Source organism: Rahnella inusitata (assembly GCF_018288855.1).
GTDB lineage: Bacteria > Pseudomonadota > Gammaproteobacteria > Enterobacterales > Enterobacteriaceae > Rahnella > Rahnella inusitata.
Genome location: NZ_CP065024.1, coordinates 749,730 through 803,957, shown reverse-complemented (window position 1 = coordinate 803,957; position 54,228 = coordinate 749,730). Strand labels below are relative to the sequence as shown.

The window sequence follows — 54,228 nt, the reverse complement described above, 5'->3', positions numbered from 1 at the left end:
GGGACCACCGCGCTAGTGCCGCCAGGCAAATTCTGTTAATTTACCGAACTCTACGCTTATTACTGGTGCTGATACCCAGAGTCGAACTGGGGACCTCACCCTTACCAAGGGTGCGCTCTACCAACTGAGCCATATCAGCACGCTTATTCTTATAACAGCCCGCTTAAGAGCAGACTTTACTAATTTGATGCCTGGCAGTTCCCTACTCTCGCATGGGGAGACCCCACACTACCATCGGCGCTACGGCGTTTCACTTCTGAGTTCGGCATGGGGTCAGGTGGGACCACCGCGCTAGTGCCGCCAGGCAAATTCTGTTTCATCCGTACCGCCACGCACCGTGATTTCTCACAACGCCTCGCCATACGAACCAATCTCGGAACGTCGCTGAAAATCTACTTCCACACGCTCGCGCGCAGCAGAGTCACTCTAATCAAAACACCTTTGGTGTTGTAAGGTTAAGCCTCTCGGGTCATTAGTACTGGTTAGCTCAATGCATCGCTGCACTTACACACCCAGCCTATCAACGTCTTAGTCTTAAACGTCCCTTCAGGTGGCTTAAAGCCACAGGGAAGACTCATCTCGAGGCAAGTTTCGCGCTTAGATGCTTTCAGCGCTTATCTTTTCCGCATTTAGCTACCGGGCAATGCCATTGGCATGACAACCCGAACACCAGTGATGCGTCCACTCCGGTCCTCTCGTACTAGGAGCAGCCCCTCTCAATCTTCCAACGCCCACGGCAGATAGGGACCGAACTGTCTCACGACGTTCTAAACCCAGCTCGCGTACCACTTTAAACGGCGAACAGCCGTACCCTTGGGACCTACTTCAGCCCCAGGATGTGATGAGCCGACATCGAGGTGCCAAACACCGCCGTCGATATGAACTCTTGGGCGGTATCAGCCTGTTATCCCCGGAGTACCTTTTATCCGTTGAGCGATGGCCCTTCCATTCAGAACCACCGGATCACTATGACCTACTTTCGTACCTGCTCGAGCCGTCACTCTCGCAGTCAAGCTAGCTTATGCCATTGCACTAACCTCACGATGTCCGACCGTGATTAGCTAACCTTCGTGCTCCTCCGTTACTCTTTAGGAGGAGACCGCCCCAGTCAAACTACCCACCAGACACTGTCCTCACCCCGGATCACGGGGCCGAGTTAGAACATCAAACATTAAAGGGTGGTATTTCAAGGTTGGCTCCACGCAGACTGGCGTCCACGCTTCAAAGCCTCCCACCTATCCTACACATCAAGGCTCAATGTTCAGTGTCAAGCTATAGTAAAGGTTCACGGGGTCTTTCCGTCTTGCCGCGGGTACACTGCATCTTCACAGCGAGTTCAATTTCACTGAGTCTCGGGTGGAGACAGCCTGGCCATCATTACGCCATTCGTGCAGGTCGGAACTTACCCGACAAGGAATTTCGCTACCTTAGGACCGTTATAGTTACGGCCGCCGTTTACCGGGGCTTCGATCAAGAGCTTCGCATTGCTGCTAACCCCATCAATTAACCTTCCGGCACCGGGCAGGCGTCACACCGTATACGTCCACTTTCGTGTTTGCACAGTGCTGTGTTTTTATTAAACAGTTGCAGCCAGCTGGTATCTGCGACTGGCTTCGGCTCCGAGAGCAAGTCTCTTCACCTACGCGCCAGCGTGCCTTCTCCCGAAGTTACGGCACCATTTTGCCTAGTTCCTTCACCCGAGTTCTCTCAAGCGCCTGAGTATTCTCTACCTGACCACCTGTGTCGGTTTGGGGTACGATTTCGTGTTACCTGGAGCTTAGAGGCTTTTCCTGGAAGCATGGCATCAACTACTTCACCACCGTAGTGGCTCGTTATCACGCCTCAGGGTTGAATATGTAACCGGATTTACCAAGTCACACCCCCTACACGCTTGAACCGGGACAACCGTCGCCCGGCTAGCCTAGCCTTCTCCGTCCCCCCTTCGCAGTAACACCAAGTGCTGGAATATTAACCAGCTTCCCATCGACTACGCTTTTCAGCCTCGCCTTAGGGGTCGACTCACCCTGCCCCGATTAACGTTGGACAGGAACCCTTGGTCTTCCGGCGTGCGGGTTTTTCACCCGCATTATCGTTACTTATGTCAGCATTCGCACTTCTGATACCTCCAGCACCCCTCACAGGACACCTTCGACGGCTTACAGAACGCTCCCCTACCCAACAACGCCTAAGCGTCGCTGCCGCAGCTTCGGTGCATGGTTTAGCCCCGTTACATCTTCCGCGCAGGCCGACTCGACCAGTGAGCTATTACGCTTTCTTTAAATGATGGCTGCTTCTAAGCCAACATCCTGGCTGTCTATGCCTTCCCACATCGTTTCCCACTTAACCATGACTTTGGGACCTTAGCTGGCGGTCTGGGTTGTTTCCCTCTTCACGACGGACGTTAGCACCCGCCGTGTGTCTCCCGTGATAACATTCTTCGGTATTCGGAGTTTGCATCGAGTTGGTAAGCCGGGATGGCCCCCTAGTCGAAACAGTGCTCTACCCCCGAAGATGAGTTCACGAGGCGCTACCTAAATAGCTTTCGGGGAGAACCAGCTATCTCCCGGTTTGATTGGCCTTTCACCCCCAGCCACAAGTCATCCGCTAATTTTTCAACATTAGTCGGTTCGGTCCTCCAGTTAGTGTTACCCAACCTTCAACCTGCCCATGGCTAGATCACCGGGTTTCGGGTCTATACCTTGCAACTTGACGCCCAGTTAAGACTCGGTTTCCCTACGGCTCCCCTATTCGGTTAACCTTGCTACAAAATATAAGTCGCTGACCCATTATACAAAAGGTACGCAGTCACCCAACAAAGTAGGCTCCCACTGCTTGTACGTACACGGTTTCAGGTTCTATTTCACTCCCCTCGCCGGGGTTCTTTTCGCCTTTCCCTCACGGTACTGGTTCACTATCGGTCAGTCAGGAGTATTTAGCCTTGGAGGATGGTCCCCCCATATTCAGACAGGATGTCACGTGTCCCGCCCTACTCATCGAACTCACAATAAGTGCATTTTTGTGTACGGGACTATCACCCTATACTGTGCGACTTTCCAGACGCTTCCACTAATGCACAAACTGATTCAGGTTCTGGGCTCTTCCCCGTTCGCTCGCCGCTACTGGGGGAATCTCGGTTGATTTCTTTTCCTCGGGGTACTTAGATGTTTCAGTTCCCCCGGTTCGCCTTGCATGGCTATGTATTCACCATGCAATAGTGTGTCGAAACACACTGGGTTTCCCCATTCGGGTATCGTCGGTTATAACGGTTCATATCACCTTACCGACGCTTTTCGCAGATTAGCACGCCCTTCATCGCCTCTGACTGCCTAGGCATCCACCGTGTACGCTTAGTCGCTTAACCTCACAACCCGAAGGTGTCTTAAAAGACATCGTCGCATTGCGATTATTTGAGAGACTCTATTACAGACAAAATCATCACTCAGTACTTCTACGGAGAGTGATGTTCAGCTGTAATGTTTCAATTTTCAGCTTGTTCCAGATTGTTAAAGAGCAAAATACTTCGCAGCATACTGTTACCAATATACTCTGAAGTATTATTTAAAGGCTGTACGGTAATGGTGGAGCTAAGCGGGATCGAACCGCTGACCTCCTGCGTGCAAGGCAGGCGCTCTCCCAGCTGAGCTATAGCCCCATACAGTCACTTACAGATACCTTTATCTATCTCATCGCTAGATGAGTCAGCCAATTCATTTCTTATCAAGGCGGAGTCACACGACGTTTGCGTTAGCAAACGAGGGAGGGACAACGCAGAGAAGGAAAGAATTGGTAGGCCTGAGTGGACTTGAACCACCGACCTCACCCTTATCAGGGGTGCGCTCTAACCACCTGAGCTACAAGCCTATAAAGGTATTTCTGCTCGTTACTTTTTCATCAGACAATCTGTGTGGACACTGCACAATGCGTATCTTTAGGTAAGGAGGTGATCCAACCGCAGGTTCCCCTACGGTTACCTTGTTACGACTTCACCCCAGTCATGAATCACAAAGTGGTAAGCGCCCTCCCGAAGGTTAAGCTACCTACTTCTTTTGCAACCCACTCCCATGGTGTGACGGGCGGTGTGTACAAGGCCCGGGAACGTATTCACCGTAGCATTCTGATCTACGATTACTAGCGATTCCGACTTCATGGAGTCGAGTTGCAGACTCCAATCCGGACTACGACATACTTTATGAGGTCCGCTTGCTCTCGCGAGTTTGCTTCTCTTTGTATATGCCATTGTAGCACGTGTGTAGCCCTACTCGTAAGGGCCATGATGACTTGACGTCATCCCCACCTTCCTCCGGTTTATCACCGGCAGTCTCCTTTGAGTTCCCACCATTACGTGCTGGCAACAAAGGATAAGGGTTGCGCTCGTTGCGGGACTTAACCCAACATTTCACAACACGAGCTGACGACAGCCATGCAGCACCTGTCTCACGGTTCCCGAAGGCACTAAGCTATCTCTAGCGAATTCCGTGGATGTCAAGAGTAGGTAAGGTTCTTCGCGTTGCATCGAATTAAACCACATGCTCCACCGCTTGTGCGGGCCCCCGTCAATTCATTTGAGTTTTAACCTTGCGGCCGTACTCCCCAGGCGGTCGACTTAACGCGTTAGCTCCGGAAGCCACGCCTCAAGGGCACAACCTCCAAGTCGACATCGTTTACAGCGTGGACTACCAGGGTATCTAATCCTGTTTGCTCCCCACGCTTTCGCACCTGAGCGTCAGTCTTTGTCCAGGGGGCCGCCTTCGCCACCGGTATTCCTCCAGATCTCTACGCATTTCACCGCTACACCTGGAATTCTACCCCCCTCTACAAGACTCTAGCTTGCCAGTTTCAAATGCAGTTCCCAAGTTAAGCTCGGGGATTTCACATCTGACTTAACAAACCGCCTGCGTGCGCTTTACGCCCAGTAATTCCGATTAACGCTTGCACCCTCCGTATTACCGCGGCTGCTGGCACGGAGTTAGCCGGTGCTTCTTCTGCGAGTAACGTCAATCGCTGCAGCTATTAACTACAGCGCCTTCCTCCTCGCTGAAAGTGCTTTACAACCCTAAGGCCTTCTTCACACACGCGGCATGGCTGCATCAGGCTTGCGCCCATTGTGCAATATTCCCCACTGCTGCCTCCCGTAGGAGTCTGGACCGTGTCTCAGTTCCAGTGTGGCTGGTCATCCTCTCAGACCAGCTAGGGATCGTCGCCTAGGTGAGCCATTACCCCACCTACTAGCTAATCCCATCTGGGCACATCCGATGGCGTGAGGCCCGAAGGTCCCCCACTTTGCTCTTGCGAGGTCATGCGGTATTAGCTACCGTTTCCAGTAGTTATCCCCCTCCATCAGGCAGTTTCCCAGACATTACTCACCCGTCCGCCGCTCGTCACCCAGAGAGCAAGCTCTCCTGTGCTACCGCTCGACTTGCATGTGTTAGGCCTGCCGCCAGCGTTCAATCTGAGCCATGATCAAACTCTTCAATTAAAAGTTCGATTTGCTTAAACAAGTTAAGCGGTGCTCAAAGATTACTTCGTAATAATTCAACTAAATGAATTACTGCTTGGTCACTCTAAGACTTGATATTTTTTTGCCACCGAGGTGGCTGATATCGTCTTGTGAGTGCCCACACAGATTGTCTGATAAATTGTTAAAGAGCAGTGAGTTACGCGCTTTCGCTTGCTAACTCGAGGTGGCGTATATTACGCTTTCCTCATTCAGTGTCAACCGTTTATTTCGCCGGATGCCGCTGTTTTTAATCTTTCCCGACCCGGTTACTTCGTGATGTTGTTCACGTTGTTCCCTGTCGATGGAGCGGCATTATAGGGATCCGAATTTTTTGCACAAGCATTAATTTCGAATAAAAGGATCGACTGCGTGTTTTTCCACCCCTTCGCGGAGATCTCACCCGATCCGCGTGTTTTAACACCAATCTTGCCGCCGATGAATTGGTATTTCATCTCACCCGAACTATATTGCCAGTGTTAAAACTCAATTATGAGGTAATTACAAATGTCTCAGGCCTTACGTGCATATCAGGGATTAATGCCAACTCTGGGAGAAAAGGTCATGGTTGACCCTTCCAGCGTTGTCATTGGAGATGTCGCTCTTGCGGACGACGTCAGTATCTGGCCCTTGGTTGTTATTCGTGGTGATGTGAATCATGTCGTTATCGGCTGTCGAACCAATGTGCAGGATGGAAGCGTGCTACATGTCACCCACCAGTCGCGCCACAACCCTGAAGGCTATCCTCTTATTATTGGTGAGGATGTGACGGTCGGACACAAAGCTATGCTGCATGGTTGTACGATCGGAAGCCGTGTTCTGGTGGGAATGGGATCTATATTGCTGGATGGGGCGATCATTGAAGATGACGTTATGATTGGGGCAGGAAGCCTGGTGCCTCCAGGAAAACGCCTCGAAAGTGGCTATCTCTATTTAGGAAGCCCTGTAAAACAGATTCGGGAGTTGACGTCTGAAGAGCTGGCTGGATTAACTTACTCTTCTAATAACTATGTTACCTGGAAAGATGTGTATCTTTCAGAAGAGCAATAAGAACCCGTCCGGGAACCTGAAGGTCAATAAAGCCCTCTCAGGTTCCATTCTCAGCCCAGTAAATCTTTCTGCAATTGCGCCAGCACGGGTTCGATGTCAGGCATTACGCCATGCCATAGCTGGAATGCATGGGCAGCCTGACCCACCAGCATCCCTAATCCATCCGCATACTCTGTTACGCCGTTCTTTTGAGCCCACTCTATAAAGGGTGTCGGGCCAGCCTGATAGTACATGTCGTAAATACGGGTCTGCGGGGTTAAGACCTCTTTCGGGATCGCCGGGATCTCGCCTTTGATACCTGAAGCAGTGGCATTAATAATCAGATCGAAAGATTCGCTTGTCAGATCATTTAGAGCAATGGCTTGGATCTCGCCCCTGCTTTCAAAGATATGGCTTAAATGCTGCGCCCGCTCAAAGGTACGGTTAGTGACGACGACAGAACAACCATAGGACAGTAAAGGAAGGATAACCCCCCGGGCAGCCCCACCGGCCCCCACCAACAAAACCCGATCACTACTTCTGATAAGATTCAGACGTTCGAGATCGCTCAGCATCCCGATACCGTCAGTGTTATCACCAAGCAGGCGACCGTCTTCCAGCTTCTTCAGAGTATTCACCGCGCCAGAAAGTGCTGCGCGATCGGTGAGTTCATCGGACTCGGCAAAAGCACGTTCTTTGAAAGGCACGGTAATATTTGCACCCCGGGCTCCTCCGTGGAAAAAGGATCTCAGTGTTTCTTCGAATTCTTCGTGCGGTGCCAGTATCGTCCCATAGGTATGTTCTAGGCCTGTCTGCCTGGCGAAGAGTGCGTGAATCCGTGGGGATTTGCTATGACTGATGGGATTCCCAAATACCGCAAAAGTTGGCATGACCTTTGTTCCTTAGCCTTGACGAATAAGGTTGCCGGTAAGGGCATCCCGAATTTCTGATGGATTTTCCCTTCCGCCGACTTGACCTGCCAGGACGGGGAAATTCTTTCCAAATTGTTGGCGGACTTCTTCTGCAACACGACAGGGAGGCTGCCCATTGAGGTTGGCGCTGGTCGATACCAGTGGCTTGCCGAATTTCTGGCAGAGCTCTTTCACTAAAGGATGATCAGTAACGCGCACGGCGAGTGAAGAGAAACGCCCCGTCAGCCAGTCTGGCGTAGATGCCCTCGCTGGCATCACCCAGGTTACAGGTCCAGGCCATGATGAATGTATCGTCTGACGTTGTTGCCCGGTCAGGGACGAGTCATCTATATAAGGAAGGAGCTGCTCATAATTATCCGCGATGAGAATCAGCCCTTTATCTTTAGGACGTTTTTTCAGCGCCAACAGTGCTTCTACTGCACTTTCACTGTCCGGATCGCATCCAAGACCAAAAACCGCCTCGGTTGGATATGCAATCACTTGCTGTTTCTGCAATGCTGCAAGCACTGTGCTAAATGAGTCGTTAACTTCTTTATTCATTTTTGTATTATCTTACGTTTCTACGGCTTTACCGCATAATTTGCTGGCACAAAATAACTTAATACCTTGCGCGGTTTTCTTTTCCATTAGCAACGGGTAATGGCATTCCGCGCATTCGCCTGCAACGGGTTTATTATTAATCGCAAACTGGCAATCAGGGTAGCGATCGCATGCATGGAAGACTTTACCAAAACGCGACTTCCGTTGTAACAGATGGCCTTTGCCACACTGCGGACAACTCAGACTCGTTTCTTCGGGTTTGTCGATCACTTCTATATGATCACACTCCGGATATTGGCTACAGCCAATAAACATGCCATAACGTCCCTGACGCAAAACAAGTGTCGATTCACATTTGGGGCAAAGCTGGCCGTCCAACACCTTAACGATATGTCCGTCGGCCTGAGCTTTTAGCGGGCGGATATACTGACAGGCTGGATAAGAAGAACAACTGAGAAAAGGGCCGTGGCGACCACTACGGATCACCAAGCCGGCCCCGCATTCCGGACAGGATTCATTTTGCTTGTCAGCAAAAAGTGCTGCTTTTGTCATACGCTTTGTTTTACCCGTTATCCCTTAATGCAGATAACCTTCATTAACTTCAAATAACAGCTCTTCCATTTGCTGATATGCACTTTCATATCCGGGAATATTAAAGAGAACCATCAGCACCACCCACTTAAGATCTTCGAGATCGAATTCTTCAGTGTCCAGAGCCATAACACGATCGATAACCATCTCCCTGGTATCGAAGTTCAACACTTTGATCTGTTCCAGGAACAATAAAAAACCACGACATGTGCAATCTAACCGGTTCGTTTCCTCATCGGTGTAGACTCGTAATGCTGAAGGATCGGAATCCAGCATGTAAGATGGGGTACCACCCTCTTGCATATCCGCAAGTTTTTCAAGCCAATTCAGCGCATTGTGAATATCAGCCCGGTGGAAACCAGCCTCGGTCAAGTCATCCGTTAACCTATCCTCGTCAACATTCATCTCCGCTTCGTTGTGAATGTAAGTTTCAAATAAGTACATTAGTACGTCGAACATGGCCTGCCCTCTTAATTCGGACATAGCCGCCGGGTACAGCTGCGATCCATCCTGCTAACTCCAGTTCGAGTAGTTTACCTACCACTTCTGGCACAGGTTGGCCGGCACGTTCGGCGACGACGTCAACAGATGTCACCTCATATTCTACGTTAGCCAACACATCAGCAAATGGCAATTCAACTTCGTCATCTTGCGCACAAAAAATCGCCTCAGAAGGATAAATTTTCTCATTCACTGGAATTTTGCCAGCTGGCGATGTCGTGATGGCCGGAAACCACGTCAGCCCGCTGCCAATATGCTCGGCGATATCGTTGGGTTCTGTGACCAGATACGCCCCCTGCCGGATGAGCCAGTGCGTTCCCTCAGACGTCTGACTCCCCAGCGGCCCGGGCAAAGCAAAGATTTCTCTTCCCTGTTCCAGCGCATAACGAGCAGTGATCAGCGATCCGCTTCGCAATGTGGCTTCAACCACAAGAACGCCGGCACTCAGGCCACTGATGATCCGATTACGACGTGGGAAGTTGGCAGCGACGGGAGGCATCGTCACTAAATGCTCAGAAACTAATGCACCTCCCTGCTCAAGAATGCGATCTGCGAGCGCCGAGTGATGCGGTGGGTAGCGATTCATTAATCCACTTCCCAGCACGGCAACAGTTTTTCCCTCTGCATCGAGCGTCGCTTTATGGCTGATACCATCAATACCCAGGGCCAGACCACTGGTGACAGTGAAACCGCTGCTGACCAATCCGCCCGCAAAAACCTGCGCATATTGCTCGCCGTAGTGGGTGAAATGGCGGCTCCCGACCATAGCTAATTGAGGTGAAGACAATAAATCAGGCTGCCCCTCGACAAACAAAACTAACGGAGGTGACGATATCTGTGAGAGCAGAGGAGGATAGAGCTGACTGTTATACGTCACGAGATGACAGTTATTACGTTCCAGCCATTTCAGAGACGCTGAGATCCATTGCGCATTGAGCTTTAGAAAATCCGTAATCTGCTCCGGCAGGAGCCCGCAGCAAAATAGCTCAGACTCCGAATAATTCCCATGGCTGAAGAGAGCCCGAATGATTGCCTCTGCGCGACGTGCATCAAGGCGTTTAACCACCGACAAACGAATCCATACTTCCTGTAATGTCATAACTCCGCTCCGCTCAATGCCTTCCAGCGACTGATTCAATTGGCACAGGATGCTGTCAATCGGAGCTGAAAATGTCTAGAATAGAGTCTATATATCTTCAATCATTTGAATAAAGATCCAGAAAAATATGTCCGTATTACAGATATTACATTTCCCAGACGAGCGGCTTCGCATTACTGCAAAACCGGTTAAAGAAGTTGACGCCAAAATCCAGCAAATCGTGGATGATATGTTTGAAACGATGTATGCAGAGGAAGGCATTGGCCTGGCTGCGACTCAGGTCAATATCCATCAGCGGATAATCGTTATCGACGTTTCCGAAAACCGCGACGAACGTCTGGTTCTCATCAATCCTGAATTGCTGGAAAAAAGCGGCGAAACCGGGATTGAGGAAGGTTGTCTGTCGATTCCTGATCAGCGTGCGCTTGTTCCGCGTGCTGAGAAAGTCAAAATCCGTGCACTCGATCGCGAAGGCAAGAGCTTTGAGCTTGAAGCGGATGATCTGCTGGCAATTTGTATTCAACACGAAATGGATCATCTGGTAGGCGTACTGTTTGTGGATTACTTGTCTCCACTGAAACGTCAGCGCATCCGTCAGAAAATGGAAAAGATGGCCAAGCTGAACGCCCGGGCTGACTAATATTCGTCTATTACAGGACACTGCTTTGCGGATTATATTTGCAGGTACCCCCGATTTTGCAGCGCGTCATCTTGACGCGCTTTTAACATCTGAACATCAGGTCGTTGGTGTTTTCACGCAACCCGATCGTCCTGCCGGACGCGGAAATAAACTGACGGCAAGCCCGGTAAAAGTGCTGGCAGAAGCCAACAACATCCCCGTCTTTCAGCCTAAGTCTCTACGCCCTGAAGAAAATCAGCAGCTGGTTTCTGAACTAGAAGCAGACGTCATGGTGGTTGTCGCGTACGGACTGATTCTACCTAAAGCCGTGCTTGAAATGCCTAAACTGGGCTGTATCAACGTCCATGGCTCACTGCTGCCGCGCTGGCGAGGGGCTGCGCCTATTCAGCGTTCACTCTGGGCGGGCGATGCTAAAACCGGTATCACTATCATGCAAATGGATGTGGGCCTGGACACCGGTGACATGCTGCACAAAGTTGAGTGCGATATTCTGCCTGAAGACACCAGTGCATCGCTTTATAATAAGCTGGCAGAGCTCGGCCCGTCAGGCATGCTAGAAACTCTGAAGCAACTGGCAAGCGGCACTGCCCGACCAGAAGTTCAGGATGAAAAGCACGTTACCTATGCTGAGAAACTTAGCAAAGAAGAGGCGCGTTTGGACTGGTCGCTGTCTGCTGAGCAGCTTGAACGCTGCATTCGCGCATTTAATCCATGGCCCGTCAGCTTTTTCATGATTGACGATCAGCCGGTAAAAGTCTGGCAGGCAGAATGTTTAGCTGATGAAAGTAGTGCGCTGCCGGGAACGATTGTTGCCGCAGATAAAAAGGGAATTCAGATTGCGACCGCTAAAGGTGTTCTGAATATCACCCAACTACAGCCTTCAGGTAAAAAGGCAATGTCCGCTCAGGACTTGCTGAACTCTCGTCGTGAATGGTTTACCGCAGGCACCCGTATAGCCTGACCATTATGACTATGCCCGGCTTAATGTCGGGCTTATCTCCATGATAATGCTGACACTGGTCAGCTTCTTTGACTATGAAAACAGCCTATAATCTCCGAAGTATTGCAGCTCAAGCTATTAGCCAGGTGTTAGACAAAGGTTTGTCACTTTCTACTGTTCTGCCCGGTTTACAGAAAAATATCTCAGATAAAGACCGCGGGTTACTACAAGAACTCTGTTTCGGCACGCTCCGGGTATTGCCTCAACTCGAATGGTGTTTGCAGCAACTGATGGCGAAACCACTCACCGGCAAACAGCGAACCCTGCATTATTTGCTCATGGTTGGCTTATATCAGCTAATACATACACGCATTCCCGCCCATGCCATCTTGGCGGAGACCGTTGAGGGTGCAGTTGCTCTTAAACGGCCGCAACTCAAGGGCCTGGTCAACGGTGTCCTGCGTCAGTTCCAGCGGCAGCAGGAAGAACTACTTCCGCGAATGTCCAACAACGACAGCCGCCATCTTCACCCGAGCTGGTTGCTAAAACGTCTGAAAAAAGCCTATCCCACAGAATGGGAGAATATCGTTGATGCCAATAACCAAAGGCCTCCGATGTGGCTGCGTGTCAATCGTCTGCATCATACCCGTGATCAATATTTGAATTTATTGAATGAAGCACAGATTGAGGCGGTTCCCCATGCAGAATATCGCGATGCGTTACGTCTCGTGACACCTTGTCAGGTAAATCTGCTTCCGGGATTCGCAGAGGGATGGGTAACCGTTCAGGATGCGTCGGCACAAGGCAGCGTTGATCTGCTGGATCCTCAAGATGGCGAGATGATCCTCGATTTGTGTTGCGCACCGGGCGGAAAAACCACGCATATCTTGGAAGCTGCGCCGAAAGCACAAGTGTTAGCTGTAGATGTGGATGAGCAACGCCTTAAACGCGTTCATGAGAATCTTCAGCGTCTGAAACTCAGTGCGGAAGTCAAACAGGGTGATGGCCGCGAGCCGCAGAGTTGGGCGGGTGACCGCATCTTCGATCGTATCCTGCTCGATGCACCTTGTTCGGCAACCGGCGTTATTCGTCGGCATCCTGATATTAAATGGCTGCGCCGTGATAGTGATATTGCTGAACTGGCCATGTTGCAGAAAGAAATCCTGGAGGCCGTTTGGCCACGCCTGAAAAGCCAGGGTGTGATGGTATATGCAACCTGTTCCATTCTGCCTGACGAAAACAGTGAACAAATTACTGCATTTTTAGAGACGCATCCTGACGCGACGCTGGTCGAAACAGGTACAGCGGAAAAGCCAGGCCGACAAAATCTTCCGCACGCTGAAGATGGCGACGGTTTCTATTACGCTAAACTGATTAAAAGTTAAACGTTTGCACTAGCGTTTACTTCTTAGGCTGATACTTTTAAGGCAAAGCAGAGAGTCATATGAAAATAATCATTCTCGGCGCCGGGCAGGTTGGCGGGACACTCGCCGAAAACCTGGTAGGTGAAAACAACGATATAACCGTTGTAGATACCAATACAGTTCGTTTGCGTCAGCTTCAGGATAAATTTGATCTGCGTGTCGTTCAGGGCCACGGTTCCCATCCTCGCGTTTTGCGTGAAGCCGGCGCGGAAGATGCCGATATGCTGGTTGCAGTCACCAATTCAGATGAAACCAATATGGTGGCCTGTCAGATAGCCTATTCGCTGTTTAACACGCCTAACCGTATTGCCCGTATTCGCTCGACAGAATATATCCGCGAATCAGAGAAGCTTTTCCACCCTGAAGCCGTCCCTATCGACCATCTGATTTCTCCTGAGCAATTAGTCACTGACTACATCTATAAGCTGATTGAATACCCTGGTGCGCTTCAGGTGGTTAACTTCGCCGAGGGCAAAGTCAGTATTGCAGCGGTGAAAGCCTATTACGGTGGCCCATTAGTAGGGAACGCGCTCTCATCAATGCGCGAACACATGCCTCATATTGAAACCCGAGTGGCAGCAATCTTCCGCCAGGAACGCCCTATCCGCCCTCAGGGTTCTACGATTATTGAAGCCGGTGATGAAGTATTCTTCGTCGCAGCATCTCAACATATTCGTGCCGTAATGAGTGAGCTTCAGCGGCTTGAGAAACCGTACAAACGTATCATGATCGTCGGTGGTGGTAACGTTGGTGCGGGTCTTGCACAAAGGCTCGAGAAAAATTACAGCGTTAAATTGATTGAACGCGATCAACAACGCGCGGCAGAACTCGCGGAACTCTTGCAGGACACGATTGTGTTTTACGGTGATGCTTCGGACCAGGAGCTGCTGGCTGAGGAGCACATCGAACAGGTCGATGTCTTTATTGCCATCACCAACGACGATGAGGCCAATATCATGTCCGCGATGCTGGCAAAACGCATGGGCGCGAAGAAAGCAATGGTCTTAATCCAACGCAGTGCCTACGTCGACCTTGTCCAGGGGAGCGTTATCGATATTGCGATTTCGCCGCAGCAAGCCACCATCTCAGCATTGCTGGGCCATGTCCGAAAAGCTGACATTGTCAGTGTGTCATCATTGCGTCGTGGTGTTGCCGAAGCCATCGAAGCGATCGCTCACGGCGATGAAACCACATCTAAAGTTGTTGGCCGCACGGTCGAACAAATTAAGTTGCCGCCGGGCACAACAATTGGCGCAATTGTACGTGGTAATGAAGTGATTATTGCTAACGGAAACAGCAGGATCCAACAAGGCGATCATGTAGTGATGTTCATAACCGATAAGAAGTTTGTGAGGGATGTAGAACGGTTATTCCAGCCGAGTCCGTTCTTCTTATAGAGCATCAATGGGTATGACTTTTTGGATTAATTAGAGTTATGAAGATAAGTTTTGTAGCGAAGATGCTGCAAATGGTCTTTACTTTGTTTGACACAATTGTTGAATTTGCCAAGGAGAGTTTTATGAGTTTTATGAAAGAGTTTCGTGAGTTTGCCATGCGAGGCAACGTGGTTGACCTGGCCGTTGGTGTGATCATCGGTGCTGCTTTTGGGAAAATCGTATCATCGCTGGTCGCTGATATTATTATGCCACCGCTGGGCTTGCTGATTGGCGGGGTAGACTTTAAACAGTTTGCGTTAGTGCTCAGAGAAGCTCAGGGAACCGTACCCGCAGTTGTAATGCATTACGGTGTCTTCATCCAGAATATTTTTGACTTCATTATCGTCGCATTAGCTATCTTCTGCGCAATTACGTTCATGAATAAAATGCGTCGTAAAAAGGAAGATGTGCCAGCTGCACCACCGAAGCCGACGGCTGAAGAAACACTATTAGCTGAAATACGCGACTTATTGAAAGAACAACAGACACCGAAATTCTAACGAACTCAGTGCACTAAATTACCCTGCTTTAAGAAGGGCAGTGTTGAATATTCGAACGAACACTTAACACTGCCCTCCAGATAACTTCCTTTCCCATTCTTTTCTATACGGCGGTAACTGCCTTTCCCTTTCTGGTTCTTTTCAATGCGTTGCTTAAACAGTGGGTCATGTAAAAGTGCTTACAATGCATTATCCTGAATTGTGCCTCTTTGATGCTTATAGTTACTCATAGATTCCTCTGTGTAAAAAAAGATCACTGCATAAAATGCCAGCGAATCATACTGCCTTCATCCCTTCTTCGAAAGCGGTTTTTATGCCACCTTCCCAGCCCCATCCTCTAATGCTTCTAAAATTGAACAACTGACGCTGGAATGAGCTGAGCCGCAGCAGGCTTTGCTCAACCTCTGTAACGATTCTCGCATCTGCATCAGTTCCTTAAGTTTAAGCTCCACCTCGGCAAGTCGTTCTTCTACAATGGACTTCGACTCCTGGCAGGTGTGGTGCGCTGGATCGATACGGATTGAAAGCAGCTCCTTTATTGCTTCAAGTGTAAATCCCGTCGATTTTGCATAACGAATGAAACGCAGTCTCTGCAGGTCACTGTCATCGTACTGGCGATACCCTGAGCCATTACGCACCGTTGAGCTCATCATTCCCTGTTTTTCATAGTAGCGAATGGTGTCGTTAGAGACATTGGCGAGCCTGGCCAATTCACCGATTTTGAACATAATTAATCACCATTAAACTTTTTATTTAGCTCATGCTGGTAGCGACCATCAAGAAAATCCACACTAATGCCCGCCTGCTGTAGTCGCAACTTGAGAATTTTAAGCCTTCTGTTAATGACACAATACTCGGGATTATCAGGTACCACGCTTTTCAGCATATGATCTAACTCGATAGCTTCCTTCCTGTCTTGCAGTTCGGGAGGTAAGTATCCTGCATTTTTCAGAATACGATAAGCGGTTCGCAGCTCTTCAGGTACAGTACTATCGTCATCTAAAACCAGTGGTTTGCCCCTGCCAGCTAAATTATCAAACTCACCGTTATCACTGGCATCCTTGATGTGTTTTTCAACCCATTGATCAATAAGAAACATAACTATGACCTCTGCGATCTCCCTGAATTCATTCCGTTAGCATAGCGCGAATAACAGATTAATTCTGGATGGGATAAATATAGGGAGGTTTTGAAAGGAGGAGGACGAATTTTAGATGTAAAAAAACCGGGCAAGCCCGGTTTTTTCATGCATCTACAGATTATTCAGCAGTTGCTACTTCTGCTTTTGACTCTGCACGATCAACGAGCTCGATGTATGCCATCGGCGCATTGTCGCCTGCACGGAAGCCACACTTAAGAATACGAGTGTAACCACCGGCACGGCTCGCGAAACGCGGGCCCAGTTCATTAAACAGTTTTGCCACGATCTCGTTATCACGAGTACGGGCGAATGCCAGACGACGATTTGCAACGTTGTCGGTCTTGGCAAGAGTAATCAGCGGCTCAACAACGCGACGCAGCTCTTTCGCTTTCGGCAGGGTCGTCTTGATGATCTCATGACGAACCAAAGAGCCGGCCATGTTACGGAACATAGCCTGTCGGTGGCTGCTGTTACGGTTCAGTTGACGACCACTCTTACGATGGCGCATGACCTTATCCTTCTCAGTAAAACCTTAACCTGTGATCCGGTTACTCGTCAGCAATACTTGCTGGTGGCCAGTTTTCCAGGCGCATGCCTAGTGACAAACCACGGGACGCAAGTACGTCTTTGATCTCAGTAAGAGATTTTTTACCCAGGTTAGGTGTTTTAAGTAACTCAACCTCGGTACGCTGTACCAGATCACCGATGTAGTGGATTGCTTCTGCCTTAAGGCAGTTAGCAGAGCGGACAGTCAATTCCAGATCGTCAACAGGGCGCAGCAGGATTGGATCGAATTCCGGCTTCTCTTCTTTGACTTCCGGTTGACGTACATCACGTAAATCAACGAAAGCTTCAAGTTGTTCAGCAAGAATGGTTGCCGCACGACGGATCGCCTCTTCAGGATCGATCGTGCCGTTGGTTTCCATTTCGATAACCAGCTTGTCCAAATCGGTACGCTGTTCTACACGCGCTGCTTCAACATTGTAGGCAATTCGCTCTACAGGGCTGTAGCATGCATCTACTAACAGACGACCAATTGGGCGCTCATCTTCTTCCGAATGAATTCGGGCAGACGCCGGTACATAACCACGACCACGTTGAACTTTGATACGCATGCTAATAGCAGCGTTTTCATCGGTCAGGTGGCAAATGACATGTTGCGGCTTGACGATTTCGACATCACCATCATGGGTAATGTCGGCTGCAGTCACAGGGCCAATGCCAGACTTATTCAGGGTAAGAATAACTTCATCTTTCCCTTGAACTCTCACCGCCAGCCCTTTCAGGTTGAGCAGGATTTCCAGGATATCTTCCTGTACGCCTTCTTTGGTGCTGTACTCATGTAGTACACCATCAATCTCAACCTCGGTCACCGCGCAACCCGGCATGGATGAAAGCAGAATACGGCGCAGTGCGTTGCCTAAAGTATGGCCAAAGCCACGTTCTAAAGGCTCAAGGGTCACCTTGGCGTGCGTCGAACTGACTTGCTCGATATCTACCAGGCGCGGTTTTAGAAACTCTGTCACAGAACCCTGCATTGTGTCCTCTCTTTGGTACTAAGCTTTACTTAGAGTAAAGCTCGACGATCAGGTGTTCGTTAATGTCGGAAGACAGATCAGTACGTTCAGGCATACGCTTGAACACACCTTCCATCTTAGCAGCATCAACTTCAAGCCAAGTCGGCTTTTCACGCTGTTCAGCCAACTCCAAAGCGGCCTTCACGCGAGATTGCTTTTTAGCTTTCTCTCGGATGCTGACAACGTCATTCGGAGATACCTGATAAGAAGCGATGTTAACAACGCGACCGTTTACCATGATAGCTTTGTGGCTAACTAACTGGCGCGATTCCGCACGAGTAGCGCCGAAGCCCATACGATAAACAACGTTGTCCAAACGACCTTCCAGGAGTTGCAACAGGTTTTCACCGGTGTTGCCTTTCAGGCGTGCTGCTTCTTTATAATAGTTACGGAACTGACGCTCAAGAACACCGAAGATACGGCGAACTTTTTGCTTTTCACGTAACTGTACACCGTAATCAGACAGACGCGGTTTACGCGCACCATGCTGACCAGGAGCTTGTTCAATTTTACACTTGGTATCGATCGCGCGAACGCCAGATTTAAGGAATAAATCTGTGCCCTCACGACGGCTAAGCTTGAGCTTAGGACCCAAATATCTTGCCATTTTCTCTCTCCAACAAACCTAAAAGCAGCGTTATACGCGACGCTTTTTCGGCGGACGACAACCGTTATGAGGGATAGGAGTCACATCAGTAATATTAGTGATGCGGAAACCAGCCGCGTTTAACGCGCGGATAGTAGACTCACGACCAGGACCAGGTCCTTTAACCATAACTTCCAGATTCTTGATACCGTATTCTTTCACTGCATCTGCGCAGCGCTCTGCTGCAACCTGAGCTGCGAACGGAGTGGATTTACGAGAACCACGGAAACCGGAACCACCAGCTGTTGCCCAACCCAAAGCATTACCCTGACGATCGGTAATGGTAACAATGGTGTTGTTGAAAGAAGCATGGATATGAGCCACGCCGTCAGAGACTTGTTTTCTTACACGTTTACGTGTACGAACAGGTGCCTTTGCCATTTATTCAATCACCCCGATTATTTCTTGATCGGTTTACGCGGACCCTTACGGGTACGTGCGTTAGTCTTGGTACGCTGACCGCGTACTGGAAGACCACGACGATGACGCAAACCACGATAAGTTCCAAGGTCCATAAGACGCTTGATGCTCAGGGTGACTTCACGACGCAGATCACCTTCAACAATGAACTTGGCAACTTCGTCACGCAGTTTTTCGATTTGCTCTTCAGACAGCTCACTGATCTTAACATTTTCAGCAATACCGGATGCAGCACAGATAGACTGTGAGCGGGTTTTGCCGATGCCGTAGATCGAAGTTAATGCGATCACGGTATGTTTCTGATCAGGAATGTTAATGCCTGCTATACGGGCCACTATGCACTCCTACTATTTATATACGGCAACACCATTCTGAAAAGCCCGTTTTCAGGATACTCAAATAGTGTTGCTGCTTACATACAAAAGATTGGCTGGCTAATCTAGCCAGCTCAACCCAACTTTGCAAGAAAAATATGCGAGATAATCAGCCTTGACGCTGTTTATGCTTCGGTTCTGCGCTGCAGATTACGCGAACGATACCGTTACGCTTAACAATTTTGCAGTTACGACATAATTTCTTGACGGAAGCACGAACTTTCATTTTTACTCTCCGTAACTTCTCAAACGCACCTGATTAGCGGTTATAGCCTTTCAGGTTTGCTTTCTTCAATGCAGACTCGTACTGACTTGACATCATCAGAGTTTGCACTTGAGCCATAAAGTCCATAATGACGACGACTACGATGAGTAGTGAAGTACCACCAAAGTAGAATGGAACTTTCATCGCGTCACGCATGAACTCCGGGATAAGGCAGATGAAAGTAATATACATCGCACCGATTAAGGTTAAACGAGTCATTACTTTATCGATGTACTTCGCCGTTTGCTCTCCCGGACGAATTCCTGGTACAAATGCACCGGACTTCTTCAGGTTATCTGCTGTCTCACGCGGGTTGAACACCAACGCAGTATAAAAGAAACAGAAGAAGATGATTGCAGTCGCATAGAGTAACACATAAAGCGGTTGTCCAGGCTGCAAATACAGCGAAATCGTAGTCAGCCAGTTCCAACCAGTCCCGCCCCCAAACCATGATGCAATCGTGGCAGGGAACAGAATGATGCTGGAAGCGAAGATAGCAGGAATAACACCAGCCATATTCACTTTCAACGGTAAGTGCGTGCTCTGTGCTGCATAGACACGACGACCTTGTTGACGTTTAGCGTAGTTAACGACGATACGACGTTGACCACGTTCAACAAACACCACAAAGAAAGTCACTGCAAACACTAAAACTGCAACCAACAGCAACAGGAGGAAGTGCAGGTCGCCTTGCCGAGCTTGTTCGATAGTATGGGCAACTGCTGGCGGGAGACCCGCTACGATACCGGCAAAGATAATGATTGAAATACCGTTACCGATACCTCTTTCAGTAATCTGCTCACCCAGCCACATCAGGAACATTGTCCCGGTAACCAAGCTAACAACTGCAGTAAAGTAGAACGCAAAGCCTGGATTTAACACCAGGCCCTGCATACCAGGCATGTTCGGAAGACCGGTAGCAATACCAATCGACTGGAACACAGCCAATACCAGCGTACCGTAACGGGTGTACTGGCTAATCTTACGACGGCCAGCCTCCCCTTCTTTCTTTATTTCTGCTAACGCTGGATGAACCACTGTTAACAGCTGGATAATGATCGATGCCGAAATGTACGGCATGATTCCCAGAGCAAAGATAGAAGCACGGCTAAGGGCGCCACCAGAGAACATGTTAAACATTTCAATGATGGTGCCTCTTTGCTGTTCGAGCAATTTGGCAAGTACAGTGGCATCAATACCAGGGATCGGAATAAAAGAGCCGATACGGAAAACAATCAGCGCACCGATAACAAACAAAAGTCTGCGCTTCAGTTCGCCTAGTCCACCCTTGGCACTTTGGAAATCTAACCCCGGTTGCTTAGCCATCTGCTACTTATTCCTCAATTTTACCGCCAGCAGCTTCGATAGCAACACGAGCGCCTTTGGTGACACGCAAACCACGCAGAGTTACCGCACGACCGACTTCGCCTGAAAGGATTACTTTCGCGAATTCGATCTGGATACCAACTACGTTAGCGGCTTTCAGCGCGTTCAGGTCGATCACGTCGCCTTCCACCAGAGCCAGTTCAGACAGACGTACTTCTGCCGTAATCATAGCTTTGCGGGAGGTGAAGCCGAATTTCGGCAAACGACGATATAAAGGCATCTGACCACCTTCAAAACCACGACGTACGCCACCGCCAGAACGTGAGTTCTGACCTTTGTGACCACGACCAGCGGTTTTACCCAGGCCAGAACCAATACCACGACCTACACGCTTAGGCGCTTGTTTGGCACCATCAGCCGGAGACAGAGTATTTAAACGCATCTCTTACTCCTCAACCTTAACCATGTAGGAAACCAGGTTGATCATACCGCGTACAGCAGGAGTATCCTCGCGCTCAACGGTGTGACCAATACGACGCAGACCCAGGCCCAGCAGAGTAGCTTTATGCTTCGGCAGACGGCCAATGGAACTGCGAGTTTGTGTAACTTTAATAGTCTTTGCCATGGTTAATTACCCCAGAATTTCTTCAACGGATTTACCACGCTTGGCAGCGACCATTTGTGGGGATTTCATATTTGCCAGAGCATCAATAGTTGCACGAACCACGTTGATCGGGTTTGTAGAACCATAAGCTTTAGCCAATACGTTATGTACCCCTGCAACTTCCAGGACGGCGCGCATTGCACCACCGGCGATAATACCGGTACCTTCGGAAGCCGGCTGCATGAACACACGGGAACCCGTATGAGCACCTTTAACAGGATGCTGCAGGGTGCCGCTGTTCAGCGCGACATTCATCATGTTGCGACGGGCTTTTTCCATCGCTTTCTGGATCGCTGCCGGAACTTCGCGTGCTTTGCCGTAGCCAAAACCAACGCGACCGTTACCATCACCAACTACTGTCAGTGCGGTAAAGCTGAAGATACGGCCACCTTTTACGGTTTTAGATACGCGGTTTACCGCGATCAGCTTTTCCTGCAGTTCGCCAGCTTGTTTTTCGATGTGAGCCATCTTAAACCTCTTCCTTAGAACTGAAGGCCAGCTTCACGGGCAGCATCTGCCAGTGCCTGGACTCGACCATGATATTGGAAACCGGAACGGTCAAAGGATACTTTCGTGATCCCTTTTTCCAATGCGCGTTCTGCGATAGCTTTACCTACAGCAGTGGCAGCATCTTTGTTGCCGGTATACTTCAGTTGCTCAGTAATAGTTTTTTCTACAGTAGATGCAGCAACTAATACTTCGGAACCGTTTGGAGCGATGACCTGTGCGTAAATATGACGCGGGGTACGATGTACCACCAGGCGAGTCGCACCCAATTCCTTGAGCTTGCGGCGTGCGCGGGTCGCACGACGGATACGAGCAGATTTCTTATCCATAGTGTTACCTTACTTCTTCTTAGCCTCTTTGGTACGCACGACTTCGTCGGCGTAACGGACACCCTTGCCTTTATAAGGCTCAGGACGACGGTAGGCACGTAAATCTGCAGCAACCTGACCAATGACTTGTTTATCAGCGCCTTTCAGCACGATTTCAGTCTGGGTCGGACATTCTGCAGTAACGCCTTCCGGCAATTGGTGATCGACCGGGTGAGAGAAGCCTAAGGCTAAATTCACCACGTTGCCTTTAACAGCAGCACGATAACCAACACCTACCAATTGAAGCTTTTTAGTGAAGCCGTCGGTAACACCTATAACCATTGAGTTCAACAGTGCACGAGTGGTACCCGCTTGGGCCCATCCGTCTACAAAACCTTCGTTTGGACCGAAAGTCAGTGTATTTTCTTCCTGTTTAACAACAACGGCGTCATGGATAGTACGTGACAGCTCGCCGTTTTTACCCTTAATCGAAATAACCTGACCGTTGAGTTTTACCTCTACGCCGGCAGGAATGACGACGGGTGCTTTTGCAACACGAGACATGCTTTCCTCCCGATTAAGCTACGTAGCAGATAATCTCGCCACCAAGACCAGCCTGGCGAGCTGAACGATCAGTCATAACACCTTTAGAGGTAGAAATAACAGCGATACCCATACCGGCCATAACTTTTGGCAGCTCATCTTTTTTCTTGTAGATGCGCAGACCAGGACGGCTGATACGTTGAATGCTTTCTACCACTGCCTTGCCCTGGAAGTACTTCAGTACTAATTCCAGTTCAGGTTTGGCGTCGCCTTCGATTTTAAATTCTTCAATATAGCCTTCTTCCTTCAGCACGTTGGCAATAGCCACTTTCAGCTTGGAGGAAGGCATGGTGACCGCAACTTTGTTCGCGGCTTGACCGTTACGGATACGGGTCAGCATATCCGCGATCGGATCTTGCATGCTCATCTGTCTTTACTCCCGTGATTCAATTGGTGACAATTACCAGCTAGCCTTTTTAAGACCCGGAATTTCACCGCGCATAGCGGCTTCACGGACCTTAATACGGCTCAACCCGAACTTCCGCAGGAAAGCATGCGGACGACCAGTTTGACGGCAGCGGTTACGCTGACGAGACGGGCTGGAATCACGCGGCAGAGACTGCAGCTTAAGAACCGCATCCCAACGATCTTCGTCGGATGAGTTCACACCAGAGATAATAGCTTTCAATTCCTCGCGTTTAGCGCGGTATTTATCAGCCAGTTTTACGCGAACGACTTCGCGTGCTTTCATGGATTGCTTAGCCATTAGTAACCCTGCCTTACTTGCGGAACGGGAAGTTAAAGGCTGTCAGCAATGCACGGCCTTCATCATCGGATTTCGCAGTAGTGGTGATAGTAATATCTAAACCACGAACGCGATCGACTTTATCATAATCGATTTCCGGGAAGATGATCTGTTCACGCACGCCCATGCTGTAGTTACCACGACCATCGAAAGACTTAGCAGACAAGCCGCGGAAGTCACGAATACGTGGTACAGCAATGGAGACCAGACGCTCAAAGAACTCCCACATGCGTTCGCCGCGGAGGGTTACTTTACAGCCGATCGGATAGCCCTGACGGATTTTGAAGCCTGCAACTGATTTGCGTGCTTTGGTGATCAACGGTTTTTGACCGGAGATTGCTGCCAGGTCAGCTGCTGCGTTATCCAGCAGTTTCTTGTCAGCGATCGCTTCACCAACACCCATGTTCAGGGTGATCTTCTCGACCCGAGGGACTTGCATGACAGAATTGTAACCAAACTCAGCCATGAGTTTTTTTACGACATCGTCTTTGTAGTAATCATGCAGTTTCGCCATCGTACTACTCCAAATTACTTGATAGTTACGCTGTTAGACTTGAAGAAACGTACTTTTTTGCCGTCTTCGAATCTAAAGCCTACACGGTCCGCCTTGCCAGTAGCCGTGTTGAAGAGAGCAACGTTAGAAACCGGAATTGCAGCTTCTTTTTCAACGATGCCACCTGGTTGGTTCAGGGCCGGTACAGGCTTCTGATGTTTCTTAACCAGGTTGATACCTTCAACAATGACCTTACCAGAAGTCAGGACATTTTTTACTTTACCGCGCTTACCTTTATCTTTACCGGTAAGCAGGATAACTTCGTCATCACGACGGATTTTCGCTGCCATGGTTTCGCTCCTTAGAGTACTTCTGGTGCCAGAGAGATAATTTTCATGAACTTCTCATTACGCAGTTCACGAGTTACCGGCCCAAAAATACGCGTGCCGATTGGCTGTTCGCTGTTATTGTTTAAAATAACGCAAGCATTACCATCGAAGCGAATGACAGAACCGTCCGGGCGACGAACACCCTTCTTGGTGCGCACCACTACCGCCTTCAGCACATCGCCTTTCTTCACCTTACCGCGAGGAATTGCTTCCTTGATGGTAATTTTGATGATGTCGCCGACGCCTGCGTAGCGACGGTGCGAGCCACCTAGAACCTTGATACACATTACGCGACGTGCACCGGAGTTGTCGGCCACGGTCAGCATAGTCTGTTCTTGGATCATGTTAGTGCTCCGCTAATGTCAACTACAACTTAGGACCCAGGATAGGTCATTAAGAAATCCCCACAATATGAGGGCGCGGCATTATAACACCGGTTCCCGACTATGGGTAGAAAAAATAAACGGCTCACGTGCATGAGCCGTTTATCTATTTTTGAGAAGCGCTACTGTATTACAGAATCGCTTTCTCTACAACGCGAACCAAGGTCCAAGACTTAGTCTTAGACAGTGGACGGCATTCGCTGATTTCAACAACGTCACCGATACCACATTCATTGTTCTCGTCATGTACGTGCAATTTGGTCGTACGTTTGATGAATTTCCCGTAAATTGGGTGCTTCACCACACGCTCAATCGCAACAACGATGGATTTCTCCATTTTGTCACTGATTACACGACCCTGCAGAGTACGGATCTTATCAGTCATTACGCACCCGCCTTTTCAGTCAGTAAAGTTTTCACACGTGCAACATCACGACGCACTTGTTTCAACAGGTGTGTTTGCTGCAACTGGCCGCTTGCCGTTTGCATGCGCAGGTTAAACTGCTCACGCAAAAGGTTCAGCAACTCAGTGTTCAGCTCTTCCACGCTTTTTTCGCGCAGCTCTTGTGCTTTCATTACATCACCGTCTTAGTTACAAAGGTGGTTTTGATAGGCAGTTTGGCTGCTGCCAGCTGGAAGGCTTCACGAGCCAGCTCTTCAGGCACACCGTCCATTTCATACAGGACTTTACCAGGCTGAATCAAAGCAACCCAATACTCTACGTTGCCTTTACCTTTACCCATACGAACTTCGAGCGGTTTCTCGGTGATCGGTTTGTCCGGGAATACTCGGATCCAGATCTTACCTTGACGCTTAACTGCACGGGTCATCGCACGACGTGCTGCTTCAATTTGACGAGCAGTCAGACGACCACGGCCAACAGCTTTCAGACCGTAAGTGCCGAAGCTCACATCCGTACCTTGCGCAAGACCACGGTTGCGGCCCTTGTGCACCTTACGGAATTTTGTACGCTTTGGTTGTAACATCAGCGACTCTCCTTACTTGCGGCCTTTACGCTGCTGCTTTTTAGGTTGAGCAGCCGGTTCCGGTTGTTCAACTGCAGCCATACCACCCAGGATCTCACCTTTGAAGATCCATACCTTAACGCCGATTACACCGTAAGTGGTGTGCGCTTCAGATGTGTTGTAATCGATATCCGCACGCAGTGTATGCAACGGAACACGACCTTCACGGTACCATTCGGTACGCGCGATTTCAGCACCGCCAAGGCGGCCGCTTACTTCAACTTTGATACCTTTAGCGCCAAGACGCATTGCGTTCTGTACAGCACGCTTCATAGCACGACGGAACATAACGCGACGTTCCAGCTGTGAAGTGATGCTGTCAGCAACCAATTTAGCGTCCAGTTCCGGTTTACGGATCTCGGCGATGTTAATCTGCGCAGGAACGCCAGCGATATCCGCTACGACCTTACGCAGTTTTTCGACATCTTCACCTTTCTTGCCGATAACGATGCCAGGACGAGCGGTGTGAATAGTCACACGGATGCTCTTCGCTGGACGCTCGATAACGATGCGAGAAACGGAAGCTTTCGCTAATTCCTTAGTCAGGAACTGGCGAACTTTAAAGTCGCTGTCCAGGTTGTCAGCGAAATCTTTGGTATTTGCATACCAAGTAGAATTCCAAGGTTTGACAATACCTAGGCGAATACCATTAGGATGTACTTTCTGACCCATTGCTAGTCTCCAGAGTCTCAGCGATCGGACACAACCACAGTAATGTGGCTGGTGCGCTTCAGGATGCGATCTGCACGACCTTTAGCACGCGGCATAATGCGCTTCATGCTTGGGCCTTCGTCTACGAAAATCTTCGTGACTTTCAGATCATCGATGTCAGCGCCATCGTTGTGTTCTGCGTTAGCAATGGCAGACTCCAGCACCTTCTTAACCAGACCAGCAGCTTTCTTGTTGGTGTAGGCCAAAGTTTCCAGAGCTTGCGACACTTTCTTACCGCGGATCAGGTCTGCAACAAGGCGAACCTTCTGAGCAGAAGAACGAGCGTGGCGATGTTTAGCTATAGTTTCCATCTCTTCCTCCTACCTTAGCGCTTTTTAGCTTTTTTATCAGCCGCATGGCCGCGATAAGTACGAGTCGGCGCGAATTCACCCAGTTTGTGACCGACCATTTCATCGGAAACGAACACTGGTACGTGCTGACGACCATTATGGACAGCGATGGTCAAACCGATCATGTTAGGAAAGATCGTTGAACGACGGGACCAAGTGCGCAAAGGCTTCTTGTCACCGCTTTCCACCGCTTTCTCTACCTTCTTCAGCAAGTGCAGGTCAATAAAAGGACCTTTCTTGAGAGAACGTGGCATGGCTTATCCTCTAATTATTTTTTACTACGGCGACGTACAATGAATTTATCAGTACGCTTGTTGCTACGGGTCTTCTTACCTTTGGTTTGAACGCCCCACGGGGTTACCGGGTGCTTACCAAAGTTACGACCTTCACCACCACCGTGTGGGTGATCGACTGGGTTCATCGCAGTACCGCGAACGGTAGGACGAATACCACGCCAACGACTTGCACCTGCTTTACCCAGAACGCGAAGCATGTGTTCAGAGTTACCGACTTCACCTAAGGTGGCGCGGCAATCAATCTGAACTTTACGCATTTCGCCAGAGCGCAGACGCAGAGTCACGTAGGAACCGTCACGAGCAACGATCTGAACGTAGGCACCAGCTGAGCGAGCCATCTGGCCGCCTTTACCTGGTTTCATTTCTACGTTGTGAACCGTTGAACCTACTGGGATGTTGCGCATAGGCAGGGTGTTACCTGTCTTGATTGCAGCATCAACACCAGATTGGATCTGATCACCTACTTTCAGGCCTTTCGGCGCCAGGATGTAACGGCGTTCGCCATCTTTGTACAGAACCAGCGCGATGTTCGCGGAACGGTTCGGATCGTACTCCAGACGCTCAACCACTGCAGCGATGCCATCTTTGTTGCGTTTGAAGTCAACAAGACGGTAATGCTGTTTGTGGCCACCACCGATATGACGGGTGGTGATACGGCCATTGTTGTTACGGCCACCGCTTTTGCTCAGTTTTTCAAGCAGCGGGGCAAAAGGTTTACCCTTATGCAGCTCAGGGTTAACCACTTTAACAACGTGGCGACGACCCGGAGATGTAGGTTTACATTTAACAATTGCCATTGTTTCTTACTCCTCCGACTTACTCAGCGCCGCTGATGAAGTCCAGATTCTGGCCTTCTTTCAGGGTGACGTAAGCTTTTTTCCAGTCGCTACGACGACCAACACGCTGACCCTGACGTTTCACTTTGCCTTTAACCAGCAAGGTGTTTACGTCTTCGACTTCGACTTCAAACAGTTTCGAAACCGCAGCTTTGATTTCTGCTTTAGTCGCGTCTTTGGCAACTTTGAGTACGATGGTGTTGTTCTTTTCCATCGCGGTAGAAGCTTTTTCAGAAACGTGCGGCGCGCGCAGCACTTTCAGCAGACGTTCTTCACGAATCATGCCAGCATCTCCTCAACTTGCTTCACAGCGTCAGCAGTCATAACCACTTTGTCGAAGGCGATCAGGCTTACTGGATCGATACCTGCTACATCGCGAACGTCAACCTTGTACAGGTTACGTGCGGCCAGGAACAGATTCTCGTCGACTTCGCCAGTTACAATCAGCACGTCTTCCAGAGCCATGTCTTTCAGTTTCTGTGCCAGCAGCTTAGTTTTAGGCGCTTCTACAGAGAACGTTTCGACAACGATCAGACGATCTTGACGTACCAGTTCGGACAGAATGCTTTTCAGCGCACCGCGGTACATCTTTTTATTTACTTTTTGACTGTGGTCCTGTGGCTTTGCAGCGAAGGTTACACCACCGGAACGCCAGATTGGGCTCTTTACAGAACCTGCACGCGCACGGCCAGTACCTTTCTGACGCCAAGGTTTTTTACCGGAACCAGTTACTTCAGCACGGGTCTTCTGAGCGCGAGTACCTTGACGGGCACCTGCTGCATAAGCAACAACGACCTGGTGTACAAGCGCTTCATTGAAATCACGCCCGAAGGTAGTTTCGGAAACAGTCAGCGCGCTTTGCGCGTCTTTCACTACTAATTCCATTCCTATCTCCTCGACGTTAAGCCTTAACAGCAGGTTTAACGATCAGGTTGCCACCGGTAGCACCCGGAACAGCACCCTTGACCAGTAGCAGGTTGCGCTCAGCATCAACACGTACTACATCCAGGCTCTGAACGGTTACACGTTCGTTACCCAGTTGGCCTGCCATTTTCTTACCTTTGAACACTTTACCTGGAGTCTGGTTCTGACCGATTGAACCATGTCCACGGTGTGCCAAGGAGTTACCATGGGTAGCATCTTGGGTACGGAAGTTCCAGCGCTTAACTGTGCCAGCAAAACCTTTACCTTTAGAAGTACCGGTAACATCGACTTTCTTAACGTCTGCGAAAATTTCAACGCTAATGTTCTGACCTGCAGTAAATTCTTCACCTTCTGCAAGGCGGAATTCCCACAGACCGCGGCCAGCTTCAACGCCAGCTTTAGCGAAGTGACCCGCTTCTGGTTTGGTTACACGGTTAGCTTTTTTGCTACCAGTAGTAACCTGCACAGCACGGTAACCATCGTTGTCCAGGTCTTTAACCTGAGTAACGCGGTTTGCTTCAATTTCGATAACGGTTACTGGGATAGAAACGCCATCTTCTGTGAAGATACGAGTCATGCCCACTTTCTTACCGACTAAACCAATCATTGTTTCAACCTCTCAATCGTCAATGACCCTGATTAACCCAGGCTGATCTGCACGTCTACACCAGCAGCCAGATCCAGACGCATCAGAGCATCAACGGTTTTCTCGGTTGGCTCAACGATGTCAACCAGACGCTTATGAGTGCGAATTTCATACTGATCGCGCGCATCTTTATTGACGTGCGGAGAAATCAGAATAGTAAAACGCTCTTTGCGGGTCGGCAGCGGGATTGGACCACGAACTTGCGCACCAGTGCGCTTCGCAGTCTCAACGATTTCCGCAGTTGATTGATCGATCAAACGATGATCAAACGCTTTCAGGCGGATACGGATTCTTTGGTTCTGCATGAGACCAGAGCTCCAATTATTTTAAACGTAAATGATTACTCCTCATACCCATTTCGATTGATGGGAGAGTGTAATCGTTCTTCACATAACCCCCATATCGGGAGTATTGTTGACCAGCGAGTTGCCTCAGTGGCCAGCTGATTCAGATTGAATCAGGCTTACCAATATTAGGTAAGCCCGCGCATTATACGTAAACCGTCGGAATAAGCAACTAGCAATGACGGCAACATGCTTTTATTTTGCTCACTTCATCGAGGCCCCTCGCCGTACCTGATACTCACATCTTTCATAAATTCATCCCGCATATATCTGCCGAGCAACTCATCCGTTTCAAAATGTAATCAAAGTTAAGATTGAATTCTTTAGTGTTCTTCATGCCACCAATCCAAAATCAGTATCCGGTAATCGTCATTGGATGAGGGAGGAAAAAATCATGGAGGAAGTCTGGCAAGGTTTTCTATTGGGCCTTAGTTTTCTGGCATACCGCGTACATACCACCTCTTTGATCGCCGGATTAGTCTTGGGCAGCTATCTGAAAGTTGTGGTCTGTCGGCATTGTCTTAATGAGGGTTACTTTAAAGAGCCACATCTTACTGTCGGTAACTCAACTCCAGCATCCTGTTGTCCACTCTGCCAAAATATATTCGCCTCATGGCCAAACATCACCATAGTCAGTTGGTTACTACGTAGGGGGCGCGGTTATTATTGTGATGAGCCTAACTCTGTACACTATCCCCTGACGGAGGTAACTTGCGGAGTGGTATTCCTCTGTATCTCTTTCTTCGCACCCACCCCTGTTGTCATGGTCCAACTTTGCGTATTGGCATGGTTTCTTATAGCCCTCAGTATGATTGATTACTTTACGCTCCAATTGCCAGATGCGCTCACTCAACCGCTAATGTGGTCAGGGTTGGTGCTAAGTGTGTCCGGGTTCGGGATACGTCCTGAGTCTGCTATATACGGGGCAGTGTTTGGTTATCTTTCATTATGGGGACTTTACTGGCTGTATCTGATTTTCACCAGGAATGAGGGTATAGGGTACGGTGATTTTAAATTGCTCGCAGCTATTGGAGCCTGGGTTGGATGGGAAATGCTGCCGCTTGTTTGTACACTAGCGGCATTATGCGGGATCGCGTTTTCATTGTGTAGGCAAAGGACACATCATATCAAGCAACTCATTCCTTTTGGCCCAAGCCTTTCTGCGGCGGGTTTCCTTATCTACATCAGCCAGATGAATGACGAACTCTGGCTGATGTAATCTTTACCGATTCAATTGTAAGGATTTACTGCGATGCTTCTTTTAACTGAGACTGGATATAGTTTTGCAGGCCGATACGGCCAATCAGTTCAATCTCTGTTTCCAGCCAGTCGATGTGATGTTCCTCGTCGGCCAAAATAGTTATCATAATATCGCGGCTGACGTAATCATTAACGGAGTCAGCATAAGCAATGGCTTCGCGCAGATCTTTCGCACCTTCCAATTCGAGAAGTAAATCTGATTTCAGCATCTCCTCAACATCTTCACCGATATTAAGTTTTCCGAGATCTTGCAGGTTAGGCAGGCCTTCCAGGAACAAGATGCGCTCTATGTAGATATCTGCATGCTTCATTTCGTCTATCGACTCATGATACTCGATTCCATTGAGGCGCATTAACCCCCAGTTTTTGAACATACGGGCGTGCAAAAAATACTGATTGATAGCAACCAGTTCATTTCCAAGAAGTTTATTGAGGTGTGCAATGACTTTTTTATCGCCTTTCATAGGTAACTCCTCCGTTCCGGTATCTAAAGCGTAGATCCGGTACAGAGTAAGTCAAAAAAAAGGCACATTTTTTATCGAAGTATTTTTACGCGATGTTTTTGAACTCTGGAATCTGCTGTAATTCATCTTCCATTATCTGACGTGCCGCGCGAACACATTTGCCACATTGCGTCCCTACCGGGACAAAATTTCTGAGCTGTTGAAACGTTTGAGGCTGGTAACGTCTTACTGCCTGTCTGATTGTTTTATCACTGACTGAATTACACAAACACACGTACATATAAACCACACTTCGCATAAAACTTACCCTAACTTTAAATGAGAATGGTTATTATTGCAAATGGGGGGACATATTTTTTTGCGTGAAATTCAGGCAATAAAAAAGGGTGCCGAGGCACCCTTTTTTTGCTCTTAATTATCAGCGATTAAGCGATAACTTTAGCAACAACGCCTGCACCTACGGTACGGCCACCTTCACGGATTGCGAAACGCAGACCTTGGTCCATCGCGATTGGATGGATCAGGGTAACAACCATGTTGATGTTGTCGCCAGGCATTACCATCTCAACGCCTTCTGGCAGTTCGATGGTACCGGTCACGTCAGTTGTACGGAAGTAGAACTGTGGACGGTAGCCTTTGAAGAACGGAGTATGACGGCCGCCTTCGTCTTTGCTCAGAATATAAACTTCTGAGTCAAAGGTAGTGTGTGGTTTGATTGAACCTGGTTTAGCCAGAACCTGACCACGTTCGATGTCTTCACGCTTGATACCGCGCAGCAGAACACCAACGTTCTCGCCTGCACGACCTTCGTCAAGCAGTTTGCGGAACATTTCAACGCCAGTACAAGTTGATTTCACGGTATCTTTGATACCAACGATTTCAACTTCTTCGCCGACTTTAACGATACCGCGCTCTACACGACCGGTAACAACAGTACCACGGCCGGAGATGGAGAATACGTCTTCGATTGGCAGCAGGAACGGCTGGTCGATAGCACGTTCTGGTTCTGGGATGTAGCTGTCCAGGTAACCGGCCAGTTCGATGATTTTAGCTTCCCACTCAGCTTCGCCTTCCAGTGCTTTCAGCGCTGAACCACGAACAACTGGGATGTCGTCGCCTGGGAATTCGTACAGAGAAAGAAGTTCACGAACTTCCATTTCTACCAATTCCAGCAGCTCTTCGTCATCAACCATGTCGCATTTGTTCATGAATACGATCATGTATGGAACGCCAACCTGGCGGCCCAACAGGATGTGCTCACGGGTCTGTGGCATAGGGCCATCAGTCGCAGCAACAACCAGGATCGCGCCATCCATCTGAGCAGCACCGGTGATCATGTTTTTCACATAGTCGGCGTGGCCTGGGCAGTCAACGTGCGCGTAGTGACGGCTTGGGGTGTCATATTCAACGTGTGAAGTGTTGATGGTGATACCACGAGCTTTTTCTTCTGGTGCGTTATCGATCTGGTCGAATGCGCGTGCAGAACCGCCGTAGGTTTTAGCCAGAACGGTAGTGATTGCTGCAGTCAGGGTAGTTTTACCGTGGTCAACGTGGCCGATAGTACCAACGTTAACGTGCGGTTTTGTACGTTCAAATTTTTCTTTAGACACGGCTATATTCCTTACTCTTGTGCTCTCCCTTCAAAGAGAGAGCACGGGATCATTGTGTTTAAACCTGTGGCTTATTTGCCACGAGCTTCAATAACGGCCAGGGCCACGTTATTTGGCGCATCATCATACTTCAGGAATTCCATGGAGTAAGATGCACGGCCTTTAGTCAGTGAACGCAGCTGAGTCGCATAACCGAACATTTCGGAAAGCGGAACTTCGGCATGAATCACAACGCCAGTAGCGTTAGAATCTTGGCCTTTCAGCATACCACGACGACGGCTAAGGTCACCGATGACGTCACCAGTGTTCTCTTCTGGAGTTTCCACTTCAACCTTCATGATCGGCTCAAGCAGAACTGGTTTCGCTTTCTTGAAGCCATCTTTGAAGGCAATAGAAGCGGCCAGTTTAAACGCCAGTTCAGAGGAGTCAACGTCGTGGTAAGAACCGAAGTGCAGACGCACACCGAGATCTACTACTGGGTAACCCGCCAGTGGACCTGATTTCAGCTGTTCCTGGATGCCTTTGTCAATCGCAGAGATGTATTCGCCAGGAATTACACCACCTTTGATTTCGTTGACAAACTCGTAGCCTTTCGGATTCGAGCCTGGCTCCAATGGATACATGTCGATCACAACGTGACCGTACTGACCACGACCACCAGACTGCTTGGCGTGTTTACCTTCGACGTCAGTCACTTTGGAGCGAATCGCTTCACGGTAAGCAACCTGCGGCTTACCTACGTTCGCTTCAACGTTAAACTCACGACGCATACGGTCAACCAGGATGTCCAGGTGAAGCTCACCCATACCTGCGATGATAGTCTGACCAGATTCTTCGTCAGTCCATACGCGGAATGATGGGTCTTCTTTCGCCAGACGGCCCAGAGCCAGACCCATTTTTTCCTGGTCAGCTTTGGTTTTTGGTTCTACCGCAACGGAAATTACCGGTTCTGGGAATTCCATGCGCTCCAGGATGATCACATTATCCGGATCACACAGGGTATCACCAGTAGTCACGTCTTTCAGACCGATCGCTGCAGCGATATCGCCTGCACGAACTTCTTTAATTTCTTCACGCTTGTTAGCGTGCATCTGAACGATACGACCCAGACGTTCGCGCTGTGATTTCACTGGGTTAAATACAGTGTCACCAGAGTTGACGAGACCGGAATAAACACGGAAGAACGTCAAGTTACCCACGAATGGGTCAGTAGCGATTTTGAACGCCAGAGCAGAGAACGGCTCAGAATCGTCAGAATGGCGAACTGCTGGAGTGTCTTTACCGTCATCCAACAAACCGTTGATAGCTTCAACGTCAGTTGGTGCTGGCAGATACTCAACAACAGCATCCAGCATTGCCTGCACGCCTTTGTTTTTAAACGCAGAACCACAGGTAACCAAGATAACTTCGTTGTTCAGAACGCGCTTACGCAGAGAAGCTTTGATCTCTTCTTCAGTCAGCTCTTCGCCACCAAAGAATTTCTCCATCAGCTCATCAGAGCCTTCAGCAGCGGCTTCAACCAGTTTCTGGCGCCATTCTTCAGCCAGTTCTTGCATTTCAGCCGGGATCTCTTCGTATTCGAAGGTCACGCCCTGATCTGCTTCGTTCCAGTTGATTGCTTTCATCTTCACCAGGTCAACAACACCAGTGAATTTCTCTTCAGCGCCAATAGCCAGCTGCAGAGGAACCGGAGTTGCGCCCAGACGTTTTTCAATCTGGTCAACAACTTTCAGGAAGTTAGCACCCATACGGTCCATTTTGTTAACGAACGCGATACGTGGAACTTTATATTTATTTGCCTGACGCCATACGGTTTCAGACTGTGGCTGAACACCACCAACAGCACAGTAAACCATTACCGCGCCATCAAGAACACGCATGGAACGTTCAACTTCGATGGTGAAGTCAACGTGCCCTGGGGTGTCGATGATGTTGATGTGGTGTGGTTCGAACTGCTTAGCCATACCAGACCAGAAACAGGTGGTCGCAGCTGACGTGATAGTAATACCACGTTCCTGCTCCTGCTCCATCCAGTCCATGGTTGCTGCGCCGTCATGAACTTCACCGATTTTGTGGTTTACACCGGTGTAGAACAGAACACGTTCGGTAGTAGTGGTCTTACCGGCGTCGATGTGAGCACTGATACCGATGTTACGGTAGCGCTCAATGGGTGTTTTACGAGCCATTTGATTCCTCTATAACTAGGACGTTCAAGTTCGGTTAAGCCAAGCGGGTTGGCTTCTTGAAGCGCCCGCTTGGTTAGCATAACTACAGCGAAGTGATTACCAGCGGTAGTGGGCGAACGCCTTGTTGGCTTCAGCCATACGGTGAACGTCTTCACGTTTCTTAACTGCAGTACCTTTGTTCTCTGCAGCATCAGAAAGTTCGTTCGCCAGGCGGAGAGCCATGGATTTATCACCGCGTTTACGAGCAGCTTCAACGATCCAACGCATTGCCAGAGCATTACGACGAACCGGACGGACTTCTACTGGAACCTGATAAGTAGAACCACCAACGCGGCGGGACTTAACTTCGACAGTCGGACGAACGTTGTCCAGTGCGACTTCGAAAGCTTCCAGGTGGCCTTTACCGCTACGTTGAGCCAGGGTCTCAAGAGCAGTGTAGACGATTGCTTCTGCAGTAGATTTTTTACCATCTACCATCAGAATGTTTACGAATTTTGCCAGCAGTTCGGATCCGAACTTAGGATCTGGCAGGATTTTACGTTGACCAATGACGCGACGACGTGGCATGGAAATACTCCGTTGTTAATTCAGGATTGTCCAAAACTCTAAGAGTTTATTTTGACAGTAATGTGAAAATGTTTGGCCTTACTTAACGGAGAACCATTAAGACTTCGGCTTTTTAACGCCGTATTTAGAACGAGATTGCTTACGATCCTTAACGCCTGAACAGTCCAGCGCGCCGCGGACGGTGTGATAACGCACACCTGGCAAGTCTTTTACACGACCGCCACGGATCAGGATCACGGAGTGTTCCTGAAGGTTATGACCTTCACCACCAATGTAGGAGGTAACTTCAAAACCGTTAGTCAAACGCACACGGCATACTTTACGCAATGCGGAGTTTGGTTTTTTAGGAGTGGTGGTATATACACGAGTACATACGCCACGTTTCTGCGGGCAAGCTTCCAGCGCTGGAACGTTGCTTTTAGCAACCTTCGTAGAGCGTGGTTTGCGTACCAGCTGATTAATTGTTGCCATTAAAAAGCTCCTGGATTTTGATTCATAAACTACTTTGTAAACGCGTGATAAATCGCCCCATAAAAAGCATTAGCTAATATGGGGACGCAGAATTTTAGAGCTGACCATGGAGGGTGTCAAGAAATATACAGCACATCATTGATTCACCATGCCGTTTGCTGGGCATGTTTCTCCGTCAACGCGACGAAACCAGTATAGTCGATCAGCGTGATGTTGTGCGAAATTTGACCAACCAATCCTCTGGCCGCCAAATCCTCGCTTAATACATAGACGCTCTGTACATGCTGAAACAGCAGCTCGCATGCCTGACTCCCTTCGAGAGCGGCCAGTACACCGTCCTGCATCAGCAGCAGCGCATCTTCCGGGGCAACCAGTTTAATAAGCAGCGGGAAATCACAGTGTTGCGGGGAACGGGCAAGAGTAAAAAGCATTGGAATTCCTGAGTCAGAACGTCATCACCACATCATATTCAGCCAGCCGGCTGCGGATTTCAGAGACAGACAGCGGTACCACATCCAGCACCCATTCGTGCGCAGCGGATAATCCTCTCGCCTTCAAAGACTCTGCGCAGACAAAGCACTGATCGACGTCATAAAGCGATAACACGCCAAATGTCGCGATATAATTACGCGCTAATATTTTTTCCGGCTGCTGGGTGGGCATCAGCTGAAAAACGCCATCGGCCATGAAAAAGACGCCAATGTCTTCGGTCAACGCAGAAGTTGCGAGCAACGCATCCAGCCCTTCGCGGCCGGCGGAAGTCCCGTGAGGCCCCTGCGTGAAAATAAACGCCACCTTCTTCATTTTTTTTTCCAGCCATAACACATCAGAATTGCACCATACGATCACAGGTCAGCGAGGCTTCCGCGAGACTGCCGAGCCCGGTCAATGAAAAACCGGGTTGCAGGTTGGTCTGGCCATGCCCCTGATTGGTCGCTTCGGTTTCATCGATCACTCCACGACGTAGCGCTGCTGCAATGCACACGTTGAGCGCCACCTGATGATCCGCTGCCATTCGTTGCCATGATCGCACCAGGTCGAATTCATCAGACGCCGGCGCAGAAAGCAGATTGCCATTAAGCACGCCATCACGATAGAAAAAGACGCTCTCGAGCTGATGACCGCTGGCAAGAAGCGCCAGCGCAAACTGATAGGCGGCGCTGGCTTGCTGAGTGCCGTAGGCTGGGCCGGTAACCAACAGGCAGTAACGCAGTTTCAACGTTCGTTCCCCACCAGATCCCCGCTCTTAAACTGGCGGATATACAGGTAGACCGTATGTTTGGAGATATTCAGGCGGTCAGCCACCTGATTAATGGCATCTTTAATATCAAAAATACCTTTTTCATAAAGATTCAGCACGACCTGACGGTTCTTCGCGTTATTAGACACATTGCGATCCGCATTCACTTCTTCGATCGTGAATTCAAGCGTTTGAGCCACAAGGTCATCGACAGACGAGGCGAAGTTTACCGACGGTGCCACTTCCTGAGTTTCAGGCGGCATGAAGGTCTGAATGATTTGCGAGAAAGGTACGTCCAGATTCATGTTGATGCACAACAGCCCCACCACGCGCTGTTCGCGATTGCGAATGGCGATGGTGACTGACTTCATCAACACACCGCTTTTCGCGCGGGTGAAATAGGCTTTAGACACATTACTGTCGGCACCTGTCATGTCATGCAACATGCGCAGTGCCAGATCGGTGATAGGCGATCCGATCTTTCGGCCCGTGTGCTCGCCATTGGCGATACGTACCGCGGAACATTTCAGGTCTTCCAGCGAGTGAAGAACTATTTCGCAATGCTCACCGATCAGCATCGCGAGTCCATCTACGACGGCTTCGTAGGAGGACAAGATTTCGTGATCGACCTGGCTGAAAGGACGTTGGTCCAGCAAATCCAGTTCGCCGGTTTCGCCAGTTATAAGCGAATTAGACATTGAAGCTACCACCCTCTGCATCGCGCCTTCTCATAGAGCCATGGGCGCATTATTCATCATTCCAGGGTCGTTACTGTATCAAAACTACAGAAAAAACGGCCTTGCGAGTTTACGGATCTGTGACGTTATGCCCGACGGACAAAAGCGTCAAGTAATCATCATAGAGTAACCGCAGTAAAAAGAGGGGCTGATGGCGATAAAAGTCACTGGCGAAAAAAAACCGCCGCGTTATGCGACGGTTCTGTACACCTGCTGAACGCGAGCTTAATTAGCTTTTGGCGCGGCTTCAGCTTCGGCAGGTTTTTCAGCTGACTTTGGATCAGCTTTAGGCGCTGCTTTCACATCCAGCAGTTCTACGTCGAACACCAGAGTGGAGTTAGCAGGGATCCCCGGCACGCCGGTTTTGCCGTAGGCCAGTTCCGGTGGAATGACCAGCTTGATTTTGCCGCCTTTCTTAATGTGTTTCAGGCCTTCGGTCCAGCCAGGGATCACACCATCAAGACGGAAAGACAGTGGCTCACCACGGGTATAAGAGTTATCGAACTCCGTACCGTCGGTCAGGGTGCCTTTGTAGTTCACGACAACGGTATCGCTGTCTTTAGGCGCCGCGCCAGTACCTGGTTTTTCTACCTGATACAGCAGGCCAGACTCTGCTTTCTTCACGCCTTTTTCTTTGGCGAAGTCAGCGCGGAATTTATCACCTTTATCGGAGTTCGCTTTAGCGTCCTGTTCCATCTTCGCCTGAGCAGCAGCTTTCACACGGCCTTCGAAGGTTTGCAGGGTTTTCTCGATTTCCTGATCGGACAGTTTGCTTTTATTTGCAAACGCATCCTGAACACCGGCGATCAACTGGTCTTTATCCAGTTTGATGCCCAGTTTTTCTTGTTCTTTCAGGGAGTTTTCCATGTAACGGCCCAGTGAAGCGCCCAGTGCGTACGCAGCCTGCTCGTCATCACTTTTAAACTTAGAGGCTTCTGCCGCTGCTGGTGCAGCTGCGGCTGGCGCGGTGGCAGCAGGGGTTGCCGCTGCGGCCGGTGCAGTTTCAGCTGCCATAACCTGCGTCGCGTTCAGAGCGATTGCCATGGTCGTTGCCAGCAGGGTGACTTTAAACAGTGATTTCATCCATTTCTCCAGGACCAGAAGTTTCTGTCTTCTGGTAATCATTACGAAAGTTCGGCGGTTACTATAACTGTCCGTCTCACGACAAAACAATCTCTATACACGCCATTAGCGTCTATTTCAGACCTTTTGTGCATCAATAAGTTTCGCAAAACCGTTGAAAAGCGATGGTTGAGCGCCACAGAGGTCAGGTAATTGGCCGTATTTGCAGGTAGAATCGCTTCCCTAAATACAGGATGAAGTTCCGGTCAGTGCTCAATCTGATCAACTTGAGCCACACGATGAGGTAATGAAGATGAACTCAAATACCGTTGAACAGCGTCTGGAAATGCTGGAAAACAAGCTGGCTTTTCAGGAAGTGACCATTGAAGAGCTGAACATGATCGTCACGCAACACCAGCTTGAAATGAGCCGTTTGCACGATCATCTGCGCCTGCTGACCGACAAGCTCCGCGCCAGCCAGCCGTCGATGATTGCCGATCAGTCAGAAGAGACTCCGCCACCGCATTACTGATGGCGTAGCGGACGCAGGTAAAAAGAAAGGCGCCAATCAGGCGCCTTTCTTATATGCAGCTAAACGCGCAGAACGATTAGTGACAACCGCAACCGCCGTTGCCGCCGCAGCCGCCTTTCTTCGGTTCGTCATGACCGTGATCGTGATCATGGCTGTGACCGTGGCCGCCGCAGCAACCGTCGCCATGTTCGTGATCGTGACCATGGTCGTGGCCGTGTTCGCCATGAACGTGGCCATGAGCCAGTTCTTCTTCCGTCGCTTCACGGATAGCAACCACTTCTACGTGGAAGTTCAGATCCTGACCCGCCAGCATGTGGTTGCCGTCAACAACGACGTGGTCGCCGTCCACTTCAGTGATTTCGACAGGAACCGGGCCCTGATCGGTGTCAGCCAGGAAGCGCATACCGACTTCCAGTTCTTCAACACCCATGAACACGTCTTTAGGCACGCGCTGTACCAGGTTTTCGTCGTAGTTGCCGTAGGCGTCGTTTGCGCCAACATGCACGTCGAACACGTCACCAATCGCATGACCTTCCAGCGCTGTTTCCAGACCGGAGATCAGTGAACCATGGCCATGCAGGTAATCCAACGGTGCGCTCACCGGAGATTCATCAACCAACACACCGTCTTCTGTACGTACCTGATATGCCACGCTGATGACCAGGTCTTTTGATACTTTCATGATAACTCCTACCGTTGGAAACTTAATTTGTTGTCTGCGGACGTCTCAACAACGTACGCAACGTCGGTCAAGACTAATTCAGTGACGGCCACTTTTCGATGAGATCATCCCGAAAAGCGATACCGGATAAATTTGGCGAAGAGTGTAGCGGAAATCCGCGCCGCTGTACCCCACAGCATAAAAAATCGCGGACAATAACGCTACTTCGGATCAAAAATACCGATCACCTGCTCTTCCGGGCGCAGCTTCTTGCTGACCTGCGCATCGGTCTGCCGCTGATGGTGTCCGCACTTCATGCATTCCACCACTTCGACCTGATCTTCCTGCCATAACGCCAGCGTATCCAGCGCCTTACATTTCGGGCAAACCGCACCGGCGATGAAACGTTTACGGGTACTAGCCATGTTACTTCTCCTGAATTTTCCGACATTGCGTCCGGTCAGTTTTCGATCAAATGGCGAAATTATTTTTCGTCTGCCGGCTATTCATCGTCGTCCCAGCCATCAAGCTGGCGACGTTCGTTATGCATTTCGCTCTGAAAGATGTCTTCCAGCTCGCGCCGCGCTTCTTTAACACGGGAGATCTGCGCCACATCGCCGCGGTTTTGCGGCACCAGTTCACGCAGCATCCGCATATCGAGACGGCGAAAATGCTGCTGCGCACGGTATGCACTGTGAGGATGCATCCCCAGGGTGACCAACGCTTTCTTGCCCAACTCCAGCGCACTGGAAAACGTCTCGCGAGAGAAGTTCGCTACACCGGCCTGCAACAACTCATGCGCCTCTACACGGCCACGGGCGCGCGCCAGAATATTCAAATGCGGGAAGTGCTGCTGACACAAATGGACAATCGTCATGGTGTCTTCCGGTTCATCACAAGTGATGACAATCGACTTCGCCTTCTCCGCGCCGGACGCTCTGAGCAGTTCGAGTTCGGTGGCATCGCCGTAATACACTTTATAACCGTAAGTGCGCATCAGGCCGACGGCGCTGATATCACGCTCCAGCACGGTGATCCGCATCTTGTTGGCCATCAGCAAACGCCCGATCACCTGCCCGAAACGGCCAAAGCCGACGATAATCACCTGCGGCTCATCATCCTGTACAAAATGCTGCTCGTCACTCTCTTCGCCATCGTTGTAACGGCGCACCAGAATGCGATCGACCCACTGCATCAGCAGCGGCGTGGTCATCATCGACAGCGTGACCACAACCAGCAACAGCGAAAGCTGCGAGGAGGAAATGACTTTCTGCGCGCCCGCCGCCGAGAACAATACGAAGGCGAATTCACCGCCCTGACTAAGCACCGCAGAAAACTGCAACCGTACCGAGGTGCGCAAGCCAAATACCCGTGACAGGCCGTATAGCACCGCGCCCTTCACCGTGACCAGAATAATCACGCCGGCCAGCACCAGCAGAATATGGGTATACAACACCCCGAGATTCAGCGCCATACCGACGGAAATAAAGAACAGCCCGAGCAGTAAACCCTTAAACGGCTCGATCGCGATTTCCAGTTCGTGCTGATATTCGCTTTCAGCCAGTAAAATCCCGGCGATAAATGTCCCGAGGGCCATCGAGAAGCCCAGCGTATCCATAAACAGCGCCGAGCCCAGCACCACCAAAAGCGCGGCGGCGGTAAACACTTCACGCACGCCAGAGGCTACGATCAACCGGAAAATCGGCCGCAGCAGATAGCGCCCGCCGATCAACATCCCGCCGAACGCCAGCACTTTCATGCCGATCATTTCCCAGTTATTACCGCCCTCGCTGCCACCCGCCAGAATCGGGATCAGCGCCAGCGCCGGGATCACAGCGATATCCTGGAACAGCAGCACGGCAAACCCCAGTTGCCCGCCTTCGTTGCGGGTCATGCCTTTGTCGCGCATCAGTTGCAACGCCATCGCCGTCGAAGACATTGCCAGCCCGATACCGCCGATCACTGCCGCCTGCCACGAGAATTTCGTCAGATACAACAATCCGCCGAGTACCAGCGCCGTGAGGATCACCTGTCCGGCACCGACACCAAAAATTTGCCGCCGCAGTGCCCACAATTTTCCGGGATTCAGCTCCAGCCCGATGATAAACATCAGGAAGACCACGCCCAGCTCGGAGAAATGCAGAATTTCATCCACGTCGCGGATAAAGCCCAAACCCCACGGGCCGATGGCGATCCCGGCCAACAAATAGCCCAGCACTGCGCCGATGCCTAAACGTTGCGCGAGAGGGACCGCGACCACCGCAGCGAATAAAAACAGCAAGATCGCTGCGGGCAGATTCGAACCATCCATTATGCGATCCCTCCGTGAGGCAGCGGCGATTTAAGCCATTCGCCGTAGGCTTCAGCATGGCTTTGCAACACATCAGGTTTCTGACGTCGCGCCCAGTAAATGATGATGGGCGTCATCCAGTGCATGTGGCACATCGCCGAGGTCAGCTCGAAAGGCCGCATAATGTCGGACATCGGATAGCGGTTATACCCGCCCGCCTTGTATGCACCTTCCGGCTCGCCGGTGGTTATTACCGAACGCCAGTATTTGCCACGCAGCTCGTTGCCGCCTGCCCCGCTGGCGAATCCACGCGCCAGCACGCGATCCATCCACTCCTTGAGCAACGCCGGGCAGCTGTAGGTATAAAGCGGATGCTGGAAGACGATCACCTTATGTTCGCGCAGCAACTGCTGCTCGCGGTGGATATCAATAAAGAAATCGGGATAGTGGGCGTACAAATCGTGCACGGTGACATGGCCGAGTTGCTGTGCTTGCTGCAGTAAAACGCGGTTGGCGACCGAATCGGGTGATTCCGGATGGGCGTACAGCAGCAAAACCTTTGGTGGCTGCGACATCAATACCTCCAAAGCGTCGTCAGGGTGCGGTTTTTCCGTTACCATGCTTCGCAAAGACAAAATAGGACGCGATACGTCTTGTTTAACCTAATATCGTGACAATTTAACATACTCTCAACACGGCGCTTTATGATTGTTTTCTCCTCCTTACAAATCCGACGCGGCACAAACGTGCTGCTGGACAACGCGTCTGCGACCATCAATCCCGGCCAAAAAGTCGGACTGGTGGGCAAAAATGGCTGCGGTAAATCCACCCTTATTTCTCTTTTAAAAGGTGAAATGAGCGCCGATGCAGGCAACCTGACATTTCCGACCAACTGGGCGCTGGCCTGGGTAAATCAGGAAACACCGGCCCTGGACGTGCCAGCGATAGAGTATGTTATCGACGGCGACCGCGAATTTCGTCAGTTAGAAGCCGAATTACAGCTCGCGAACGATCGTGATGATGGCCACGCCATTGCCACGCTGCACGGCAAACTGGATGCCATTAACGCCTGGACCATTCCGGCGCGTGCGTCCAGCCTGCTCAGCGGTTTAGGTTTTAGTCAGAGTCAGCTCCAGCAGCCGGTGAAATCCTTCTCCGGTGGCTGGCGTATGCGCCTCAATCTGGCGCAGGCGTTGATCTGCCGCTCTGATTTACTGTTGCTTGACGAACCGACCAACCACCTTGATTTGGACGCAGTAATCTGGCTGGAAAAGTGGCTGAAAAGCTACACCGGCACACTGGTGCTGATTTCCCATGACCGCGATTTCCTCGATCCTATTGTCGATAAAATTTTGCACATCGAGCAGCAAACGCTGAACGAATACACCGGCAACTACTCGTCTTTTGAACGTCAGCGTGCGACCAAACTGTCACAGCAGCAGGCATTGTTTGAAAGTCAGCAGGAAAAAGTGGCGCATCTGCAAAGCTATATCGATCGCTTCCGCGCACAGGCGACCAAAGCCAAACAGGCGCAGAGCCGTATCAAGATGCTGGAACGTATGGAGCTGATTGCCCCGGCGCACGTCGACAATCCTTTTCATTTTAGCTTCCGTTCGCCGGAAAGTTTACCCGATCCGCTGCTGCGCATGGAAAAAGTCAGCGCCGGTTACGGCGACACCACCATTCTGGATTCGATCAAACTGAATTTGGTGCCAGGCTCGCGTATCGGCCTGCTGGGTCGCAACGGCGCTGGTAAATCGACGCTGATTAAACTGCTCGCCGGAACCATGGCGCCGCTGCAGGGCGATATCGGCCTGTCGAAAGGGGTCAAACTCGGTTACTTCGCGCAGCATCAGCTTGAGTTTCTGCGTGCGGAAGATTCTCCGCTACAGCATCTGGTGCGGCTGGCGGCGAAAGAAACCGAACAGCAACTGCGTGATTACCTCGGCGGTTTTGGCTTCCACGGCGATAAAGTGACAGATCCGACCGGGCGTTTCTCCGGTGGTGAAAAAGCGCGTCTGGTGCTGGCGCTGATCGTCTGGCAGCGCCCGAACCTGTTGCTGCTCGATGAACCGACCAACCATCTGGATCTCGATATGCGTCAGGCGCTGACCGAAGCGCTGATGGACTTCGAAGGCGCGATGGTCGTGGTCTCGCATGACCGCCACTTACTGCGTTCCACCACCGACGATCTGTATCTGGTTCACGGCGGTAAAGTCGAACAGTTCGATGGTGATCTGGAAGATTATCAGCAATGGCTGGTGGATATTTCGCGTCAGGAAAATCAGCAGGATGCGCCTTCGAAAGACGGCAGCGTTAACAGTGCGCAGTCGCGTAAAGATCAGAAACGTCGCGAAGCCGATTTCCGCAACCAGACTCAGCCGCTGCGCAAACAGATCACGAAGCTCGAAACGCAGATGGAAAAACTGACCGCTGAACTGGCCACGCTCGAAGAACGTCTGGCCGACTCGGCGATTTACGACATCAGTCGTAAAGCCGAACTGACGGAATGCCTGCAACAGCAGACCAAAGTCAAAGGCGCGCTCGATGACACCGAAATGACCTGGCTCGACGCTCAGGAACAGCTGGAATCGCTGGCGAAGGCGTTTGATTTAGAAAGTTGAGCCTTTCTTTTCCCGCACAATCCCCCTTTCCTGGCGTGATTGTGCGGGAGCAAGACTCAGCAACAACGTCGCCGCCCAACCCCGTCAGGCTTTATAAAAAGGCTTATCTCCCAGAATCGTTGCCCTGTGCATAATCCGCCGCTGCGGCAAATAATCCGCGTTGGCGTAATGCTGAGTCACCCGGTTATCCCAGATCGCGATGTCATTTTCCTGCCAGCGCCAGCGCACCTGAAACTCCGGTTTGGTGATGTGGCTGAACAGGAACGTCAGGATCGCCGTACTCTCCTTTTCACTCAGCCCGACAATCCGCGTCGTAAAACCTTCATTGACGAATAACGCCTGTTTACCGCTCACCGGATGCGTGCGGATCACCGGATGCAGCAACGGAGGGTTTTTCTCTTTGGCCTTTAACCACTGCGCGTGTTCTTCCGCCGTTTTGCGGTACTTAAACTCCTGGAAGGATTTGGTAAAATCGTGTTCGGCCTGCAAGCCGGTCAGCAACTGGCGAAAAGGCTCAGAAAGCGCGTTAAACGCCGCAATCCCGCTGGCCCACAGCGTGTCGCCACCGGATGAGGGCAGCTTTTTCGCGGCTAAAATCGCACCGGCAGGCGGCGTTTCGATAAAGGTCACGTCGGTGTGCCAGTTGTCATTATCGGGCGGATTGTCATCGTGAGTATCCAGCACAATGATCTCTTCCACATCCGGCGCATGCGGATAAACCGGATGAATGTGCAGATCGCCGAAACGGGCGGCCAGCGCGCGTTGTTCAAGCGGTGTCACCGGCTGATTGCGCAGGAACAAGACCTGATGCTTCAACAATGCGTGATAGAGCTGCTCGAACTGCGCATCAGACAGCGGTTTGCTCAGAATGACATTCTCAACCTGCGCGCCGATATACGGGCCTAATGGCGTGATCGCCAGACGTTCGTTCATTGCTGTTCTCCATGCCACGGGGTCAGTTTGCGCTGCAAGGCGCGCAACCCGAGTTCAAGACTAAAAGCGATCAGTGCGATGACGCTGATCCCGGCAATCACCACATCGGTTGCCAGAAACTCACCGGCCGACTGCACCATAAATCCGAGGCCGCGCGTGGCGGCTATCAGCTCAGCCGCAACCAGCGTTGACCAGCCGACGCCCAGCCCGATGCGGATACCCGTCAGGATTTCCGGCAACGCACTCGGCAATATCACATAACGCAAAACCTGTATTTTGCTGGCACCCAACGCCTGCGCCGCGCGAACCCGCACCTGCGAAACACTGCGCACACCGGCCAGTGCTGAAAGCGCCACCGGGGCAAAAATCGCCAGATAAATCAGTAAAATCTTGGAGGTTTCGCCGATACCAAACCAGATGACCATTAGCGGCAAATACGCCAGCGGAGGCACCGGGCGGTACAGTTCGATAAGCGGATCAAGAATGCCACGCACGGTGTCATTCAATCCCATGGCGATTCCGACCGGTACGCCGAGAATCACCGCGGCCAGCAGCGCAATCACGATCCGCGTCAGGCTGGCGGCCAGATGCTGCCACAGCGTGGCATCCATAAAACCCTGCGGACTGGCAATCACATACAGCTGATGCAAGACCTGCTGCGGCGCGGGTAAAAATAACGGGCTGATAAGATGCAGCGCAGTGATTGCCCACCAGACCAGCAACAACACCAGCAGCGTGGCAATGCTCAGGCGAACATTGCGCGGCAGGCGAAATCGGCGACCCGAAACGGCAGTCGGTGTGTCGGTTTTCAACGCCGAGTGCAGGCTCATATCAGCACCTCGCGCTGCTGGAAGACCTTACCCAGCACGTATTCGCGTTGAGCAATAAATTCGGGATCAGATTTGATCGCCCGGCAGTTTTCACCACTGGCATAGCGCTGGCCAAAATTGAGCTTCAGCCGTTCTACCACCTGCCCCGGCCCCGGCGACAACAATAAGAGCTCGCTGGCCAGAAACACCGCTTCTTCAATATCGTGGGTGATAAGCAAAATCTGTTTGCCGGTATCGCGCCAGATAGTCAACAGTAATTCCTGCATCTGTTCGCGGGTGAAAGCATCGAGTGCGCCGAAAGGTTCATCGAGCAACAGCAGCGGCGGATCCGCCGCCAGCGCGCGGGCAATCCCCACCCGCTGGCGCATTCCGCCGGAAAGCTGCCAGATGAAATGCTTTTCATATCCCGCCAGACCGACCTTACTTAACATGCGCTGCGCGATATCGCGCCGCTGTGTTTTTTTCACGCCAGCCAGTTCCAGCCCAAATTCGACATTGCTTTGCACGTCCCGCCAAGGCAGTAAACCTTCATGCTGGAAGACCACACCGCGATCGGCTCCCGGCCCGTTCACCGGCTGTCCGTCCAGCGTAATGCTCCCGGAAGACGCGGGCTGGAAACCGGCGATCAGATTGAGCAGCGTGGTTTTTCCACAGCCGGAAGGCCCGAGTACCACCACCAGTTCACCGCTGGAAATCTGCAAGGAAATGTCTTTCAGCGCAGGTTTCCCCTGATATTCAGCCGACAAATGCGAGACGTTTAACATAGCCAATTCCTCAGGATTTCGGGCCAGACTGGACCGCTTTCACAAACTCGCTGGTCACATAGTCGCTGTAATCATCGTCCGTCTGCTGAATTTTGCCCTGCTCCTTGAGGAACGCCGCCGTGTCTTTAATCGCTTTATTTACCGGCTCACCGAGCTGGGTTATCTGCTCGCTCACCGGCAGATAACGGTTACCTTTCACCAGACCGGGGATCTGGTCATCCGGCACGCCGCTCAGGCGCGATAATGTGTCGAGATTCTTTTTATCCTGTAACCATTTTTCCGGCTGTTGCAGATAATCGCCCTGTGCTTTCAGGGCGCTACGGGCAAAAGCAGTCACGATTTCAGGATGGGCTTTGGCGAAGTCTTTGCGCACAACCCAGACGTCCAGCGTTGGTGAACCCCATTTACCGACCTGGGCTGAATCGGTCAGCACTTTGCCGGTTTTTTCCAGTTCATTCACCGCCGGTGCCCAGACATACGCGCCGTCGATATCGCCTCGCGCCCATGCTGCTGCGATAGCCGGAGGCTGTAAATTCACGATGGTGACCTGCTTAGGATCAATCCCCCAATGCTTCAGCGCTGCCAACAGGCTGTAATGCGTGGTGGAAATAAAAGGTACCGCGATGCGTTTGCCGATCAGGTCTTTCGGATCATTAATACTTTTCTTCACTACCAGCGCCTCGGAGCTGCCGAGTTCAGACGCCAGTAAAAACACTTCGATCGGCAGCTTCTGACTGGCGGCGACCGCCAGCGGGCTGGAGCCGATATTGCCAATCTGCACGTCGCCGGAGGCCAGCGCGCGCAATACGCTCGATCCGCTGTCAAACTTGCGCCAGTCCACTTGCGCGCCGGATTCTTTAGCAAAGGTATTTTCCGCCTGCGCGACCTTGGCCGGTTCGGCAGAGGTCTGATAAGCCACGGTGACATCCGCCGCCTGCGCGCAGAATGCCGCTATGCTAAGCGCGAGGGCCAGCCCACTTTTTTTTACAGCAGAGAAAGGAAAGGCATTGAGAGAGGTCATGTTGGTCAGCTCCGCGCAGGGCGTCATATTGTGTGTTTCACATTTGTAGCGGAGGCGTAAAAATAGATAAAGTAATTAGAAATTATCTTTAATGCCTTTATGGAATATAAGAAGTCAGTAAAAAGGCCTCACTGCGGAGGCCTCAGAAAATGAAGAAGATAATCAGTGCCAGATCAGCAACACGCAGGCCGCCGTCAGAATACCCATCGCGATATTAAACGTGTACCACGCGCGGCGGCTGCGTAACAGGCGGCCAATCACCGTGCCGAATCCAAGCCAGATAATCCCGGAAACCAGATTCACCATGAACATGCCGAGGCTGATAGCCGCGATCGAATGATTGTAGTACGCGCCTGCCAGACTGAAACTCGCCACTGCGCCTAACCCCATGAGCCAGGCTTTTGGATTCAGGAACTGCAATAACCAACCCTGATACAACCGGATCGGCTTCGGCGGCGGTGCGCCAGTTTCCAATTTTTCATACGCGGAGGTGGCAATCTTCCACGCCAGCCACAGCAGATACAAACTACCGGCGATTTTCAGGAACAAGTGTAACGCCGGATAAACCGTGATCAGCCCGCCGACGCCAAACGCCACCAGCAGCAAAATACTTTGCATGCCGAGCATAATGCCGACCATCAGCCAGAGTGAGCGGAAGAAACCGAAATTAGCGCCGGAGGTGGTTAACAACATATTATTCGGGCCCGGTGTGATGGCTGCGACCCATAAAAAACCGAGCATTGATAAAAATAAACTAAGTTCCATTTAATTGGGTGCTCCTCACCCGGTGACGTGCGATTCAGTTGTGCGATAGCATTGAAGCTAACAGCGTGATATTGATCGCACAAGAGACTCTAAAGAGAAATTTATTCATCTTATGTATGAATCCTTTCGCCCCCTGCGCGGGGCCAGTAATCCGCATATCCAGACGCTGTTACCCCGGCTGGTCCGGCGACATGCCAAACTCAAACCGCACTGGCAAAGGCTGGACACGCCCGACGGAGATTTTCTGGATTTAGCCTGGAGCGAAGATCCGCAACTGGCGCGCCATAAACCGCGCATGGTGCTGTTCCACGGGCTGGAAGGCAGCTTCTACAGCCCGTATGCGCACGGCTTATTGCAGGCGTGGAAGGACCGAGGCTGGCTGGGCGTGGTCATGCATTTTCGCGGATGCAGCGGCGAACCCAACAAACTCCAGCGGATCTATCATTCCGGCGAAACCGAAGACGCTCGATTTTTCATTCGCTGGCTCAATGAGACGCTTGGCGACGTGCCCACCGGCGCGGTAGGTGTTTCTCTCGGCGGTAATATGCTGGCCTGTTATCTCGGTCAGGAAGGCGAAAATTGTACGCTCAGCGCTGCCGTCGTGGTTTCGGCGCCGCTGATGCTTGAACCCTGTGCGTACCGCCTTGAGCAAGGCTCGTCGCGGATTTATCAGCGCTATCTGCTCGATCAGCTCAAACTGAACGCCTCGCGTAAACTGGCGAAATATCCGGGCACGCTGCCGGTGACGCTGGCGCAGTTGAAATCCATGCGTCGCCTGCGCGAATTTGACGACGCGATCACTTCCAAAGCCCACGGTTTTGCCGACGCGCTGGATTATTACCGCCGGTGCAGCGGCCTGCCGTTGCTGTCGCAGGTTCGGACGCCGCTGCTGATTATCCATGCGAAAGACGATCCGTTTATGACGGCGGACGTCATTCCGAAAGCAGAGGATTTACCCGACTGCGTTGAGTATCAGCTGACCGAACACGGCGGACATGTCGGGTTTGTTTCCGGCAGTTTGCGTAATCCGCAGATGTGGCTGGAGCAGCGCATCCCGGCGTGGATCGCCCCGTATTTAGAGCAAGAAGCCCCAACAAAGGAAGCAAAGTTGTGATTATTCCCTGGCAAGAACTGGACGCAGAAATCCTCACCAGCGTGGTGGAATCTTTTGTCCTGCGCGAAGGCACCGATTACGGCGAGCAGGAACGCTCCCTCGAACAGAAAGTGGACGACGTAAAACGTCAGCTAAAAAGCGGCGAAATTGTACTGGTATGGTCGGAACTTCACGAAACCCTGAACATCATGCCGCGCGGCCAGTTTCGCGCCGGACAGGAAGAAGTGCCGCAGGACTGGTAATGACATTTACAGTGCAAAAAAATCCCCGACCATTGGCCGGGGATGACTTTCAACATCTCAATCAAAACGCCTCTACAATTTCACCGGCTTGATGTTCCAAATCTCATCGGCGTACTCCTGAATGGTACGGTCTGACGAGAAATAGCCCATGTTGGCGATGTTATGCAGCGTGCAGCGCGTCCACTCTTCCGGCTTCGTATACAGTTCGTCGACTTTATCTTGCGTATCGACATAGCTGCGGTAATCCGCCAGTACCTGATAATGGTCGCCGAGGTTTACCAGCGTATCGAACACATTGCTGTAACGCTTGGGTTCGCCGGGGCTGAACACGCCGGTGGCGATTTGTGTCAGCACCTGATGCAGCTCAGCGTCCTGCTCATAGTAAATGTGGGAGTTGTAGCCTTTACGGCGCAATTCCTCGACCTGCTCGGTGGTATTGCCGAAGATAAAGATATTTTCCTCGCCAACGTGTTCAAGCATTTCGACGTTGGCGCCGTCCAGTGTGCCAATGGTCAGCGCACCGTTCAGGGCAAACTTCATGTTACTGGTGCCCGACGCCTCCGTCCCCGCCAGCGAGATCTGCTCGGAAAGATCGGCCGCTGGAATAATCACCTGCGCCAGACTGACGCTGTAGTTGGGGATGAAGACGACCTTCAGCTTGTTACCGATGCGCGGATCGCTGTTGACCACCGTCGCAACGTCGTTAATCAGGCGAATAATTTGCTTGGCTGCGTAATAGGCCGAGGCCGCTTTACCGGCGAAAATCACCGTGCGTGGTACCCAGTTCGCATCAGGCTCTTGCAGAATGCGGTTGTAGCGGGTAATGACGTGCAACACGTTCATCAGCTGGCGTTTGTATTCGTGAATGCGTTTGATCTGCACGTCGAACAGGCTTTTAGGATCCACCACGATATTCAGTTTCTGCCCAATATAAATCGCCAGGCGTTTTTTGTTATCCAGCTTGGCATTACGCAGAGACTGGATGAAGCTCGGATAATCCAGTTTCTGCTTCAGTTCGGATAGCTGGCTGAGATCGGAACGCCAGGTATGGCCGATGGCGTCATCAATCACCGCCGACAGCGGCTTGTTAGCCAGCGCCAGCCAGCGGCGCGGCGTCACGCCGTTGGTTTTATTGCAGAAGCGATCCGGATAAATACGCGCGAAATCGGCGAACAGCGACTGCACCATCAGATCAGAATGCAACGCGGAGACACCGTTGACTTTATGACTGGCGATCACCGCCAGCCAGGCCATTCGCACCTTACGGCCATTGCCTTCGTCGATAATCGACACCCGCGACAGCAGGCCGTCGTCGCCAGGGATCTGCACCGCCACTTCTTTCAGGAAGTGATCGTTGATCTGGAAAATAATCTCCAGATGACGCGGCAGGATCTTGCCTATCATGTCCACCGGCCAGGTTTCCAGCGCTTCAGTCATCAGCGTGTGGTTGGTGTAGGAGAACACACGTGTAACGGCTTCCCACGCGGCCAGCCATTCAAATTTATGCTCGTCGATCAGTAACCGCATCAGCTCAGGAATTGACAGCACCGGGTGCGTATCGTTGAGGTGAATAGCGATTTTGTCGGCCAGATTGTCGTACGTGTGGTGTGTGGTGTAGTGGCGGTTGAGAATATCCTGAACCGTCGCCGAGACCAGGAAATATTCCTGACGCAGACGCAGTTCGCGGCCAGAGTAAGTGGAATCGTCCGGGTACAGCACGCGCGACACGTTCTCGGAATGGTTTTTATCTTCCACCGCCGCGAAGTAATCGCCCTGATTGAATTTACCCAGATTGATTTCGTTACTGGCCTGTGCGCCCCACAGCCGCAGCGTGTTGGTGGCGTCGGTGTCGTAACCAGGAATCACCTGATCGTAGGCGCAGGCGATGACTTCTTCAGTCTCCAGCCAGCGGGTTTTCACGCCCTCATGCTGGACGCGTCCGCCAAAACGTACTTTGTAACGGGTGTTGTACCGCTGAAACTCCCACGGATTGCCGTATTCCAGCCAGTAATCCGGCGATTCTTTCTGCTCGCCGTTGACGATGTTCTGCGCGAACATGCCATATTCGTAACGGATGCCGTAACCGCGCCCCGGCAGCGCCAGCGTCGCTAAAGAATCGAGGAAACATGCCGCCAGACGTCCAAGACCGCCGTTGCCTAAACCGGGGTCATTCTCTTCGCCGATCAGTTCTTCGAGATTGAAACCCATTTCATCGAGCGCGGTGTTCAGATCGTCGTAAATGCCCATCGCCAGCAGCGCATTGGAAAGGGTGCGTCCAATCAGAAACTCCATCGACAGGTAATAAACCTGCCGCACATCCTGAGAGGTTTGCGCGCGGTTGGAGCGCAGCCAGCGTTCGACCATGCGGTCGCGCACTGCAAATAACGTGGCATTCAGCCAGTCATGTTGTGTCGCGATGGACGGGTCTTTGCCGATAATAAACATCAGCTTATAGGCTATAGAATGCTTTAGCGCTTCGACACTGACTGTCGGTGAGTTGTAATTAAACGGTGAAGTCATAACGTTACATTCCCGATCAAATTAGCTGCGTTCAGGGTTCAGGACATAAGACGGTTATACAGCGTGAGATATTCCTGCGCCGCAACCTTCCAGCCAAAATCAATACCCATGGCATGTTGTTGTACATGTCGCCAGTGTTTAGGACGGCTCCACAGAACAAACGCCCGGCGGATCGCACTTGCCAGCGATTGTCCCGTGGGCTCTTCAAAAACAAAACCGCTGGCCGTTCCGTCAGC

68 protein-coding genes, 3 tRNA genes, 4 rRNA genes and 1 pseudogene (2 of these 76 running past the window's edge) are annotated in these 54,228 nt (G+C 50.9%); 11 read left to right on the top strand and 65 right to left on the bottom strand.

All coding sequences use genetic code 11. From position 1 onward, the window contains the following. The 7 genes from rrf (I2123_RS03735) to I2123_RS03705 form a co-directional block, all read right to left on the bottom strand. Positions 1 to 26 (bottom strand): 5S ribosomal RNA (rrf, locus tag I2123_RS03735) (it extends 90 nt beyond the left edge of the window). Positions 27 to 63: 37 nt separating this feature from the next. Continuing rightward, positions 64 to 139, bottom strand: a tRNA-Thr gene (locus I2123_RS03730). Between the two features lie 50 nt (positions 140 to 189). Beyond that, positions 190 to 305, bottom strand: a 5S ribosomal RNA gene (gene rrf / locus I2123_RS03725). A gap of 146 nt (positions 306 to 451) precedes the next feature. Continuing rightward, positions 452 to 3,361, bottom strand: a 23S ribosomal RNA gene (locus I2123_RS03720). A 215-nt stretch (positions 3,362 to 3,576) separates the two neighbouring features. Next, positions 3,577 to 3,652: transfer RNA gene (locus I2123_RS03715), tRNA-Ala, on the bottom strand. Between the two features lie 132 nt (positions 3,653 to 3,784). After that, positions 3,785 to 3,861 (bottom strand) — tRNA-Ile (locus I2123_RS03710). Positions 3,862 to 3,933: 72 nt separating this feature from the next. Continuing rightward, a 16S ribosomal RNA gene (locus I2123_RS03705) occupies positions 3,934 to 5,476 on the bottom strand. The 16S, 23S and 5S rRNA genes sit together here with 3 tRNA genes alongside, the layout of an rRNA operon. Positions 5,477 to 6,001: 525 nt before the next feature. Between I2123_RS03705 and I2123_RS03700 the strand changes: the two genes are divergently transcribed. After that, on the top strand, positions 6,002 to 6,544 hold the full coding sequence (locus I2123_RS03700; RefSeq protein ID WP_112168270.1) for a gamma carbonic anhydrase family protein: 543 nt from the start codon (positions 6,002 to 6,004) through the stop codon (positions 6,542 to 6,544). A 50-nt stretch (positions 6,545 to 6,594) separates the two neighbouring features. Here the strand turns inward: I2123_RS03700 and aroE are convergent, their stop codons facing one another. Genes aroE through dprA form a run of 5 tightly spaced genes read right to left on the bottom strand, consistent with a single transcriptional unit; the run spans position 6,595 to position 10,186 of the window. Continuing rightward, positions 6,595 to 7,413: a shikimate dehydrogenase gene (gene aroE, locus I2123_RS03695; protein ID WP_213051833.1), complete on the bottom strand. Its 819-nt coding sequence runs from the start codon at positions 7,411 to 7,413 to the stop codon at positions 6,595 to 6,597. 12 nt (positions 7,414 to 7,425) lie between these two features. Beyond that, entirely contained in the window at positions 7,426 to 7,995 is a 570-nt protein-coding gene (tsaC, locus tag I2123_RS03690) for an L-threonylcarbamoyladenylate synthase type 1 TsaC (protein WP_213051832.1), read from the bottom strand. Between the two features lie 12 nt (positions 7,996 to 8,007). Continuing rightward, positions 8,008 to 8,547: a DNA topoisomerase family protein gene (locus tag I2123_RS03685; RefSeq protein ID WP_213051831.1), complete on the bottom strand. Its 540-nt coding sequence runs from the start codon at positions 8,545 to 8,547 to the stop codon at positions 8,008 to 8,010. 24 nt (positions 8,548 to 8,571) lie between these two features. Beyond that, positions 8,572 to 9,045: a DUF494 family protein gene (locus tag I2123_RS03680; RefSeq protein WP_112168266.1), complete on the bottom strand. Its 474-nt coding sequence runs from the start codon at positions 9,043 to 9,045 to the stop codon at positions 8,572 to 8,574. Further along, positions 9,017 to 10,186, bottom strand: coding sequence for a DNA-protecting protein DprA (gene dprA, locus I2123_RS03675; protein ID WP_213051830.1), 1,170 nt, complete (start codon positions 10,184 to 10,186; stop codon positions 9,017 to 9,019). The genes I2123_RS03680 and dprA overlap by 29 nt, the downstream gene beginning before the upstream one ends. Positions 10,187 to 10,313: 127 nt before the next feature. On the opposite strand from dprA, the gene def reads away from it, so the two are divergent. The 5 genes from def (at position 10,314) to mscL (ending at position 15,126) form a co-directional block, all read left to right on the top strand. After that, positions 10,314 to 10,826, top strand: a complete 513-nt coding sequence (gene def / locus I2123_RS03670; RefSeq protein WP_112168264.1) for a peptide deformylase — start codon at positions 10,314 to 10,316, stop codon at positions 10,824 to 10,826. Between the two features lies 1 nt (position 10,827). Next, positions 10,828 to 11,787 carry a methionyl-tRNA formyltransferase gene (gene fmt, locus I2123_RS03665; RefSeq protein ID WP_213052461.1) on the top strand — a complete coding sequence of 320 codons (960 nt, stop codon included), beginning with the start codon at positions 10,828 to 10,830 and terminating at the stop codon, positions 11,785 to 11,787. Positions 11,788 to 11,861: 74 nt separating this feature from the next. Continuing rightward, positions 11,862 to 13,151: a 16S rRNA (cytosine(967)-C(5))-methyltransferase RsmB gene (gene rsmB / locus I2123_RS03660; RefSeq protein WP_213051829.1), complete on the top strand. Its 1,290-nt coding sequence runs from the start codon at positions 11,862 to 11,864 to the stop codon at positions 13,149 to 13,151. Between the two features lie 59 nt (positions 13,152 to 13,210). After that, entirely contained in the window at positions 13,211 to 14,587 is a 1,377-nt protein-coding gene (gene trkA / locus I2123_RS03655) for a Trk system potassium transporter TrkA (protein ID WP_112168261.1), read from the top strand. Between the two features lie 122 nt (positions 14,588 to 14,709). Beyond that, entirely contained in the window at positions 14,710 to 15,126 is a 417-nt protein-coding gene (gene mscL, locus I2123_RS03650) for a large-conductance mechanosensitive channel protein MscL (RefSeq protein WP_112168260.1), read from the top strand. Positions 15,127 to 15,131: 5 nt separating this feature from the next. Here the strand turns inward: mscL and I2123_RS03645 are convergent. From I2123_RS03645 to rpsJ, 31 genes and pseudogenes are all read right to left on the bottom strand, one after another. Next, a pseudogene (locus I2123_RS03645) lies at positions 15,132 to 15,356 on the bottom strand (alternative ribosome-rescue factor A). An 81-nt stretch (positions 15,357 to 15,437) separates the two neighbouring features. Beyond that, entirely contained in the window at positions 15,438 to 15,854 is a 417-nt protein-coding gene (gene zntR / locus I2123_RS03640; protein ID WP_112168258.1) for a Zn(2+)-responsive transcriptional regulator, read from the bottom strand. Between the two features lie 2 nt (positions 15,855 to 15,856). Continuing rightward, on the bottom strand, positions 15,857 to 16,225 hold the full coding sequence (locus tag I2123_RS03635) for a DnaJ family domain-containing protein (RefSeq protein WP_213051828.1): 369 nt from the start codon (positions 16,223 to 16,225) through the stop codon (positions 15,857 to 15,859). A gap of 160 nt (positions 16,226 to 16,385) precedes the next feature. Further along, positions 16,386 to 16,775 (bottom strand): 50S ribosomal protein L17, encoded by a 390-nt coding sequence (gene rplQ, locus I2123_RS03630; RefSeq protein ID WP_013573706.1) that lies wholly within the window; start codon positions 16,773 to 16,775, stop codon positions 16,386 to 16,388. A 40-nt stretch (positions 16,776 to 16,815) separates the two neighbouring features. Then, a complete protein-coding gene (locus I2123_RS03625; protein ID WP_002919219.1) occupies positions 16,816 to 17,805 on the bottom strand; it encodes a DNA-directed RNA polymerase subunit alpha in 990 nt (329 codons plus the stop codon). Between the two features lie 25 nt (positions 17,806 to 17,830). Further along, the gene (rpsD, locus tag I2123_RS03620; RefSeq protein WP_056778049.1) at positions 17,831 to 18,451 is read right to left on the bottom strand and encodes a 30S ribosomal protein S4; all 621 of its coding nucleotides are present in this window, start codon (positions 18,449 to 18,451) and stop codon (positions 17,831 to 17,833) included. Between the two features lie 30 nt (positions 18,452 to 18,481). Continuing rightward, positions 18,482 to 18,871 (bottom strand): 30S ribosomal protein S11, encoded by a 390-nt coding sequence (gene rpsK / locus I2123_RS03615; RefSeq protein WP_004929731.1) that lies wholly within the window; start codon positions 18,869 to 18,871, stop codon positions 18,482 to 18,484. Between the two features lie 17 nt (positions 18,872 to 18,888). Next, complete coding sequence (gene rpsM, locus I2123_RS03610; RefSeq protein WP_013573704.1) at positions 18,889 to 19,245, bottom strand: 30S ribosomal protein S13; 357 nt, start codon at positions 19,243 to 19,245, stop codon at positions 18,889 to 18,891. A 148-nt stretch (positions 19,246 to 19,393) separates the two neighbouring features. Then, positions 19,394 to 19,510, bottom strand: coding sequence for a 50S ribosomal protein L36 (rpmJ, locus tag I2123_RS03605; protein WP_012768118.1), 117 nt, complete (start codon positions 19,508 to 19,510; stop codon positions 19,394 to 19,396). A 33-nt stretch (positions 19,511 to 19,543) separates the two neighbouring features. Then, positions 19,544 to 20,875, bottom strand: coding sequence for a preprotein translocase subunit SecY (secY, locus tag I2123_RS03600; RefSeq protein WP_034793668.1), 1,332 nt, complete (start codon positions 20,873 to 20,875; stop codon positions 19,544 to 19,546). Positions 20,876 to 20,882: 7 nt separating this feature from the next. Further along, positions 20,883 to 21,317 (bottom strand): 50S ribosomal protein L15, encoded by a 435-nt coding sequence (gene rplO, locus I2123_RS03595; RefSeq protein ID WP_056778046.1) that lies wholly within the window; start codon positions 21,315 to 21,317, stop codon positions 20,883 to 20,885. A gap of 3 nt (positions 21,318 to 21,320) precedes the next feature. Continuing rightward, entirely contained in the window at positions 21,321 to 21,500 is a 180-nt protein-coding gene (gene rpmD / locus I2123_RS03590) for a 50S ribosomal protein L30 (RefSeq protein WP_013573701.1), read from the bottom strand. Between the two features lie 6 nt (positions 21,501 to 21,506). Next, complete coding sequence (gene rpsE / locus I2123_RS03585) at positions 21,507 to 22,007, bottom strand: 30S ribosomal protein S5 (RefSeq protein ID WP_013573700.1); 501 nt, start codon at positions 22,005 to 22,007, stop codon at positions 21,507 to 21,509. 14 nt (positions 22,008 to 22,021) lie between these two features. Then, positions 22,022 to 22,375 carry a 50S ribosomal protein L18 gene (gene rplR / locus I2123_RS03580; protein ID WP_034793671.1) on the bottom strand — a complete coding sequence of 118 codons (354 nt, stop codon included), beginning with the start codon at positions 22,373 to 22,375 and terminating at the stop codon, positions 22,022 to 22,024. Between the two features lie 9 nt (positions 22,376 to 22,384). After that, positions 22,385 to 22,918, bottom strand: a complete 534-nt coding sequence (rplF, locus tag I2123_RS03575; RefSeq protein ID WP_112168256.1) for a 50S ribosomal protein L6 — start codon at positions 22,916 to 22,918, stop codon at positions 22,385 to 22,387. 13 nt (positions 22,919 to 22,931) lie between these two features. Beyond that, positions 22,932 to 23,324, bottom strand: coding sequence for a 30S ribosomal protein S8 (gene rpsH / locus I2123_RS03570; protein WP_112168255.1), 393 nt, complete (start codon positions 23,322 to 23,324; stop codon positions 22,932 to 22,934). A gap of 33 nt (positions 23,325 to 23,357) precedes the next feature. After that, entirely contained in the window at positions 23,358 to 23,663 is a 306-nt protein-coding gene (gene rpsN / locus I2123_RS03565) for a 30S ribosomal protein S14 (RefSeq protein ID WP_013573696.1), read from the bottom strand. A 13-nt stretch (positions 23,664 to 23,676) separates the two neighbouring features. Continuing rightward, a complete protein-coding gene (rplE, locus tag I2123_RS03560) occupies positions 23,677 to 24,216 on the bottom strand; it encodes a 50S ribosomal protein L5 (protein ID WP_013573695.1) in 540 nt (179 codons plus the stop codon). A gap of 14 nt (positions 24,217 to 24,230) precedes the next feature. After that, a complete protein-coding gene (rplX, locus tag I2123_RS03555) occupies positions 24,231 to 24,545 on the bottom strand; it encodes a 50S ribosomal protein L24 (RefSeq protein ID WP_056778037.1) in 315 nt (104 codons plus the stop codon). Between the two features lie 11 nt (positions 24,546 to 24,556). After that, positions 24,557 to 24,928: a 50S ribosomal protein L14 gene (rplN, locus tag I2123_RS03550; RefSeq protein ID WP_008457164.1), complete on the bottom strand. Its 372-nt coding sequence runs from the start codon at positions 24,926 to 24,928 to the stop codon at positions 24,557 to 24,559. 169 nt (positions 24,929 to 25,097) lie between these two features. Then, a complete protein-coding gene (gene rpsQ / locus I2123_RS03545; RefSeq protein ID WP_014333604.1) occupies positions 25,098 to 25,352 on the bottom strand; it encodes a 30S ribosomal protein S17 in 255 nt (84 codons plus the stop codon). Beyond that, on the bottom strand, positions 25,352 to 25,543 hold the full coding sequence (rpmC, locus tag I2123_RS03540; RefSeq protein ID WP_013573692.1) for a 50S ribosomal protein L29: 192 nt from the start codon (positions 25,541 to 25,543) through the stop codon (positions 25,352 to 25,354). The genes rpsQ and rpmC overlap by 1 nt, the downstream gene beginning before the upstream one ends. Then, complete coding sequence (gene rplP, locus I2123_RS03535; protein WP_009639183.1) at positions 25,543 to 25,953, bottom strand: 50S ribosomal protein L16; 411 nt, start codon at positions 25,951 to 25,953, stop codon at positions 25,543 to 25,545. Before rplP ends, rpmC begins: the two co-directional genes overlap by 1 nt. Positions 25,954 to 25,965: 12 nt before the next feature. Beyond that, positions 25,966 to 26,664, bottom strand: a complete 699-nt coding sequence (gene rpsC / locus I2123_RS03530; RefSeq protein WP_104923583.1) for a 30S ribosomal protein S3 — start codon at positions 26,662 to 26,664, stop codon at positions 25,966 to 25,968. Between the two features lie 17 nt (positions 26,665 to 26,681). Continuing rightward, positions 26,682 to 27,014, bottom strand: coding sequence for a 50S ribosomal protein L22 (gene rplV, locus I2123_RS03525; protein WP_004391423.1), 333 nt, complete (start codon positions 27,012 to 27,014; stop codon positions 26,682 to 26,684). A gap of 14 nt (positions 27,015 to 27,028) precedes the next feature. Further along, positions 27,029 to 27,307 (bottom strand): 30S ribosomal protein S19, encoded by a 279-nt coding sequence (gene rpsS, locus I2123_RS03520; protein WP_004929772.1) that lies wholly within the window; start codon positions 27,305 to 27,307, stop codon positions 27,029 to 27,031. A 14-nt stretch (positions 27,308 to 27,321) separates the two neighbouring features. Then, complete coding sequence (gene rplB, locus I2123_RS03515) at positions 27,322 to 28,146, bottom strand: 50S ribosomal protein L2 (protein WP_112168254.1); 825 nt, start codon at positions 28,144 to 28,146, stop codon at positions 27,322 to 27,324. Between the two features lie 19 nt (positions 28,147 to 28,165). After that, positions 28,166 to 28,468: a 50S ribosomal protein L23 gene (gene rplW, locus I2123_RS03510; protein WP_056778023.1), complete on the bottom strand. Its 303-nt coding sequence runs from the start codon at positions 28,466 to 28,468 to the stop codon at positions 28,166 to 28,168. Further along, positions 28,465 to 29,070 (bottom strand): 50S ribosomal protein L4, encoded by a 606-nt coding sequence (rplD, locus tag I2123_RS03505; protein ID WP_009639177.1) that lies wholly within the window; start codon positions 29,068 to 29,070, stop codon positions 28,465 to 28,467. The genes rplW and rplD overlap by 4 nt, the downstream gene beginning before the upstream one ends. Before the next feature lie 16 nt (positions 29,071 to 29,086). Next, entirely contained in the window at positions 29,087 to 29,716 is a 630-nt protein-coding gene (rplC, locus tag I2123_RS03500) for a 50S ribosomal protein L3 (protein WP_056778020.1), read from the bottom strand. 32 nt (positions 29,717 to 29,748) lie between these two features. Further along, positions 29,749 to 30,060, bottom strand: a complete 312-nt coding sequence (gene rpsJ, locus I2123_RS03495; protein ID WP_009639175.1) for a 30S ribosomal protein S10 — start codon at positions 30,058 to 30,060, stop codon at positions 29,749 to 29,751. Between the two features lie 433 nt (positions 30,061 to 30,493). Here rpsJ and I2123_RS03490 point away from each other — a divergent pair, with 433 nt between their 5' ends. Next, positions 30,494 to 31,318 carry a prepilin peptidase gene (locus tag I2123_RS03490; protein ID WP_213051827.1) on the top strand — a complete coding sequence of 275 codons (825 nt, stop codon included), beginning with the start codon at positions 30,494 to 30,496 and terminating at the stop codon, positions 31,316 to 31,318. A gap of 25 nt (positions 31,319 to 31,343) precedes the next feature. On the opposite strand, the gene bfr is transcribed toward I2123_RS03490, so the two are convergent. From bfr to fkpA, 11 genes are all read right to left on the bottom strand, one after another. Then, complete coding sequence (gene bfr, locus I2123_RS03485; protein ID WP_213051826.1) at positions 31,344 to 31,823, bottom strand: bacterioferritin; 480 nt, start codon at positions 31,821 to 31,823, stop codon at positions 31,344 to 31,346. Positions 31,824 to 31,908: 85 nt separating this feature from the next. After that, positions 31,909 to 32,103, bottom strand: a complete 195-nt coding sequence (gene bfd / locus I2123_RS03480) for a bacterioferritin-associated ferredoxin (RefSeq protein WP_056778102.1) — start codon at positions 32,101 to 32,103, stop codon at positions 31,909 to 31,911. A 145-nt stretch (positions 32,104 to 32,248) separates the two neighbouring features. Further along, positions 32,249 to 33,433, bottom strand: a complete 1,185-nt coding sequence (gene tuf, locus I2123_RS03475) for an elongation factor Tu (protein WP_213051554.1) — start codon at positions 33,431 to 33,433, stop codon at positions 32,249 to 32,251. A gap of 71 nt (positions 33,434 to 33,504) precedes the next feature. Beyond that, positions 33,505 to 35,619, bottom strand: a complete 2,115-nt coding sequence (gene fusA / locus I2123_RS03470; RefSeq protein ID WP_112167613.1) for an elongation factor G — start codon at positions 35,617 to 35,619, stop codon at positions 33,505 to 33,507. Between the two features lie 96 nt (positions 35,620 to 35,715). Further along, on the bottom strand, positions 35,716 to 36,186 hold the full coding sequence (gene rpsG / locus I2123_RS03465) for a 30S ribosomal protein S7 (protein WP_005969574.1): 471 nt from the start codon (positions 36,184 to 36,186) through the stop codon (positions 35,716 to 35,718). Positions 36,187 to 36,282: 96 nt separating this feature from the next. Beyond that, a complete protein-coding gene (rpsL, locus tag I2123_RS03460) occupies positions 36,283 to 36,657 on the bottom strand; it encodes a 30S ribosomal protein S12 (protein ID WP_013573668.1) in 375 nt (124 codons plus the stop codon). A gap of 143 nt (positions 36,658 to 36,800) precedes the next feature. Next, the gene (gene tusB / locus I2123_RS03455) at positions 36,801 to 37,088 is read right to left on the bottom strand and encodes a sulfurtransferase complex subunit TusB (RefSeq protein ID WP_112167612.1); all 288 of its coding nucleotides are present in this window, start codon (positions 37,086 to 37,088) and stop codon (positions 36,801 to 36,803) included. Between the two features lie 13 nt (positions 37,089 to 37,101). Continuing rightward, the gene (gene tusC / locus I2123_RS03450) at positions 37,102 to 37,461 is read right to left on the bottom strand and encodes a sulfurtransferase complex subunit TusC (protein ID WP_112167611.1); all 360 of its coding nucleotides are present in this window, start codon (positions 37,459 to 37,461) and stop codon (positions 37,102 to 37,104) included. A 22-nt stretch (positions 37,462 to 37,483) separates the two neighbouring features. Then, a complete protein-coding gene (tusD, locus tag I2123_RS03445; RefSeq protein ID WP_112167610.1) occupies positions 37,484 to 37,876 on the bottom strand; it encodes a sulfurtransferase complex subunit TusD in 393 nt (130 codons plus the stop codon). After that, entirely contained in the window at positions 37,873 to 38,595 is a 723-nt protein-coding gene (locus I2123_RS03440; protein ID WP_056775190.1) for a helix-turn-helix transcriptional regulator, read from the bottom strand. The genes tusD and I2123_RS03440 overlap by 4 nt, the downstream gene beginning before the upstream one ends. A 264-nt stretch (positions 38,596 to 38,859) precedes the next feature. Further along, a complete protein-coding gene (gene fkpA, locus I2123_RS03435; RefSeq protein WP_112167609.1) occupies positions 38,860 to 39,717 on the bottom strand; it encodes an FKBP-type peptidyl-prolyl cis-trans isomerase in 858 nt (285 codons plus the stop codon). Between the two features lie 292 nt (positions 39,718 to 40,009). On the opposite strand from fkpA, the gene I2123_RS03430 reads away from it, so the two are divergent. Then, positions 40,010 to 40,228 carry a protein SlyX gene (locus tag I2123_RS03430; RefSeq protein WP_056775197.1) on the top strand — a complete coding sequence of 73 codons (219 nt, stop codon included), beginning with the start codon at positions 40,010 to 40,012 and terminating at the stop codon, positions 40,226 to 40,228. 76 nt (positions 40,229 to 40,304) lie between these two features. Here the strand turns inward: I2123_RS03430 and slyD are convergent, their stop codons facing one another. From slyD to kefG, 4 genes are all read right to left on the bottom strand, one after another. After that, positions 40,305 to 40,910: a peptidylprolyl isomerase gene (gene slyD, locus I2123_RS03425; RefSeq protein WP_112167608.1), complete on the bottom strand. Its 606-nt coding sequence runs from the start codon at positions 40,908 to 40,910 to the stop codon at positions 40,305 to 40,307. 200 nt (positions 40,911 to 41,110) lie between these two features. Further along, complete coding sequence (locus tag I2123_RS03420; RefSeq protein ID WP_112167607.1) at positions 41,111 to 41,314, bottom strand: YheV family putative zinc ribbon protein; 204 nt, start codon at positions 41,312 to 41,314, stop codon at positions 41,111 to 41,113. Between the two features lie 77 nt (positions 41,315 to 41,391). Then, a complete protein-coding gene (gene kefB, locus I2123_RS03415) occupies positions 41,392 to 43,200 on the bottom strand; it encodes a glutathione-regulated potassium-efflux system protein KefB (RefSeq protein ID WP_112167606.1) in 1,809 nt (602 codons plus the stop codon). Next, positions 43,200 to 43,754, bottom strand: a complete 555-nt coding sequence (kefG, locus tag I2123_RS03410) for a glutathione-regulated potassium-efflux system ancillary protein KefG (RefSeq protein ID WP_112167605.1) — start codon at positions 43,752 to 43,754, stop codon at positions 43,200 to 43,202. The genes kefB and kefG overlap by 1 nt, the downstream gene beginning before the upstream one ends. A gap of 129 nt (positions 43,755 to 43,883) precedes the next feature. Here kefG and I2123_RS03405 point away from each other — a divergent pair, with 129 nt between their 5' ends. After that, a complete protein-coding gene (locus tag I2123_RS03405) occupies positions 43,884 to 45,803 on the top strand; it encodes an ABC transporter ATP-binding protein (RefSeq protein ID WP_112167604.1) in 1,920 nt (639 codons plus the stop codon). Between the two features lie 84 nt (positions 45,804 to 45,887). On the opposite strand, the gene tauD is transcribed toward I2123_RS03405, so the two are convergent. The 5 genes from tauD to I2123_RS03380 form a co-directional block, all read right to left on the bottom strand. Then, entirely contained in the window at positions 45,888 to 46,736 is an 849-nt protein-coding gene (tauD, locus tag I2123_RS03400; protein ID WP_213051825.1) for a taurine dioxygenase, read from the bottom strand. Beyond that, positions 46,733 to 47,566, bottom strand: a complete 834-nt coding sequence (tauC, locus tag I2123_RS03395) for a taurine ABC transporter permease TauC (RefSeq protein ID WP_213051824.1) — start codon at positions 47,564 to 47,566, stop codon at positions 46,733 to 46,735. Before tauC ends, tauD begins: the two co-directional genes overlap by 4 nt. Then, positions 47,563 to 48,330 carry a taurine ABC transporter ATP-binding subunit gene (gene tauB / locus I2123_RS03390; RefSeq protein ID WP_213051823.1) on the bottom strand — a complete coding sequence of 256 codons (768 nt, stop codon included), beginning with the start codon at positions 48,328 to 48,330 and terminating at the stop codon, positions 47,563 to 47,565. The genes tauC and tauB overlap by 4 nt, the downstream gene beginning before the upstream one ends. A 10-nt stretch (positions 48,331 to 48,340) precedes the next feature. Next, complete coding sequence (gene tauA / locus I2123_RS03385; RefSeq protein ID WP_112167620.1) at positions 48,341 to 49,351, bottom strand: taurine ABC transporter substrate-binding protein; 1,011 nt, start codon at positions 49,349 to 49,351, stop codon at positions 48,341 to 48,343. Between the two features lie 162 nt (positions 49,352 to 49,513). Continuing rightward, on the bottom strand, positions 49,514 to 50,116 hold the full coding sequence (locus tag I2123_RS03380) for a LysE family translocator (RefSeq protein WP_112167600.1): 603 nt from the start codon (positions 50,114 to 50,116) through the stop codon (positions 49,514 to 49,516). Between the two features lie 112 nt (positions 50,117 to 50,228). Between I2123_RS03380 and I2123_RS03375 the strand changes: the two genes are divergently transcribed. Continuing rightward, positions 50,229 to 51,230, top strand: coding sequence for a hydrolase (locus tag I2123_RS03375; protein WP_112167599.1), 1,002 nt, complete (start codon positions 50,229 to 50,231; stop codon positions 51,228 to 51,230). Next, a complete protein-coding gene (locus tag I2123_RS03370) occupies positions 51,227 to 51,472 on the top strand; it encodes a YheU family protein (RefSeq protein WP_112167598.1) in 246 nt (81 codons plus the stop codon). Before I2123_RS03375 ends, I2123_RS03370 begins: the two co-directional genes overlap by 4 nt. 72 nt (positions 51,473 to 51,544) lie before the next feature. Here the strand turns inward: I2123_RS03370 and glgP are convergent, their stop codons facing one another. Together glgP and glgA are read right to left on the bottom strand one after the other, a co-directional pair. Further along, positions 51,545 to 53,992, bottom strand: a complete 2,448-nt coding sequence (gene glgP / locus I2123_RS03365; protein ID WP_213051822.1) for a glycogen phosphorylase — start codon at positions 53,990 to 53,992, stop codon at positions 51,545 to 51,547. Positions 53,993 to 54,030: 38 nt separating this feature from the next. After that, on the bottom strand, positions 54,031 to 54,228 hold the 3' end of the coding sequence (gene glgA, locus I2123_RS03360; protein ID WP_112167596.1) for a glycogen synthase GlgA. 1,239 nt of this gene lie beyond the right edge of the window; only the last 198 of its 1,437 coding nucleotides appear in the window; its start codon lies off the right edge, out of view; its stop codon occupies positions 54,031 to 54,033.

Excerpts from the sequence above, each read along its gene's own strand:
- fusA (WP_112167613.1), bottom strand. The coding sequence starts at position 35,619 with ATGGCTCGTAAAACACCCATTGAGCGCTACCGTAACATCGGTATCAGT.
- fkpA (WP_112167609.1), bottom strand. The coding sequence starts at position 39,717 with ATGAAATCACTGTTTAAAGTCACCCTGCTGGCAACGACCATGGCAATC.
- I2123_RS03405 (WP_112167604.1), top strand. The coding sequence starts at position 43,884 with ATGATTGTTTTCTCCTCCTTACAAATCCGACGCGGCACAAACGTGCTG.
- slyD (WP_112167608.1), bottom strand. The coding sequence starts at position 40,910 with ATGAAAGTATCAAAAGACCTGGTCATCAGCGTGGCATATCAGGTACGT.
- mscL (WP_112168260.1), top strand. The coding sequence starts at position 14,710 with ATGAGTTTTATGAAAGAGTTTCGTGAGTTTGCCATGCGAGGCAACGTG.
- secY (WP_034793668.1), bottom strand. The coding sequence starts at position 20,875 with ATGGCTAAGCAACCGGGGTTAGATTTCCAAAGTGCCAAGGGTGGACTA.
- aroE (WP_213051833.1), bottom strand. The coding sequence starts at position 7,413 with ATGCCAACTTTTGCGGTATTTGGGAATCCCATCAGTCATAGCAAATCC.
- tusB (WP_112167612.1), bottom strand. The coding sequence starts at position 37,088 with ATGCTTTTTACTCTTGCCCGTTCCCCGCAACACTGTGATTTCCCGCTG.
- rpsC (WP_104923583.1), bottom strand. The coding sequence starts at position 26,664 with ATGGGTCAGAAAGTACATCCTAATGGTATTCGCCTAGGTATTGTCAAA.
- rpsL (WP_013573668.1), bottom strand. The coding sequence starts at position 36,657 with ATGGCAACAATTAATCAGCTGGTACGCAAACCACGCTCTACGAAGGTT.
- dprA (WP_213051830.1), bottom strand. The coding sequence starts at position 10,186 with ATGACATTACAGGAAGTATGGATTCGTTTGTCGGTGGTTAAACGCCTT.
- rplO (WP_056778046.1), bottom strand. The coding sequence starts at position 21,317 with ATGCGTTTAAATACTCTGTCTCCGGCTGATGGTGCCAAACAAGCGCCT.
- I2123_RS03680 (WP_112168266.1), bottom strand. The coding sequence starts at position 9,045 with ATGTTCGACGTACTAATGTACTTATTTGAAACTTACATTCACAACGAA.
- bfr (WP_213051826.1), bottom strand. The coding sequence starts at position 31,823 with ATGAAAGGCGATAAAAAAGTCATTGCACACCTCAATAAACTTCTTGGA.
- rplD (WP_009639177.1), bottom strand. The coding sequence starts at position 29,070 with ATGGAATTAGTAGTGAAAGACGCGCAAAGCGCGCTGACTGTTTCCGAA.
- rpsG (WP_005969574.1), bottom strand. The coding sequence starts at position 36,186 with ATGCCACGTCGTCGCGTCATTGGTCAACGTAAAATCCTGCCAGATCCT.
- I2123_RS03440 (WP_056775190.1), bottom strand. The coding sequence starts at position 38,595 with ATGTCTAATTCGCTTATAACTGGCGAAACCGGCGAACTGGATTTGCTG.
- rpsS (WP_004929772.1), bottom strand. The coding sequence starts at position 27,307 with ATGCCACGTTCTCTCAAGAAAGGTCCTTTTATTGACCTGCACTTGCTG.
- glgP (WP_213051822.1), bottom strand. The coding sequence starts at position 53,992 with ATGACTTCACCGTTTAATTACAACTCACCGACAGTCAGTGTCGAAGCG.
- rpmC (WP_013573692.1), bottom strand. The coding sequence starts at position 25,543 with ATGAAAGCACAAGAGCTGCGCGAAAAAAGCGTGGAAGAGCTGAACACT.
- tsaC (WP_213051832.1), bottom strand. The coding sequence starts at position 7,995 with ATGAATAAAGAAGTTAACGACTCATTTAGCACAGTGCTTGCAGCATTG.
- I2123_RS03685 (WP_213051831.1), bottom strand. The coding sequence starts at position 8,547 with ATGACAAAAGCAGCACTTTTTGCTGACAAGCAAAATGAATCCTGTCCG.
- rplF (WP_112168256.1), bottom strand. The coding sequence starts at position 22,918 with ATGTCTCGTGTTGCAAAAGCACCCGTCGTCATTCCTGCCGGCGTAGAG.
- tusC (WP_112167611.1), bottom strand. The coding sequence starts at position 37,461 with ATGAAGAAGGTGGCGTTTATTTTCACGCAGGGGCCTCACGGGACTTCC.
- kefG (WP_112167605.1), bottom strand. The coding sequence starts at position 43,754 with ATGTCGCAGCCACCAAAGGTTTTGCTGCTGTACGCCCATCCGGAATCA.
- rpsH (WP_112168255.1), bottom strand. The coding sequence starts at position 23,324 with ATGAGCATGCAAGATCCGATCGCGGATATGCTGACCCGTATCCGTAAC.
- I2123_RS03625 (WP_002919219.1), bottom strand. The coding sequence starts at position 17,805 with ATGCAGGGTTCTGTGACAGAGTTTCTAAAACCGCGCCTGGTAGATATC.
- rplX (WP_056778037.1), bottom strand. The coding sequence starts at position 24,545 with ATGGCAGCGAAAATCCGTCGTGATGACGAAGTTATCCTGCTTACCGGT.
- rsmB (WP_213051829.1), top strand. The coding sequence starts at position 11,862 with ATGAAAACAGCCTATAATCTCCGAAGTATTGCAGCTCAAGCTATTAGC.
- rplW (WP_056778023.1), bottom strand. The coding sequence starts at position 28,468 with ATGATTCGTGAAGAACGTCTGCTGAAAGTGCTGCGCGCGCCGCACGTT.
- rplC (WP_056778020.1), bottom strand. The coding sequence starts at position 29,716 with ATGATTGGTTTAGTCGGTAAGAAAGTGGGCATGACTCGTATCTTCACA.
- I2123_RS03430 (WP_056775197.1), top strand. The coding sequence starts at position 40,010 with ATGAACTCAAATACCGTTGAACAGCGTCTGGAAATGCTGGAAAACAAG.
- kefB (WP_112167606.1), bottom strand. The coding sequence starts at position 43,200 with ATGGATGGTTCGAATCTGCCCGCAGCGATCTTGCTGTTTTTATTCGCT.
- def (WP_112168264.1), top strand. The coding sequence starts at position 10,314 with ATGTCCGTATTACAGATATTACATTTCCCAGACGAGCGGCTTCGCATT.
- I2123_RS03700 (WP_112168270.1), top strand. The coding sequence starts at position 6,002 with ATGTCTCAGGCCTTACGTGCATATCAGGGATTAATGCCAACTCTGGGA.
- rplV (WP_004391423.1), bottom strand. The coding sequence starts at position 27,014 with ATGGAAACTATAGCTAAACATCGCCACGCTCGTTCTTCTGCTCAGAAG.
- rpmD (WP_013573701.1), bottom strand. The coding sequence starts at position 21,500 with ATGGCAAAGACTATTAAAGTTACACAAACTCGCAGTTCCATTGGCCGT.
- trkA (WP_112168261.1), top strand. The coding sequence starts at position 13,211 with ATGAAAATAATCATTCTCGGCGCCGGGCAGGTTGGCGGGACACTCGCC.
- I2123_RS03420 (WP_112167607.1), bottom strand. The coding sequence starts at position 41,314 with ATGGCTAGTACCCGTAAACGTTTCATCGCCGGTGCGGTTTGCCCGAAA.
- tauD (WP_213051825.1), bottom strand. The coding sequence starts at position 46,736 with ATGAACGAACGTCTGGCGATCACGCCATTAGGCCCGTATATCGGCGCG.
- rplN (WP_008457164.1), bottom strand. The coding sequence starts at position 24,928 with ATGATCCAAGAACAGACTATGCTGACCGTGGCCGACAACTCCGGTGCA.
- bfd (WP_056778102.1), bottom strand. The coding sequence starts at position 32,103 with ATGTACGTGTGTTTGTGTAATTCAGTCAGTGATAAAACAATCAGACAG.
- rplQ (WP_013573706.1), bottom strand. The coding sequence starts at position 16,775 with ATGCGCCATCGTAAGAGTGGTCGTCAACTGAACCGTAACAGCAGCCAC.
- rpsE (WP_013573700.1), bottom strand. The coding sequence starts at position 22,007 with ATGGCTCACATCGAAAAACAAGCTGGCGAACTGCAGGAAAAGCTGATC.
- rplR (WP_034793671.1), bottom strand. The coding sequence starts at position 22,375 with ATGGATAAGAAATCTGCTCGTATCCGTCGTGCGACCCGCGCACGCCGC.
- I2123_RS03635 (WP_213051828.1), bottom strand. The coding sequence starts at position 16,225 with ATGTTTCTTATTGATCAATGGGTTGAAAAACACATCAAGGATGCCAGT.
- rpmJ (WP_012768118.1), bottom strand. The coding sequence starts at position 19,510 with ATGAAAGTTCGTGCTTCCGTCAAGAAATTATGTCGTAACTGCAAAATT.
- I2123_RS03380 (WP_112167600.1), bottom strand. The coding sequence starts at position 50,116 with ATGGAACTTAGTTTATTTTTATCAATGCTCGGTTTTTTATGGGTCGCA.
- rplB (WP_112168254.1), bottom strand. The coding sequence starts at position 28,146 with ATGGCAATTGTTAAATGTAAACCTACATCTCCGGGTCGTCGCCACGTT.
- tauC (WP_213051824.1), bottom strand. The coding sequence starts at position 47,566 with ATGAGCCTGCACTCGGCGTTGAAAACCGACACACCGACTGCCGTTTCG.
- I2123_RS03490 (WP_213051827.1), top strand. The coding sequence starts at position 30,494 with ATGGAGGAAGTCTGGCAAGGTTTTCTATTGGGCCTTAGTTTTCTGGCA.
- I2123_RS03375 (WP_112167599.1), top strand. The coding sequence starts at position 50,229 with ATGTATGAATCCTTTCGCCCCCTGCGCGGGGCCAGTAATCCGCATATC.
- rpsN (WP_013573696.1), bottom strand. The coding sequence starts at position 23,663 with ATGGCTAAGCAATCCATGAAAGCACGCGAAGTCGTTCGCGTAAAACTG.
- rpsK (WP_004929731.1), bottom strand. The coding sequence starts at position 18,871 with ATGGCAAAGGCACCTGTTCGTACACGTAAACGTGTAAGAAAACAAGTC.
- rplE (WP_013573695.1), bottom strand. The coding sequence starts at position 24,216 with ATGGCGAAACTGCATGATTACTACAAAGACGATGTCGTAAAAAAACTC.
- rpsQ (WP_014333604.1), bottom strand. The coding sequence starts at position 25,352 with ATGACTGATAAGATCCGTACTCTGCAGGGTCGTGTAATCAGTGACAAA.
- rpsD (WP_056778049.1), bottom strand. The coding sequence starts at position 18,451 with ATGGCAAGATATTTGGGTCCTAAGCTCAAGCTTAGCCGTCGTGAGGGC.
- tauA (WP_112167620.1), bottom strand. The coding sequence starts at position 49,351 with ATGACCTCTCTCAATGCCTTTCCTTTCTCTGCTGTAAAAAAAAGTGGG.
- tauB (WP_213051823.1), bottom strand. The coding sequence starts at position 48,330 with ATGTTAAACGTCTCGCATTTGTCGGCTGAATATCAGGGGAAACCTGCG.
- rplP (WP_009639183.1), bottom strand. The coding sequence starts at position 25,953 with ATGTTACAACCAAAGCGTACAAAATTCCGTAAGGTGCACAAGGGCCGC.
- rpsJ (WP_009639175.1), bottom strand. The coding sequence starts at position 30,060 with ATGCAGAACCAAAGAATCCGTATCCGCCTGAAAGCGTTTGATCATCGT.
- zntR (WP_112168258.1), bottom strand. The coding sequence starts at position 15,854 with ATGTTCAAAATCGGTGAATTGGCCAGGCTCGCCAATGTCTCTAACGAC.